At 50.4% G+C, this 57,671-nt stretch carries 56 protein-coding genes and 1 rRNA gene (1 of these 57 running past the window's edge); 48 read left to right on the top strand and 9 right to left on the bottom strand.

From position 1 onward, the window contains the following. The 13 genes from ACFQ0N_RS29150 to ACFQ0N_RS29090 form a co-directional block, all read left to right on the top strand. Positions 1-732: the final stretch of a YIP1 family protein gene (locus tag ACFQ0N_RS29150; protein WP_379333078.1), read on the top strand. 1,302 nt of this gene lie to the left of the window's left edge; the window shows 732 of its 2,034 coding nt (coding positions 1,303-2,034); the start codon falls outside the window, past its left edge; the stop codon is at positions 730-732. Beyond that, positions 725-2,971: a DUF5696 domain-containing protein gene (locus tag ACFQ0N_RS29145; protein ID WP_379333076.1), complete on the top strand. Its 2,247-nt coding sequence runs from the start codon at positions 725-727 to the stop codon at positions 2,969-2,971. The genes ACFQ0N_RS29150 and ACFQ0N_RS29145 overlap by 8 nt, the downstream gene beginning before the upstream one ends. Next, positions 2,968-3,864, top strand: a complete 897-nt coding sequence (locus ACFQ0N_RS29140; RefSeq protein ID WP_379333074.1) for a carbohydrate ABC transporter permease — start codon at positions 2,968-2,970, stop codon at positions 3,862-3,864. Before ACFQ0N_RS29145 ends, ACFQ0N_RS29140 begins: the two co-directional genes overlap by 4 nt. Continuing rightward, complete coding sequence (locus ACFQ0N_RS29135) at positions 3,861-4,844, top strand: carbohydrate ABC transporter permease (protein ID WP_379333071.1); 984 nt, start codon at positions 3,861-3,863, stop codon at positions 4,842-4,844. The genes ACFQ0N_RS29140 and ACFQ0N_RS29135 overlap by 4 nt, the downstream gene beginning before the upstream one ends. Before the next feature lie 283 nt (positions 4,845-5,127). Beyond that, positions 5,128-7,230, top strand: a complete 2,103-nt coding sequence (locus ACFQ0N_RS29130) for a hypothetical protein (protein WP_379333069.1) — start codon at positions 5,128-5,130, stop codon at positions 7,228-7,230. A gap of 41 nt (positions 7,231-7,271) precedes the next feature. Beyond that, positions 7,272-9,155 (top strand): Ig-like domain-containing protein, encoded by a 1,884-nt coding sequence (locus tag ACFQ0N_RS29125; RefSeq protein WP_379333067.1) that lies wholly within the window; start codon positions 7,272-7,274, stop codon positions 9,153-9,155. A 161-nt stretch (positions 9,156-9,316) separates the two neighbouring features. Further along, positions 9,317-10,507: an MBOAT family O-acyltransferase gene (locus tag ACFQ0N_RS29120; protein ID WP_379333065.1), complete on the top strand. Its 1,191-nt coding sequence runs from the start codon at positions 9,317-9,319 to the stop codon at positions 10,505-10,507. Positions 10,508-10,622: 115 nt separating this feature from the next. Further along, the gene (locus ACFQ0N_RS29115) at positions 10,623-11,699 is read left to right on the top strand and encodes a hypothetical protein (protein ID WP_379333063.1); all 1,077 of its coding nucleotides are present in this window, start codon (positions 10,623-10,625) and stop codon (positions 11,697-11,699) included. 12 nt (positions 11,700-11,711) lie between these two features. Then, positions 11,712-11,846 carry a hypothetical protein gene (locus ACFQ0N_RS29110; RefSeq protein WP_379333061.1) on the top strand — a complete coding sequence of 45 codons (135 nt, stop codon included), beginning with the start codon at positions 11,712-11,714 and terminating at the stop codon, positions 11,844-11,846. 133 nt (positions 11,847-11,979) lie between these two features. Continuing rightward, the gene (locus ACFQ0N_RS29105) at positions 11,980-13,095 is read left to right on the top strand and encodes an outer membrane lipoprotein-sorting protein (RefSeq protein ID WP_379333059.1); all 1,116 of its coding nucleotides are present in this window, start codon (positions 11,980-11,982) and stop codon (positions 13,093-13,095) included. A 225-nt stretch (positions 13,096-13,320) separates the two neighbouring features. Then, positions 13,321-14,502, top strand: a complete 1,182-nt coding sequence (gene alr / locus ACFQ0N_RS29100; protein WP_379333057.1) for an alanine racemase — start codon at positions 13,321-13,323, stop codon at positions 14,500-14,502. A gap of 330 nt (positions 14,503-14,832) precedes the next feature. After that, complete coding sequence (locus tag ACFQ0N_RS29095; RefSeq protein ID WP_379333055.1) at positions 14,833-15,114, top strand: CopG family ribbon-helix-helix protein; 282 nt, start codon at positions 14,833-14,835, stop codon at positions 15,112-15,114. Positions 15,115-15,117: 3 nt separating this feature from the next. Further along, positions 15,118-15,468: a type II toxin-antitoxin system PemK/MazF family toxin gene (locus tag ACFQ0N_RS29090; protein ID WP_379333053.1), complete on the top strand. Its 351-nt coding sequence runs from the start codon at positions 15,118-15,120 to the stop codon at positions 15,466-15,468. Between the two features lie 111 nt (positions 15,469-15,579). On the opposite strand, the gene ACFQ0N_RS29085 is transcribed toward ACFQ0N_RS29090, so the two are convergent. Further along, entirely contained in the window at positions 15,580-16,569 is a 990-nt protein-coding gene (locus ACFQ0N_RS29085; RefSeq protein ID WP_379333051.1) for an acetylxylan esterase, read from the bottom strand. Positions 16,570-16,786: 217 nt separating this feature from the next. Between ACFQ0N_RS29085 and ACFQ0N_RS29080 the strand changes: the two genes are divergently transcribed. The 4 genes from ACFQ0N_RS29080 (at position 16,787) to ACFQ0N_RS29065 (ending at position 20,459) form a co-directional block, all read left to right on the top strand. After that, a complete protein-coding gene (locus ACFQ0N_RS29080; protein WP_379333049.1) occupies positions 16,787-17,419 on the top strand; it encodes a YhbD family protein in 633 nt (210 codons plus the stop codon). A gap of 82 nt (positions 17,420-17,501) precedes the next feature. Beyond that, positions 17,502-18,182 carry a bactofilin family protein gene (locus ACFQ0N_RS29075; protein ID WP_379333047.1) on the top strand — a complete coding sequence of 227 codons (681 nt, stop codon included), beginning with the start codon at positions 17,502-17,504 and terminating at the stop codon, positions 18,180-18,182. Between the two features lie 20 nt (positions 18,183-18,202). Beyond that, positions 18,203-18,874, top strand: coding sequence for a bactofilin (locus ACFQ0N_RS29070; RefSeq protein WP_379333044.1), 672 nt, complete (start codon positions 18,203-18,205; stop codon positions 18,872-18,874). Between the two features lie 34 nt (positions 18,875-18,908). Beyond that, a complete protein-coding gene (locus tag ACFQ0N_RS29065; RefSeq protein WP_379333239.1) occupies positions 18,909-20,459 on the top strand; it encodes an MDR family MFS transporter in 1,551 nt (516 codons plus the stop codon). Positions 20,460-20,529: 70 nt separating this feature from the next. Here ACFQ0N_RS29065 and ACFQ0N_RS29060 read toward each other — a convergent pair whose 3' ends face one another. The 6 genes from ACFQ0N_RS29060 to ACFQ0N_RS29035 all read right to left on the bottom strand — a co-directional run bounded on the left by ACFQ0N_RS29060 (position 20,530) and on the right by ACFQ0N_RS29035 (position 28,952). Continuing rightward, positions 20,530-21,795, bottom strand: coding sequence for a Gfo/Idh/MocA family protein (locus ACFQ0N_RS29060; protein WP_379333042.1), 1,266 nt, complete (start codon positions 21,793-21,795; stop codon positions 20,530-20,532). Positions 21,796-21,836: 41 nt separating this feature from the next. Beyond that, positions 21,837-22,721 carry a carbohydrate ABC transporter permease gene (locus ACFQ0N_RS29055; RefSeq protein ID WP_379333040.1) on the bottom strand — a complete coding sequence of 295 codons (885 nt, stop codon included), beginning with the start codon at positions 22,719-22,721 and terminating at the stop codon, positions 21,837-21,839. An 18-nt stretch (positions 22,722-22,739) separates the two neighbouring features. Beyond that, positions 22,740-23,654, bottom strand: a complete 915-nt coding sequence (locus ACFQ0N_RS29050) for an ABC transporter permease (RefSeq protein ID WP_379333038.1) — start codon at positions 23,652-23,654, stop codon at positions 22,740-22,742. 75 nt (positions 23,655-23,729) lie between these two features. After that, the gene (locus ACFQ0N_RS29045) at positions 23,730-25,433 is read right to left on the bottom strand and encodes an extracellular solute-binding protein (RefSeq protein WP_379333036.1); all 1,704 of its coding nucleotides are present in this window, start codon (positions 25,431-25,433) and stop codon (positions 23,730-23,732) included. Positions 25,434-25,552: 119 nt separating this feature from the next. Then, on the bottom strand, positions 25,553-27,199 hold the full coding sequence (locus ACFQ0N_RS29040) for a response regulator transcription factor (RefSeq protein WP_379333034.1): 1,647 nt from the start codon (positions 27,197-27,199) through the stop codon (positions 25,553-25,555). 7 nt (positions 27,200-27,206) lie between these two features. Beyond that, complete coding sequence (locus ACFQ0N_RS29035) at positions 27,207-28,952, bottom strand: sensor histidine kinase (RefSeq protein ID WP_379333032.1); 1,746 nt, start codon at positions 28,950-28,952, stop codon at positions 27,207-27,209. Positions 28,953-29,225: 273 nt separating this feature from the next. Between ACFQ0N_RS29035 and ACFQ0N_RS29030 the strand changes: the two genes are divergently transcribed. The 23 genes from ACFQ0N_RS29030 (at position 29,226) to ACFQ0N_RS28920 (ending at position 46,833) form a co-directional block, all read left to right on the top strand. Further along, positions 29,226-29,957 (top strand): SAF domain-containing protein, encoded by a 732-nt coding sequence (locus tag ACFQ0N_RS29030; RefSeq protein ID WP_379333030.1) that lies wholly within the window; start codon positions 29,226-29,228, stop codon positions 29,955-29,957. Continuing rightward, positions 29,954-30,799, top strand: a complete 846-nt coding sequence (locus ACFQ0N_RS29025) for a P-loop NTPase family protein (protein ID WP_379333028.1) — start codon at positions 29,954-29,956, stop codon at positions 30,797-30,799. Before ACFQ0N_RS29030 ends, ACFQ0N_RS29025 begins: the two co-directional genes overlap by 4 nt. Next, positions 30,800-32,188 carry an ATPase, T2SS/T4P/T4SS family gene (locus ACFQ0N_RS29020; protein ID WP_379333026.1) on the top strand — a complete coding sequence of 463 codons (1,389 nt, stop codon included), beginning with the start codon at positions 30,800-30,802 and terminating at the stop codon, positions 32,186-32,188. It begins immediately after the preceding gene. Continuing rightward, on the top strand, positions 32,182-33,120 hold the full coding sequence (locus tag ACFQ0N_RS29015) for a type II secretion system F family protein (RefSeq protein WP_379333024.1): 939 nt from the start codon (positions 32,182-32,184) through the stop codon (positions 33,118-33,120). The genes ACFQ0N_RS29020 and ACFQ0N_RS29015 overlap by 7 nt, the downstream gene beginning before the upstream one ends. A gap of 16 nt (positions 33,121-33,136) precedes the next feature. After that, on the top strand, positions 33,137-34,024 hold the full coding sequence (locus ACFQ0N_RS29010) for a hypothetical protein (RefSeq protein WP_379333022.1): 888 nt from the start codon (positions 33,137-33,139) through the stop codon (positions 34,022-34,024). Between the two features lie 33 nt (positions 34,025-34,057). Then, positions 34,058-34,213: a hypothetical protein gene (locus ACFQ0N_RS29005; protein ID WP_379333020.1), complete on the top strand. Its 156-nt coding sequence runs from the start codon at positions 34,058-34,060 to the stop codon at positions 34,211-34,213. Positions 34,214-34,231: 18 nt separating this feature from the next. Continuing rightward, entirely contained in the window at positions 34,232-34,378 is a 147-nt protein-coding gene (locus ACFQ0N_RS29000) for a hypothetical protein (RefSeq protein ID WP_379333018.1), read from the top strand. Further along, the gene (locus ACFQ0N_RS28995; RefSeq protein ID WP_379333016.1) at positions 34,375-34,803 is read left to right on the top strand and encodes a hypothetical protein; all 429 of its coding nucleotides are present in this window, start codon (positions 34,375-34,377) and stop codon (positions 34,801-34,803) included. Before ACFQ0N_RS29000 ends, ACFQ0N_RS28995 begins: the two co-directional genes overlap by 4 nt. Positions 34,804-34,818: 15 nt before the next feature. Further along, positions 34,819-35,304 carry a hypothetical protein gene (locus ACFQ0N_RS28990; protein WP_379333014.1) on the top strand — a complete coding sequence of 162 codons (486 nt, stop codon included), beginning with the start codon at positions 34,819-34,821 and terminating at the stop codon, positions 35,302-35,304. A 55-nt stretch (positions 35,305-35,359) separates the two neighbouring features. Then, the gene (locus tag ACFQ0N_RS28985) at positions 35,360-36,583 is read left to right on the top strand and encodes a M24 family metallopeptidase (RefSeq protein WP_379333237.1); all 1,224 of its coding nucleotides are present in this window, start codon (positions 35,360-35,362) and stop codon (positions 36,581-36,583) included. Positions 36,584-36,748: 165 nt separating this feature from the next. After that, on the top strand, positions 36,749-37,702 hold the full coding sequence (locus ACFQ0N_RS28980) for an Rpn family recombination-promoting nuclease/putative transposase (RefSeq protein WP_379333012.1): 954 nt from the start codon (positions 36,749-36,751) through the stop codon (positions 37,700-37,702). Between the two features lie 487 nt (positions 37,703-38,189). Continuing rightward, positions 38,190-39,089 carry a sugar phosphate isomerase/epimerase family protein gene (locus ACFQ0N_RS28975; protein ID WP_379333010.1) on the top strand — a complete coding sequence of 300 codons (900 nt, stop codon included), beginning with the start codon at positions 38,190-38,192 and terminating at the stop codon, positions 39,087-39,089. Positions 39,090-39,091: 2 nt separating this feature from the next. Further along, on the top strand, positions 39,092-40,258 hold the full coding sequence (locus ACFQ0N_RS28970) for a Gfo/Idh/MocA family protein (protein ID WP_379333008.1): 1,167 nt from the start codon (positions 39,092-39,094) through the stop codon (positions 40,256-40,258). A 21-nt stretch (positions 40,259-40,279) separates the two neighbouring features. After that, positions 40,280-41,374 (top strand): Gfo/Idh/MocA family protein, encoded by a 1,095-nt coding sequence (locus tag ACFQ0N_RS28965; protein WP_379333006.1) that lies wholly within the window; start codon positions 40,280-40,282, stop codon positions 41,372-41,374. After that, positions 41,367-42,365, top strand: a complete 999-nt coding sequence (locus ACFQ0N_RS28960; RefSeq protein ID WP_379333004.1) for a helix-turn-helix transcriptional regulator — start codon at positions 41,367-41,369, stop codon at positions 42,363-42,365. The genes ACFQ0N_RS28965 and ACFQ0N_RS28960 overlap by 8 nt, the downstream gene beginning before the upstream one ends. 577 nt (positions 42,366-42,942) lie before the next feature. Beyond that, positions 42,943-43,494, top strand: coding sequence for an RNA polymerase sigma factor SigY (sigY, locus tag ACFQ0N_RS28955; protein WP_379333002.1), 552 nt, complete (start codon positions 42,943-42,945; stop codon positions 43,492-43,494). After that, positions 43,491-43,883, top strand: coding sequence for a YxlC family protein (locus ACFQ0N_RS28950; protein WP_379333000.1), 393 nt, complete (start codon positions 43,491-43,493; stop codon positions 43,881-43,883). The genes sigY and ACFQ0N_RS28950 overlap by 4 nt, the downstream gene beginning before the upstream one ends. After that, the gene (locus tag ACFQ0N_RS28945) at positions 43,871-44,095 is read left to right on the top strand and encodes a transcriptional regulator (RefSeq protein ID WP_379332998.1); all 225 of its coding nucleotides are present in this window, start codon (positions 43,871-43,873) and stop codon (positions 44,093-44,095) included. The genes ACFQ0N_RS28950 and ACFQ0N_RS28945 overlap by 13 nt, the downstream gene beginning before the upstream one ends. A gap of 6 nt (positions 44,096-44,101) precedes the next feature. Continuing rightward, on the top strand, positions 44,102-44,311 hold the full coding sequence (locus ACFQ0N_RS28940) for a PLD nuclease N-terminal domain-containing protein (RefSeq protein WP_379332996.1): 210 nt from the start codon (positions 44,102-44,104) through the stop codon (positions 44,309-44,311). Continuing rightward, complete coding sequence (locus ACFQ0N_RS28935; protein ID WP_379332994.1) at positions 44,308-45,228, top strand: ABC transporter ATP-binding protein; 921 nt, start codon at positions 44,308-44,310, stop codon at positions 45,226-45,228. Before ACFQ0N_RS28940 ends, ACFQ0N_RS28935 begins: the two co-directional genes overlap by 4 nt. Next, positions 45,225-46,010, top strand: a complete 786-nt coding sequence (locus ACFQ0N_RS28930; RefSeq protein ID WP_379332992.1) for an ABC transporter permease — start codon at positions 45,225-45,227, stop codon at positions 46,008-46,010. Before ACFQ0N_RS28935 ends, ACFQ0N_RS28930 begins: the two co-directional genes overlap by 4 nt. Before the next feature lie 125 nt (positions 46,011-46,135). Next, positions 46,136-46,348 (top strand): hypothetical protein, encoded by a 213-nt coding sequence (locus tag ACFQ0N_RS28925; RefSeq protein ID WP_379332991.1) that lies wholly within the window; start codon positions 46,136-46,138, stop codon positions 46,346-46,348. A gap of 104 nt (positions 46,349-46,452) precedes the next feature. Then, entirely contained in the window at positions 46,453-46,833 is a 381-nt protein-coding gene (locus tag ACFQ0N_RS28920; RefSeq protein WP_379332989.1) for an ATPase, read from the top strand. An 87-nt stretch (positions 46,834-46,920) separates the two neighbouring features. Here the strand turns inward: ACFQ0N_RS28920 and ACFQ0N_RS28915 are convergent, their stop codons facing one another. After that, positions 46,921-47,790 carry a DUF4097 family beta strand repeat-containing protein gene (locus ACFQ0N_RS28915; protein ID WP_379332987.1) on the bottom strand — a complete coding sequence of 290 codons (870 nt, stop codon included), beginning with the start codon at positions 47,788-47,790 and terminating at the stop codon, positions 46,921-46,923. Between the two features lie 207 nt (positions 47,791-47,997). Between ACFQ0N_RS28915 and gatC the strand changes: the two genes are divergently transcribed. The 6 genes from gatC (at position 47,998) to ACFQ0N_RS28885 (ending at position 55,689) form a co-directional block, all read left to right on the top strand. Then, on the top strand, positions 47,998-48,285 hold the full coding sequence (gene gatC, locus ACFQ0N_RS28910) for an Asp-tRNA(Asn)/Glu-tRNA(Gln) amidotransferase subunit GatC (RefSeq protein ID WP_379332985.1): 288 nt from the start codon (positions 47,998-48,000) through the stop codon (positions 48,283-48,285). Positions 48,286-48,314: 29 nt separating this feature from the next. Continuing rightward, positions 48,315-49,772: an Asp-tRNA(Asn)/Glu-tRNA(Gln) amidotransferase subunit GatA gene (gene gatA, locus ACFQ0N_RS28905; protein ID WP_379332983.1), complete on the top strand. Its 1,458-nt coding sequence runs from the start codon at positions 48,315-48,317 to the stop codon at positions 49,770-49,772. Positions 49,773-49,814: 42 nt separating this feature from the next. After that, on the top strand, positions 49,815-51,257 hold the full coding sequence (gene gatB / locus ACFQ0N_RS28900) for an Asp-tRNA(Asn)/Glu-tRNA(Gln) amidotransferase subunit GatB (protein ID WP_379332981.1): 1,443 nt from the start codon (positions 49,815-49,817) through the stop codon (positions 51,255-51,257). A 104-nt stretch (positions 51,258-51,361) separates the two neighbouring features. Continuing rightward, positions 51,362-53,323 carry a DUF4097 family beta strand repeat-containing protein gene (locus ACFQ0N_RS28895; protein ID WP_379332979.1) on the top strand — a complete coding sequence of 654 codons (1,962 nt, stop codon included), beginning with the start codon at positions 51,362-51,364 and terminating at the stop codon, positions 53,321-53,323. 49 nt (positions 53,324-53,372) lie between these two features. Then, on the top strand, positions 53,373-53,804 hold the full coding sequence (perR, locus tag ACFQ0N_RS28890) for a peroxide-responsive transcriptional repressor PerR (RefSeq protein ID WP_379332977.1): 432 nt from the start codon (positions 53,373-53,375) through the stop codon (positions 53,802-53,804). A gap of 154 nt (positions 53,805-53,958) precedes the next feature. Continuing rightward, the gene (locus ACFQ0N_RS28885; protein ID WP_379332975.1) at positions 53,959-55,689 is read left to right on the top strand and encodes a glycosyl hydrolase family 18 protein; all 1,731 of its coding nucleotides are present in this window, start codon (positions 53,959-53,961) and stop codon (positions 55,687-55,689) included. A 64-nt stretch (positions 55,690-55,753) separates the two neighbouring features. Here ACFQ0N_RS28885 and ACFQ0N_RS28880 read toward each other — a convergent pair whose 3' ends face one another. Continuing rightward, positions 55,754-56,113, bottom strand: coding sequence for a DUF2614 family zinc ribbon-containing protein (locus ACFQ0N_RS28880; protein ID WP_379332973.1), 360 nt, complete (start codon positions 56,111-56,113; stop codon positions 55,754-55,756). Between the two features lie 206 nt (positions 56,114-56,319). Between ACFQ0N_RS28880 and ACFQ0N_RS28875 the strand changes: the two genes are divergently transcribed. Further along, positions 56,320-57,216 carry a nucleotidyltransferase-like protein gene (locus ACFQ0N_RS28875; protein WP_379332971.1) on the top strand — a complete coding sequence of 299 codons (897 nt, stop codon included), beginning with the start codon at positions 56,320-56,322 and terminating at the stop codon, positions 57,214-57,216. A gap of 340 nt (positions 57,217-57,556) precedes the next feature. Further along, positions 57,557-57,671: ribosomal RNA gene (locus ACFQ0N_RS28870) — 16S ribosomal RNA — on the top strand; the annotation flags it as partial.

Genomic DNA, 57,671 nt, shown 5'->3' with positions numbered 1-57,671 from the left:
AATCATCTGCTGCTGCTGCTCTTAATTATAGTTATTGGGCTATGTCTGATTGTTTTTGCTGCACGCAAATATGGAAGCAAGCTGCAGGAGTACGCTTGGCCGAGCTGGCTGCGTCAGTATAGCGCAGAGATAAGGGACGCCATCTATCTGATCTTTCACCCGTATGAAGGCTTTTACCGTTTGAAGGACCGGCGTATCTCCTGGGTTATTATTTTGTTCTTGCTGGGGCTGGCGCTGGGGGCGCATATTTACTACTTGTTCGGCAGGGGCTTTATCTCCTTTCCGTATGATCGCGGAGAGCTGAATATTAAATTATCGATTGGCATGCTGGTCGTGCCATGGTTGACATGGGTGCTGGCCAACTATCTGGTCAGTACGGTAAAAGGTGGAGAAGGGCGCTTCCGCGAGGTGATTCAATCCAGCACCTATGCCATTGTGCCATACATTGTGATGATCATTCCGATTACTTTGCTGTCTAATGTGCTAGTGTTCGAAGAATGGGTGATCATTGAGTTGGCAACGACCGTCATGTGGATCTGGATCGCGCTGCTGCTTTTCGTTATGACGCAGGTCATTCATAATTTTGATTTTTTCGAAGCGGTCAAAAATGCCGGTATTACGATCTTTACCATTGGCGTTATCTGGATCTTTATCGTCATTGTGTCCGGCCTGAGCGTCAACCTGTATGACTTTATGGTGCAGATTTATCGGGAGGTGTCTCTGGGTGGCTAAAAGGTTACGGCTCGGAAGCCGCAAAGCCCGTCTATTCATCGTGCTCGCTTTGGCTGTCGTCATAGGTGCCGTAGCTATTGCAGCGGTTCAATGGGAAACCCTTCCGGAGCTTTCCGAAATGAATATCGAAGCGCCTCCTGCTGCAGCGCTTGCTATAGAACAAGGGAAGCAATGGGTGCCGGCGGGGGTTGATCAGGAAGGCTTTGCTCTTGCCGCTGAAAATGAGCGGTATGCACTGCTTGTGGAGCCGAAAAGCAGCCAGATTATTGTGGTGAACAAGCAAAACGGCTATCGCTGGCGGAGCAATCCAACAGAGCTCGGCAGCGAAAAGGTTAAAGGGGCGCTGCTGGAAAATCTTCAGTCGCCTTACGTGCTGGAATACGTTTCGGGCACTGAAACGAAGCGTGGCGTATCCAATACGAAGGATAAGACGCTGCGAGTGGAATATATCTCGCTCCCGGACGGGATTCAGGCTGCCTATCATCATGAAAAGCTTGCCATCTCCTTTGTGATCCAGTATCGCTTGACCGCACATGGCCTGGAGGTTGCTATTCCGAATGAAGGGATTCAGGAGAATGGTGCCAATAAAGTATTTGCGCTCAATCTGCTTCCGTTTTTTGGCGCAGTCTCCGGCATAGAGGAGGACGGCTATTTATTCGTGCCGGACGGCCCAGGCGGGCTGATCCATTACAATTATAAGCGGCCGCTAGTCGGCTATGGCTATGAGTTTCCGATCTACGGCGACGACCCGGCGAATTTGAAAATGCGTGAAGGCTTCTCGCTGCGGGAACAAATCAGCTATCCTGTATTTGGCTTGAAACGCGGGGAGCAGGCATTTGCGGCCATAGTAAAGGAAGGCAAGTACACAGCAAATATAAAAGCGCTGCCCTCTGGACTCGTATCTACCTATCATTCGCTTGGAGCCTCGTTCAAATATCGGGAAGAGTTCGGCAGAAAGGTGAGCGGGATTACCGATCAGGTGGTAAACACGGTGACGAAGGAGCACAATCGCGAGGACCGGCGAGTAGAGTATCGCCTGCTCTCCGGTGATGAGGCCAACTATGTCGGCATGGCGCGAGCCTACCGCGGCTATTTGGAAGAGAGCAAGCTGCTGTCGTTCAGCTTGCCGGCGAAGGCGCATATCCCGCTCAAGCTCTCTTTGATCGCTGGCGGAACCAAGCCAAGGTTTGGCGGCAACAGTTACGTGCCGGCTACAACCTTTGATCAAGCCGGGCAAATGGTGAGCGATTTGAAGCAGAGCGGCGTATCTGATATGGATGTAACGATACAAGGCTGGCAAAGCAGCGGTTACGCTTATACAGACGAGCAATTCCCGATTCAGGAGAGCATTGGCGGAAATGCAGGAGCTAAGGCGTTCATTAGCAGCATGCATGAGCTGGGTGTTACCGTCATGTTCGAGGATTATATGGCATGGAAAAATCCGAAGCATTCCGCCTTTACTGTCAAATCAGACGGTATACGCAGCCTGGATTCCACTGTGCTGCAGGGAGGGAATACGCCAGGCCATCAAAGGGATGAAAGCAAACAATTTATCGTTAACCCGCTTAAAGCGATTCGCAAGCAAAAGGCGACGATCGACAAGCTGAAGGAAATCGGAGCCGATGGCATTCACTATGTTGACGGCCCCGGCAATCTTCTGTACAGCGATTATTTGCCTGGCGAGCAGCTGTCGCGCGCGGAGACCTCATATTACTATCAGGGGCTGCTTGACTATACGCGGCAGCAGCTGGGGCAGGCTGGGGTCTATCGCGGCAACGATTATATTTTGTCTCATGCCGATTTTATTGAGGAGTTGCCTACGGAATCGAGCTATGATTTCATTGTCGATGAAACTGTGCCCTTCTACCCGCTTGTCGTACATGGAGCTGTTGCCTATACGGCAGCGCCGGCCAATCTGCGCAGCGACTATGAGGCCGGACTGCTGAAGGCGATTGAATATGGCGCACTGCCTTACTTCAAGCTGACCTACGCAGACAATCGGACGTTGAAGGACACGGATTACGATTATGTCTACAGCAGCGAATATGATATCTGGAAGGACCGGATTGTGAAAGAATATCGCAAATTTGACGAGCTGGCGCCGCTCTATCATCTGCGGATGACCGATCATGCCAAGCTTGCAGACGGCCAGTATGTAACGACCTATGAGGACGGGACGAAAGTGACAGTCAATTACAAGACGAACAGCTTTGAGATTGCAAAGGGGGGAGCACAATGAAGTCTGCCGCAGGACGCCGCAGAGACTACTTCTTATTCCGGTGGAAGGAATACGGTATCGGCTATTTGTTTATGCTGCCCTGGATCATCGGCTTTTCGGCATTTGTCGCTTTCCCGATCGGCTGGTCGCTATATAACAGCTTCAATAAAGTAATTATCAATAGTGATGGTTTTGCTTATGAGTGGGTTGGCCTGGACAATTACCAACGGATGCTGATTCAGGACAATGCTTATCCGATCATTTTAATCTCGCTCTTTCAGGAAATGATCATTATGATTCCGCTCATATTGATATTTTCGTTTTGTGTAGCGCTTTTGCTCAATCAGAAATTTCCCGGACGCAGCTTGATGCGGGCAATCTTCTTTTTGCCGGTTATTTTTGCTACAGGCCAAGTGCTGATGGAGCTGTTCGTACAAGGGGCAGGAGAGCTTCCCTTTATCGAGCAGTACAATTTGACGTCGATCGTCAATCAGTTTTTCAGCCCGGGAATTGCTGAGACGATTCTTAGCATTTTGAGCAAAGCGGTCATCATTTTGTGGTACTCTGGTGTGCAAATCTTAATTTTTATTGCCGGATTCCAGACCATCCCCAAAACGGTCTATGAAGCTGTGCGCGTCGACGGGGCATCGCCATGGGAAAGCTTCTGGAAAATCACCTTCCCGGGCATGCTGCCTTTCATTGGCTTGAATGCTGTATTTACGATTGTCGATCTGTTTACCTTTCCGTTCAACCCGGTATTGGAAATTGTACAGCGCAATATGTTCTCGCCGAATACGGGCTATGGCTACGCGAGCGCGATGGCTTGGCTGTACTTTGCCTTAGTGATGCTGCTGCTTGCCATAACGCTGTGGCTGACCTATCGGGCGAATAAAGGAAGGGGGGCATTGCGATGAAGCTAGCAGAAATGGTACGGAGCACAAGAGAGGAAGGGCTCCGGATATTATCGCGAAGACGGACCCAGCAGGTAAAACGATTGATGCTGGGCCAGCATCTGAATGACGGGCTTATTGCCAAATTGTTCATATTGGCCTTATTGTCTGTAGTGGCTTTTTTATACGTAAAGCCGATTCTTTATATGTTATCAACGGCTTTAAAAAGTGTAGCGGATCTGATCGATCCGATTGTCGGCCTGATCCCGCGCGAGCTGCATTTCAGCAATTATTCCGAGGCGTTGCGCGGCCTGCATTATTGGGAGGCGCTCGGCAATACGCTGACGATTGCCTTAGTAGGCTCAGTCCTGCAGGTATTTTCTTGCGCATTAACTGGCTATGCATTAGCGCGGCTGAATTTTCCGGGCAAGGGGCTGTTTTTCTTTCTTATTCTGGTCACCTTCCTTATTCCGCCGCAATTGACGATAATTCCGCTTTATATGACATTCAAGGAACTGGGCTGGCTGAATACGCCGTTTGTATTTTTGATCCCCGCCTTGTTCGGTCAGGGGATGCGCGGCGCATTATTTATTATCATTTTCAGGCAATTTTTCCTCACGCAGCCTAAGGCGCTAGAGGAGGCGGCCCGGATGGACGGAGCGTCAGTCTTCCGCTTATTTTTCCGCATTATGATGCCGCTCGCCGGCGGTGCTTGTCTTGTAGTATTCCTGTTCTCGTTTATTTGGTATTGGAACATGCATTTCGAGCCGTCGATGTTTTTGAACAAAGATTTTATTCCGCTCTCTCTCCGGCTTAATGGCATGGAGGCTGAGCTGCTCGGCAACAAAGCATTAAGCTTTGGAGCCGAGGGCAATAAGGACCCTTTGTCGGAAGGGCCGAAGATGGCGGCAGCCTTTTTGATTATTTTACCGCCGCTCATTGTTTATTTGGTTGCACAACGGTGGTTTACGGAAGGAATTGAACGCACAGGGCTAGTTGAATAGAAGGTGCAGGTTTAGGGGGAAAGACCGCAGTTATGCGGTTTTTCTCTTATATATAAATTTATTTTTCATATACGATAAAAAGTAGTTGATTTTCGCTGCCAGAGTGGTAATATAAGGTTGTTATTTCCTACCATGAAGATGTCGGCAGGATGGCCACCTGCAGATTCGGCAGCGCATGGAGTGAAATATATGCTAATCCAAACTAACTTTTTGTAATCGTTTCCAAACATGACCGCGGCATGGAAGCAAGAAGTACAAGAAAAATAGTGGGAGTGAATATGCGATGCGAAAGCGATTAATAGCAGGCATTCTGATTGTATGCATGCTGCTCGTAATGTCGCCTGTAATGGCGCAATCCCCGACTGGCGAAAGCAAGGAAATACAGACTCGCAACGAGTTGACAGGACAAGCTGGTCAGCTCCAGACGCTGATCATGGAGCCGAAGCCGGGACATTCCTCACAATTAACCACTTATTTGACGGCTGTACAAAGCGATATTCAATCACTGCTCTCGGCAGCGGCAATTTCACCTGAGGAAGGAGACACGATGAAGAAAAAGGCAGCATACGCCATTCGTTTGGCGCAGGACGCTGCCTTGTCCGGACGGGGCGCGTTGTGGGCAAATGCGCCGTTCCTGCTCTACGATGTACAGGCAATAAGCCCAATCAAGCGTTTGCCTGATATGCTGCCCGAGGATGGCACGATTAGCAACCGGTTATCGATGATTTCAGCGCAAGGCGAGTATGAAGCTGTATCATTCGTACTGGCTCCGCTAAGCGACGTTAATGCTGTTACCTTCACCGCAAGCGATTTGACTGGCAGCGGAGGCTCGATTCCGGCCAGCGCTATCGATCTGCGCGTCGTGAAAACCTGGTACCAAGGCGGAACAGCGTGGGCAAGCTACTTCGCCGATCCTTCCGCCTCTGTACTTACGCCAGAGCTTCTGCTGCATGACGAAAAGCTCATCCAGGTTGATCATCAGCGCAAAGGCAATTCACTGCGCATTGATTATCCATCCGGATCGCAGTATGTGGATATTTCCAATACGCCGGCGTCTCCGTTCAATCGCTACAATGAGCCTGTCGAGGACAGTCCCGTCCTGCTGCCGATTGAATTGAAGCAGGGGGAATCGAAGCAGATGTGGTTGACGCTTAAAGTGCCGAGCGAGGCGGCCGCAGGCATTTATGAAGGCAGCATTGCCATTACTGCAGACGGACAACCGGCAGGCCAGCTGGCGCTCATAGTCCGGGTACTGCCATTTGAACTGCCTGATCCGAAAACCTATTACGACCTGAATAAAGATTTTTACGCGATGCTTTATCACCAAAGCCGGCTGAAGGAGCAAACGGCGGCAGCTGGCGGCAATACAGCTTTGGTAGAGACTGTGCTGCTCAATGAATACCGCAATTTGGCCGAGCATAATTTTGTCAATATTCCAGGCCCGCTCTATGCAAGCAATACGAAAGCGATCTTTATACGGCAGCTGGAGCTGATGCAGCAGGCAGGTCTGAAGCTTGATCCGCTTTTTGGCGTAAGACAGGCGCACCCGGAATATTCCGTCTTTGTGCAGTATAACAATTATTTGAATGCCAAGAAGGTCTATGAGGCTAATCCGACCCCGGCAAACAAGCAAAAGATGGACAACTACTACAATGGATGGCGTCAAGGCGTTGACAGCTTCTTGCCGACACTGGATGAGGCGTTCCAGGTTGCTTCCGAGTTCGTCGGGCATACCAATCTGTTTTTTGACGGATGGGATGAAGCGGGATGGTCGATGCTGCAGTTCGAACAAGAAATATGGAAGTATATTCAGGAGCAGTTGGGCGGGAAGGTATTTGCTACCGGACACGCTTCTCATCTTGATTTAGAAGTGAAGGAGAATTATTTGAACTGGGTAGGCTTGCCGGAGCGGGAGCGGGCAGCACAGTGGCACGCCTTCGGGGACGACAAAATGATAACGAACTATGCTATGCCGCATACGGGACCGGAAAATCCGGATTTGATGCGCCAGCGCCATGGAATGTGGCCTTACAAAGCTAATTATGATGCTACCTATAATTATATTTTTTATGAAAACCCGACGAATATTTGGAACGATAACGCCAGCTCGGACTTCCGCGCTTTTAATCTTGTCTATCCAACAAAGACAAAGCTCATCGATACGATCGCCTGGGAAGGAATGCGGGAAGGCATTGACGATATCCGCTATGCAACCATGCTGAAGCAGACGGCAGCCGAGGCGATCGCTTCCGGCGATCCGGCGCGTTCAGCTGCGGCGAACGCTGCGCTGGACTGGCTTGAAGCGGTTGATGAGCGCTCGATCAATCAAGATTTGCTGCGTCTGGAAATGATTCAACGTATCCTTGCCTTGCTGGATCTTCAATAAAGGAGCGGCCTATTTCATTTCTATTGAAGGGATGGATGAAAATGTGGAACAAGACAAGGGGCTGGGGGATGCTGCTGCTATCCTGCGTTCTCTTGCTATCGACTTCAGCTTTTGTACAAGCAGGGTCAGGGGCTGACAATGCTGCAGCAGGCAGCAAAAAGGTGTACCGGGTTGAATGGACGGATGAGACATTAACCACGCCGGCAGATTGGCTGGCAAGCGCCTATTACAGTGACCCGGCCCACAAAGAAACCAGATTTGAAAATTATAATAACGATGCGCCAATACCGCCGGGCGGCGCCCGCGAGACTTCGTTCTATATGGCATACCGGGCTGACGGGCTCCATATGTTTTTTCAATCCGCCGAGCCGGACCGGGATGCGAACGGCGCGCTGAAGCCCTCCACACTCGAAATGTTTCTTGCTACCGGGGAAGGGGAGCTTCCGTATCATCAAGTCATTATTCCGACCTCAGGCGGAGACATCGAGTATTATGAGTGGCAGACGGAATATCGCCACAACCGTCCTCTGAAGGGAAGGATGATGATCGATTCGCAGGAAATACCGGGCGGATGGGGAACGGCAGTCGTCATTCCATGGGAAGCGGTTTACGATTATATGCCGCTTAACGGCGAAGACTGGCAGTTCAATGTGATTCGCTGGTCTCCCGTAGACGGGCAAACATGGGGAGGCAAGGTGCACCAGCCCGGAAGGTTCAATCTGCTGCGCTTTGAACCACCGACAGCTTCTCAGAAGCTGGAGATTCAAAAGCATATGCTTGTTAGCAGCTGGGAGCAGTTTCAGCTGACGGCAGCGGAGTTGACGGCTTACTGGTCCACGAACCCGGCCACGGCCGAAACGAATTTCTACCATTATGTTATTGCGCCGATGATCGCAGAGGGAGAAGCTGGCGGAGAACAGCTGGCACAGCTCGGGCAACTAAGCGCTGCACAGGTGCAGCAGCTGTATGAGCAGAATGTGCTGGATTGGATTGAGCTGCGTTATCGTGCAGACGAACAGCGCGAAATTTATTTAAAGCGTCTGCTGCTGGGAGATAATGAGCCGCCAACGGTAACAGCTGCGACGTATTCCACCGTGATCAACACAGCGGTAAGCGGTGTCGCGGACGGAAGCGATCCGGATGGCGACCGGGTGATGTATTCGCTGGGAACTGCGCCTGCCCATGGCACTGCCAGTGTCGAGGCGGATGGCAGGTGGACGTATACACCTGCTGCTGACTTTACCGGCACAGACCAGTTTACAGTCATAGCGGCAGATATGTTTGGCGCGACCGCTGAAGCGGTGATCAACCTGACAGTTGCCCCACTGCCGGAAACGGCGGCAGCCTTAAGTCCGGCTTTGCCAAATGGCAGCAACGGCTGGTATACCTCGGATGTAACGGTCACACTAGAGGCGCCTGGCGGGCAAGCGCAAATCGAATACCGGATCGATGAAGGGGATTGGATGGCGTATACCGAGCCTGTAACCATTACAGAGGAAGGCGTGCATCAATTCGAATATCGAAGTGTAACGGGAGGGCAGGCGCTTGCGCCGAAGCTGCAGACGATTAAAATCGATAAAACGGCACCGCTGCTCACCGTCACGCTGGATAAAACGGTATTGAATCCGCCTAACCATAAAATGGTACCGATCCATGCTACGCTGCACTATGAGGATGGGCAATCCGGAATTGCTTCGGTTGAGCTTGTATCCGTAACGAGCAATGAAGCCGATAATGGCAAAGGCGACGGCAATACGAATAACGATATTCAAGATGTAGAGCTGGGTACAGAGGATACGAGCTTTAGTCTGCGGGCCGAGAGAGCGGGCGGCGGACAGGGACGGATCTACACGGTGACGTACAAAGCGACAGATATGGCGGGACTGACGACGGAAGCGTCGGCGATCGTTACGGTACCGCATTAATATGCAAGAGCCTGAGGAGGCCGCTGCCATCCTTGGGCTCTTTTTCTTTCATAAGAATTAAGCAGAAAAAGTTAAGAAAATGTTAATCCGCCTTCTCACAATTCATTAAGTATTCTCCCTTAATGTGAAGGGGTACATTCAGATGAGAAGAGGAAGCAACGATGTTTTTGACAGATGCTGGCTACTGGTTATTTGTACTTGTTATGCTGATTTGCTACTATGTGCTGCCCGTTGTTTTGAGACCGTGGGTGCTGGTAGGCGCCGGCATTATTTTTTATATCGTTTATACACCGCAGTACGCATTGCTGACGATTGTGCATATTTTGATTATTTATGGGCTGGTCCGGCTCGCATGGCAGCGGCAAGACAAAAAAACTTTCTTTACAGCCGCCTTGCTGCTTGCAGCGCTTGCCCTGCTTTACTTCAAATACAGCGGCATGATCGTCGATTCCGTTAATTCGATCCTTTCACTTTTTTCCCGGGCCTCATTGCCGCGTATTGAAACGGTTATTATTCCGTTAGGCTTGTCTTATTTAACCTTCGAAATGATCCATTATATTGTAGAAATGCGCAGAGGGAATTTGCCTGAACATCGAATGAAGCATTTTTTAAGCTTTGTACTATTTTTCCCGACTTTGGTCGCCGGGCCAATCAAGCAGTTTCAGCACTTTTATCCGCAATTGGCAAACCGCTTTGAGTCGCGCAATCTTGCAGCGGGCGCTTACCGCATTTTAATCGGACTTTTCAAAAAGCTCGTCATCGCAGATACACTCATGCTGTTTGTCGAACCGCTGCATGATGGGGCGAGTATTGCTCAATCACCTATTTCTGTTCTGTGGTTGGGTCTGGTTGCCTATTCTTTTGTGATTTATTTGGATTTTTCTGGATATTCCGACATTGCTATAGGCACTGCTAAGCTGTTCGGCATTACGATACCGGAGAACTTCCGCTGGCCGTATTTGAGTAAAAATATAGCGGAATTCTGGAATCGCTGGCATATTTCGCTTGGCAAATGGCTGACGGCCTATGTTTACTTTCCGCTGGGGGGCAGCCGGGGCTCGCAGCTGCGTACTTGCTTCAATTTAATCGTTACTTTAGGGGTTTCCGGATTATGGCATGGAGCAGGTTGGCATTTTGTTGTCTGGGGACTCTGCCATGGGGTTATGTTGGCGGTTCATCGTCTGTACGCCAAATTGCTCAAGCCGAAGCTGAAGATCCCAAAGCGAATGGCTCCGTTTACGAACGGTGCAGCTATGCTGCTGACCTTCTCGTTAGTCGTCATTACGCGTGTGTTTTTTATTTTGCCGCTTGTCGATGGCATGCAACTGTTGCAAAAGTTATTTCTGTTTTAGCTGGAGGTGAAAGAGTATGCGTGAACGTCTGTGGCAGGAGCTAAAGTCTAAATTACGGCCAACCTGGCCCCGCATCATGTTGATTATCGTACTGGTTATAGGTGGTTTATCCTTGATGACACTAAAGTTTCAGCAGCGGGTTGACGAGATTCGCGACGATGTCAAGCAATATACGGAAGGTGAGCTGCGTGTCCCGCCGTCGGATTCGATCATCTATACGCCTTTATACATCGATATTTTGAAAGAACAGCGGAAGGATAAGCCGCGCATTGGCCTGTTTGGTCCTTCGACAGTCTACGGAACGACAGTTAAGAAGGGTGAAAATACGACTGCCGGCGTATTACAGGCGGAGCAGCCGGCCTACAAGGTGGCTAATTTAGGCTTGACCGGGGCGCGTTTTACGGAAACCTATGCGATTTTGTCCGATGTCATCGATTCGATCGACTATGTCGTCTATGAGATTAATTACGGCATTGCCGTCATAAGCGACCAGGAAAGCGAAGTAACGGTCTACCCGCAGCTCGTCGCCAAATTGGGACATCCCGGCTTTGATGAATGGACGGCAGCATTTCCCGAAAAGCAGAATGAACAAGCGCGATCGCAATTTCAGCAGGATGTGGAGCAGCATGTCTTGAATGAGTGGCCGCTATATAGAGACCGGGACTTGCTTTCCTTCGATCATTTGAAAACCCGGACCACAAAAGAAAGGCTGCGCCGCATCTATCAGAAATGGGCGGATGGGCAAGGCAGCGAAAGCGGCATGCAGCCGGAGCTGACTACCGCTTACGTGGCTATGACAAAGGAGCAGCAGGCAGCGGTTAATGATCATTTTAAGGAACTGTATGCATGGAAGCGTCCGTTCGATCCCAAGCATAGCTTTGGCTTGTATGCCATGGAACAAACGCTAAAGCTGCTTAAGCAGCACGGCAAAAAGGTGTTGTTCTACACGGCGCCGCTTGACCGCGAGCTGATTGACCGGGAGCAGCTGCTGGATTGGCAGGAGTACAGCACCGTAATGGCCGCCTATCGCCAATTAATCGAATCGTACAATTACGCACTTGTAGATTTTAATCAGGATGGCTTAACCATTAGCCATCAATATTATCACGATCCTTCGCACTTATTAGATGAAGGAAGCAAACAATTCGGACAAATATTAGCCCGGAAAATAAGGCAGCAGCTGCTGCCATAAGGAGGATGAAGCATGCTGCGCAAATATATCCCGCATATGCTGACATTGGCAGTCGATCTTGTCTATACAGTTACGGTGATCGTCATCATCTTGGGGATTATTATGTTCTCCGGCGATTCCACTGAATTTATCTATATGAAGTTTTAGCAGGAAATATTGCACAACAAAATTTGGACATACCGGAACTAGTCCGCATAAATGTCCAAGACCCCTCATAAACATGTTAGCAGTCGAGTGTACACGGCTATCATTTAAAACGTGGAAATGAGGGGTGGATTTCATGCGTCGTCGAATCAGTCTACTTATCGCCGTTCTGATATGCGCCGGAGCGGTGCTCGCCGCTTGCGGCACGAAGGACGCGGAATCGGTAGTTAAGGAATTGGACAAAGTTGTGAGCAATATGGAAAGCTATCATGGGAAAGGTAAAATGATTCTTCATACTGGACAGCAGCCTCTCGAATATCAAGTTGAAGTTACTTATCAAAAGCCGGAATATTACCGGATTAAACTGACTAATGCCCAGAAGGATATTACGCAAATTGTACTGCGGAATGACGAAGGTGTGTTCGTTCTGACTCCGCGGTTGAATAAAGTGTTCCGTTTTCAGAGCGAGTGGCCGGCTAATCAAGGCCAGGTCTATCTGTATCAGACTTTGGTGCAGAGCATTCTCAATGACAGCACGCGCCAATTTGTGATCGATGGTAACGCTTATGTGTTCGATGTCATGGCCAACTATCATAACGCCTCACTGGCCCGGCAAAAAATATGGCTCGACAAAACGACCTACCGTCCAATGAATGTTGAAGTCAGCGATTCGAATTCGACGGTCATGGTTCAGGTGAAATTCGACGAGTTTGAATTTGACAAGAAGTTTGATAAGAGCGAGTTTGATACACAGCGCAACATGGGCGGCGCGGCGGATAAGCCGACAGTGGCGACGCCTGACAGCGAGGGTGATGTGTCCGTTATAGAAGGCGATGATACGCCGCATAATGTGGGCGTGCCTACTGAGGAAGGAACGGAAGAAGGAAGCGAGACATCGGCGCCGGCCAAATTTATACCGAGAGAGCCTTCTTATGTTCCGGAAGGAGTGTCCTATCTGGATTCGCAAACTGTAACCTTCGGCGGCCAGCCGGGAATTGTACTTCGTTATACGGGAGAGTACGACTTCTCGATCCTGCAGACTCAGCCGGCAGATGTGGCCGCTTCTCTGGTTCCAGGGGTGGCAGTCAGCTTGGGCTATACGGTTGGTCAAATGACAGGCGACGAGGAAGGCCAGCTGAAAACTTTGACCTGGACCTATGATGGCATTGAATACCGCTTGTCCAGCAGTACAATGCCGGAGACGGAAATGATTTTGGTCGCGCAATCGGTGCAGGAGGAAATGGGGAAATAAGCAGCTGAAATCATTACCAGCAAGGAAATTGCAGCAACAGTCCTCTAATTCATTGACAGCCGAAAGCCGTAGCGTATAACATAAGGGCTATAGGTTTATTGATGAGACGGAGCAATAGCGACTCCGTACTCGTATCGTCTTTTGACCCGGGGTGCGGGGAATTCCTCCCGTGCCCCGGGTTTATATGCGGATGCAGATACGAGGGACAGAGGAGAAGATGTTACATTGACGGCATATTATCGTCCTACGAGAGTGGAAGTTTCACTTGATGCGTTACGAAGCAATATTGAAGCTTTTCGGTCAGCTCTCCCGGCTGAAGTGCAACTTATGGCCACGGTCAAAGCCGATGCTTACGGTCATGGCGCAGTAGCTGTTGCCCGGGAGGCAGAGCGCTGCGGTGTTGATTATATGGGTGTCGCCTTTCTGGACGAAGCGATTCAGCTTCGCCGCGCAGGCATTGTCACGCCAATACTTGTGCTTGGCTACGTGCCTCCTGAAGGTCTTTCGATCGCACGTGAGCTGGATATTACGATCGCTTTATTCCGGGAGGATATTATCGAGGCGGCAGCGGCATTGCCCCCGCTGGACGGGCGGCGGCTGCGCGTGCATGTGAAGATCGACTCGGGCATGGGGCGGCTGGGACTAATGCCAGGTCATGAAGCGGCGAGCTTTGTCGCCAAAGCGCATGACACGGCCAATTTGCATGTTGAAGGCATATTCACTCATTATGCGAAAGCGGATGAGGCAGATAAGCAGTATACCTCTGAACAATATAAGCGATTTGCGGCATTCGTTGATGAACTTAGGCAATTAGGCTATCCCGTTCCCTTGGCGCATGCGGGCAATAGCGCGGCCGGCATAGATACACCCGAATGGGCCGGCGGGATGGTTAGGCTTGGCATCAGCATGTATGGGCTTTATCCGTCTACAGAAGTGAATCGGGAGCGAATTAGTCTGAAGCCGGTGCTTTCCTTGAAGACAGAGGTAGTAATGGTCAAGCAGGCTCCGCCTGACTGGGGTGTCAGCTACGGAACCAAATATGTCACGACGTCGCAGGAATGGATTGGCACGCTGCCGATCGGCTACGCTGACGGCTACAGCAGAATGCTGAGCGGCAAGGTGGAAGCGCTCATACGCGGCCGGCGTGTTCCTGTACTGGGGACGATCTGCATGGATCAATGCATGATCGCGCTGGATCACGTTGCAGAGCAGGGCGGCGATCCCGTTACTGCAGGCGAAGAGGTCGTGCTGATCGGCGCTCAGGAAGGAGCGGTCATCAGTGCGGACGAATTGGCGACCAAGCTGGGGACGATCAATTATGAGATTACTTGCATGATGGGGGCGCGCATGCCGCGTATCTATATAAAGGATGGAGCAGTAGCTGGCATTATGAACACCCTTTTATAAGGGGCGACTGTCTGCAGGGGAATTTTACCACAAGATAATTCATTTTTTTAAAAGGATATCTTGTGTTTAAGCGCGAATTATAGGTTAGCGCGAATTATGTGTTTAAGCGAGTATAAATGGATAATCTATCATCAGTTGCAGCATAGTTCACCTGCATGCTGCATATCTATTGATGGTGTATATTTCAAAGTGAACCATGAGATACTAGTAGTACTAACGTTTGGATTCAGACCTGTTGCGATCAGGAGCAGGCTTTCAATTATTTAACAGAGCAAGACCCGGCTGCCGGTTAGGCAGGCGGCTTGCAAGTGCGTTGGAGGTGCAATGTTGGTGGCCAATTTACAGAACACCAAGAGGATTATGATTAGTTTGCCGGATCATTTGCTGGAGGAGGTCGACGGCATAGTCGCAAAGGAAAATTCAAACCGAAGTGAATTTATTCGTCAAGCAATGAAATTGTACTTGGTGGAGCGGAAAAAGCGTCAGATCCGCGAATCGATGCAGCGCGGGTATTTGGAAATGGCCAAGATTAACCTTGGAATGGCGTCAGAAGCATTTCAGGCGGAGGAAGACGCAGGCGATACGCTTGGCCGACTTGTAAGCGGGGTGTAGAGCGTGATCGTAAAACGCGGTGATGTGTTTTTTGCAGACCTGTCTCCGGTTGTCGGCTCAGAGCAGGGCGGAGTGCGCCCGGTTCTCGTCATTCAAAACGATATTGGCAACCGTTTCAGTCCCACAGTTATCGTGGCAGCGATAACAGCTCAGATTCAAAAGGCAAAGCTGCCGACGCATGTAGAGATTGATGCCGTATCGCACGGTTTCGACCGGGATTCTGTGCTGCTGCTGGAGCAAATTCGTACGATTGACAAACAGCGACTGACAGATAAAATTACACATCTCGATGATGAGATGATGCGTAAAGTAGATGAAGCGCTGCAAATCAGTGTCGGTTTGATCGACTTTTAATGGCTGCATGCTTGTAAAATAGCCGTAGGTAGGGATACTGACCTCTTTACGAGGCCAGCGCTTCTACCTACGGCTATTTAAATATATGTACGACCGCTTGCAAGGGCGGCGTTAGCCGTTTTCTTGTTGGCGTTCAGGGAAAAAATGCCGGGTAATAAACTCGAGCGCCCGCCGATTCTGATAGCCGACAACCGCATGGCCTGTGAACGGATAAACCTGTATCTCCTTGGGAGAGGTAATCCGATTATACGCGGCAAAGATCATTTCCGGCATTGAGATCGTATCCTTCAAACAGCAGGACACAAGCAGCGGGATTTGAATGCGGTCAGCCAAGTTCATCACATCAAAATAACTGAGCGTATCCAGTACGGCTTCCAGCTGATCAGGGAAGCGTTCCAGGAAGCGGGCGGCTTCTGTCACTGACCCGGTTGAATTGAGGATGCCGTAATCCATATGACACATATTAGGGATGTCTGCGATCGCGATGGCCGGTTTATCCGATAAAGCGGCTGTAACTAATACAAGGCCTCCGCCCTGGCTGCCGCCGTAGGCGACAATGCGCTCCGGATCTACTTCGGCTTGCGCGGCGGCCCAGTCCAGCGCCTTCATTGCATCGATTGTAATCGCTTTATAATAGCAGTTGTCTTTGTCCAAGATACCTTGCGTCATCCAGCCGGCGGTCATTCCGAATTGCTGCGGCAGCAGATTTCCGGTCTCGCCGCCTTGCCCCCGGATATCGACTGCAAATACGGCCATGCCCATTAAGGCGAACTGCGCATATTGCTCGGGATAGCCTTTGCTTCCTGTATAACCGTGAAAATGAACGAGACAAGGAAGCTTCTCCTGCTTGGCGAAACGGGGAACGATAAACCAGCCGGCGATCGGGGTATCGTCATAGCCGTTATATTCGACCTTGAATACATCAACGTAAGGCATCGGGCTTGGCTGCGGCTTGCGCATGGCCTGCAAAGGGCGGCTAGCGGCTTGCTGCAGCGCAGTCTTCCAAAATGCCGAAAAATCATCTTTAGCTGTCAGGGGCGGCATAAATTGTTCCAGCTCGGCAATCCGCCGCGAGACAGCATGATTTGCTTGCTCTGTCATGATAAAAATCCCTCCCAGTCAGTAGTATAGCACGGTAATCATCTTATGGACGAAAAAGTTGGTCAAGCTCCGTCTGCAGACCGAGTTTATTTTACATCCGCCGACGCTGTTGATTTAGGAAATAGCTGCGTATACTGATGAATAGCTGGCGGGAAAAATTTTTTTATTTATAGCGTAACAATGTTATGTTACGTTTGGGTTAGTGGAGGAGATTGGCATGGATACTGAACTAATTTCCAAGAAAGAGCTGCTGGAAGCGACCGGTATATCTTACGGCCAGCTATATCGTTGGAAACGGAAGAAGCTCATTCCGGAGGAGTGGTTTATCCGCAAATCAACATTTACAGGCCAGGAAACCTATTTCCCTAAAGGCGAGATTTTGTCCAGGGTCAGTAAAATTATTGCGATGAAGGATGAGCTTTCTCTGGATGAGCTGGCAGGCAAGCTATCGCCAGTGCTGTACGATTTGCATTTGCCGCGGGAGGAAATTGTTCGCCGTAACATTGTTACAGCGGTTGCGATGGAGCGTCTGGGCGCTGTCGCAGCAGCGCAGCCGGCTTCGGCGGACTATTCTTTCGAAGCAATGCTTTACATGTATGTTGCGGACCGGCTGCTGCAAACCGGGGAGATGAGCCTGGATGAGGGCGAGCAGTTAATACGGACGCTGCGCAGTCATTTTGAGAAGTTTGAAGGCAGAAGCAGTGATCTTGTTTTTGTTCGCAAGCTCGGAGTTGCATTTTTCATGCTGATCGCGTCAGCCAGCGAGTTTTATAGTGATGAGCAGGCAAAAATTGTTGCACGGATTTCGCTAATGGAGAGCATGGAAAAGTTGAAATTGAAGCTGTCTTAGGTTATGCTTCCAAGTTGGCGGTTGAAAATGGCCGGCTTAGACGACGAGGCATAGCTCCATTCGTGAGGAGGGGGAATGCTGGATGACGGGAGATACTCGCCCTGATTTGAAAATTATTGGCGTTGGGGGCGCATCAGGCGGAAGCTTTAGGCATGTCACCATTGATGGGGTAGGCAAAGTTGACGGCGGACTGCAGTGCGAGCAAGCGGTTATAAATGGCGTCGCTACGATTCGCGGAGAGATTGCGGCAGAGCATCTCGATCTCAACGGGAAAATGTCTGTGCAGGGTAATCTGGTTGCTGCAGTGGCTGCGATTGAAGGTCATATTAAAGTTAGCGGCAAGCTGGAGTGCGATCAGGTCAAGCTGTCAGGAATTATGAAGCTGCAGGGCGACTGCGAAGCGGAGTTTTTTACCGCGCGGGGCAGTTTTGAAATTACCGGCATGCTGAATGCCGGCGAGATAGATATCATTTTGCACGGGCCAGGCGAAGCGGTCGAAATAGGCGCTGAGCGGATACGGGTCAGCAAGAGCGACAAGCAGACATGGAGCAAGTGGCTGAAATGGCTCATACCATCCTTTAATCCTCATTTGACGGCGGCCGTTATAGAAGGGGATGAAGTGCAGCTTGAGGCTACGAGCGCCAAAGTCGTGCGCGGCAATCGGATTATGATCGGAGCGGATTGCAGCATCGGCCGCGTAGAGTATCGAACCGAGCTTATTATTCATCCTAATGCTAAAGTAGCGGAGAAAATCCAATACTAGCCATCGAAGGAGGCGGCGGTATGACATCGACAACAGCCGGCAATTTGAAAATAATCGGAACAGGCCAAGGAACAGGCGGCAGCTATAACAACATATCCATAATCGGAGAAGCGCAGCTGGATGGAAGTCTGGAGGCGAATAGCTTCAAATGCACCGGCAATAGCAAAATTAACGGCTCATTAACGACGCTGGAATTTCGGCAGCAGGGAGAAGTGGCGCTGCAGGGAAATTTGGCTGCCCGGCGGATGAAGGTGATGGGAGAGCTGAAAATTCGCGGCAATTTGCGTGGCGAACAGCTGCTGGTTCGTGGTATGCTGGAGGCTGCCGGAAGCTGCGAGGCGGAGCAATTGAGGGTGCATGGGGCATGCAGCATCGGCGGCATGCTCAATGTGGAGCAGCTGGCGATACGTTTATACGGCCCAAGCTGGGTAAAGGAAATTGGCGGCAGACAGATTCAAGTCCGGCTTAGCAGGTGGAAGGGATTGACCCAGTGGTTTACCGCCCAAGGAAAGCAGGAGCTGACAGCGGAAATCATCGAAGGCGATGATATCTATATCGAGTACACCCATGCCAAGCTGGTCAGAGGCGACCATGTCGTTATTGGACCCGGCTGTCAAATCGGGATGGTCGAATATCGCAAAACATTCAAACAAAACAAGAGCGCAATTGTGCGCCATCACTATAGCATTTAGTCTCAATCCGGTAAAGAAGGAGTCAACGAGGATGATGGTTCAACAACAAAGCAGGCTCGGGTTCGTTGTTGCTGGTCTGCTATTAGGCATTTTTGTAGCCTCGATCGATAATACGATTGTTGCTACTGCAATGGGGACGATCGTCGGCGAGCTAGGCGGCATCGACAAATATGTATGGGTGACCTCGGCCTACCTGGTGACGGAAATGGCGGCCATGCCGATTTTCGGCAAATTGTCGGATATGTATGGGCGGAAGCGATTTTTCGTATTTGGCATTTTCATGTTTTTGCTCGGTTCTGTACTATGCGGCACAGCAACAAGCATCGTTGAGCTGAGTATTTATCGCGCCATTCAGGGCATCGGCGGCGGAGCGCTTGTACCGATTGCCTTTACGATCGTGTTCGACGTGTTTCCCCCGGAAAAACGCGGCAAAATGGGCGGATTGTTCGGTGCGGTCTTTGGCACCTCGAGCCTGTTCGGCCCGCTGGTCGGCGCTTATATTACCGATCATATTGAATGGCGCTGGATTTTCTACATTAATCTGCCGATCGGTTTGATCGCTCTGGCGCTTGTATACTTTAACTACAAAGAGTCGATGGAGCATTCCAAACAGCGCATTGACTGGTGGGGAGCGACTACGCTTGTCGGCGCGGTCATCTGCCTGATGTTCGCGCTTGAGCTTGGCGGTCAAGAATACGCCTGGGATTCTGCCGTCATACTTGGTTTGTTCATTGCAGCGGCTGTGCTGCTTATCTTCTTCTTATTCATCGAGACAAGGGCGGCTGAGCCGATCATTTCCTACTCGATGTTCCGCAAACGATTATTTGCGGCCAGTACAATGACAGGTTTGCTATATGGCGCAGCCTTTATTACATTCGCGATGTATATTCCGATGTATGTGCAGGGCGTTACGGGTGGTTCGGCAACCAACTCCGGTCTTATTCTGCTGCCAATGACGCTGGCATCGGTAGTTGCTGCGCAGATGGGCGGTATTTTATCGGCGCGTACGTCTTATCGCAACATTATGATTTTCTCCGGAATTGTTTTTATTCTGGGAACCTTCCTGCTTGCGACGATTACCCCCGATACGCCGCGCTGGCTATTGTCCGTCTATATGGCCGTTGCCGGCTTCGGCGTGGGCTTCTCGTTCTCGGTGCTCGGGATGGCGGGCATTCACCACTTTGATATGCGGCAGCGCGGTTCGGCCAACTCGACGCTCGCCTTCGTCCGCTCGCTTGGCATGACAGTCGGTTTGACTGTGTTTGGCATTGTTCAGCGCAACCTGCTGAGCGGCAAGATGGCAGACGCCTTTGGCGGTGCGGGAATGGCGGCCGGGGCGCCGGGCGGTTCTTTTGGCGATGTTAAGGAAATGCTGACACCGGAAAAGAGAGCGAAGATTCCGCCGGAAATTATGGATAAAATCGTCGATTCGCTCTCATCGTCAATCTCCACGATGTTTATGTGGGCACTTTTGCCAGCTTCGCTGGCCTTTGTGGCAATCTTGTTTATGGGCAATGCCCGATTGCTGGTGCCGGGCAAAGGGGAGAAAGAAAAAAACAAGGCAGCAGTTCCGCAAACTGAGTAAGTGTATAGAGTAGGGAAAAGCACACTAGCATGGCCTTAGCGCCGGGCTAGTGTGCTTTTTGTTCATGAGTTCATGAACCGCTAAACGAAGCGGCGAATTCGCGCATATCGACTACGCGGCCCGCCATTCTGGACTCCTCGGCTGCAAATGCCATCAGATGGCTTTGCACGGACTTGGCGGCAGAGGTCAGGCTCTCCTGCTGCCCGCCATCCTGCACCAGCTTCAGAAAGTCGCGCATCAGCCCGTAATCCCCTCCGCCATGGCCGACATGACCGCCGGCAGCTTCCAGGGCAATTCGTTCGGGCTCGCTGCCGCCGAAACGAATAAGTTCGATTTCGTTCTTTTCCATCGCACCGCGAATTTCGCCGCGTGTGCCCATCAGCTTGATTGTGCGGCTGCATTCCTGGGTAAAGGCGCTCATAGTAAATGCGGCAGTCACCTCATTGTCAAACAGCATATTGACTACCTGATGATCGACGACATCGTTGCTGCAGTGGTAGACGCAGCGGCCGTACGGGCCTTCCTCCAGCGCCTTCAGGCGCGCCTCCCGGCTCGGATCGTCGCTGATCGCCAGTGCCATCCAGCCGGCCTGCTCGGTTAAATAGACATCCGGTGCATAATAGAGACAGGTGTCGGCGGCAGGGCAGCCGTCTGTACAGCGTTTTGGCGCTCCTGCCGGAGCGTTATCGGCCGTGAAATGCGATAACGTCCCGAAGGAGGAGATGCGGGCGCAATCGGCGCCGGCCAGCCAAAGCAGTATGTCCATGTCGTGACAGGATTTTCCAAGTATCATCGGGCTTGACGCTGCTGTGTTGCTCCAATTGCCGCGTACAAAGCTGTGCGCCTGATGCCAGTAGCCGACGTTTTCATTGTGCTGGATCGACATTAGCCGACCGATAGCGCCTTCCTCGAGCAGCCGCTTGATCGTGCCGAAAAAGTTAGTATAGCGCAGCACATGGCAGATGGAGAAAATGAGCCCGGCGCGCTCAGCTTTTGCGCCCATGACGACGCATTCCTGCGGATCGGGCGACATCGGCTTTTCCAACAGTACGTGGTAGCCCGCATCCAGCGCAGCCATCGTCGGCTCAAAGTGCATCTTGTCCTGTGTGCAGATCAGCACGGCATCGGCCAGCTTCGGCCGGGCAAGCAAATCGCGCCAATCCGTAAAACACATCGTTTCATCGATGCCATGCCGTTGTTTTAGCATTTCCACACGGTCCCTGTTCGGATCGGCCACGGCTACAAGCTGCATTTCCTCCGGATGCTCCAGTGCAAAGTTGGTATAGTTTTGCCCGCGCAGCCCGGCCCCGATGAGTGCCACTTTTACTTTTTGCATTTCGTCAGCTCCTTGGTTTCTTGGACGTTACGTTCCTGCTTTTATTCTTTGACGCTGCCCACCGTAATTCCTTTCATAAAATATCGCTGCAGGAAAGGATACACGAGCATAATCGGCAGCGCGCCGAGGAAGATTTGGGCAGTGCGCAGCGTTTTTTCACTGACATTTTCCAGCGCCTTCAAGTCATCGAGTGAAATCGCTTTCTTGTTGATGGAAGTAACAAGTGTCGATAAATAGCTTTGCAGCGGATATTTTTCCGGTGAATTCATATATAAAATACCGTCAAACCACGAGTTCCAGTGACCAACGACCGTAAAGAGAACAATGGTAGCAATCGAAGGCAGAGAAACCGGCAAATAGACTTTCCACAAAATCGACCATTGGCTGGCTCCGTCGATCGTGGCCGCTTCTTCCATCTCCTTAGGAATGTTGCGGAAAAAATTGAGCATCATTACGGTATACCATACATTGAGCGCTCCGGGCAGAACGAGTGCCCAAATCGAGTTTAACAGCCCGGTTTCCTTAATGACAATATAGCTTGGAATCAGCCCGCCGCCAAAAAACATCGTAATCGCGAAAAACCAGACATAAGTGGTGCGGAAACGGAAATGTTCATTGCTTTTGGAAAGGGGGTAGGCTGTTATCACGACTAGCACCATATTGAGCGCGGTGCCCAGCACAACCCGTTCCAATGACACTTTGATCGAGCGGAGAAATTCCACCTTCTGCGATAAATAATGATAGGCTTCGAGCGTGAAGCCGACCGGCCACAGCTTGACTTCTGCCGCCATAGCCGCCACATTCGAGCTCAAGCTGACAGCCAGCAGATGAATAAACGGCAATATGCCGAGAAGCGTAACCGAAACCAGGACGATCACGTTTACGAAGATAAACAGCTTCCTGCTAAATGATGCTTTGTAAACCACGTGCGCTCCTCCTTGCCGTTAAAAGATGCGGTAATTGCTGAACCTGTACGCCAGAAAGTAAGAGATGCCGACCAGTCCCAGTGAAATGGCGGATTTGAACAGCCCGATAGCGGCTGCCGGCGCATACTGCTGGCTGAAGATGCCAAGACGGTAGACGAAGGTGTCGATGACATCGCCCTGCTCATATACAATGGGATTATATAAAATAAGGATCTGATCAAAGCCTGCATTTAAAATATTGCCGAGACTTAATGTTGTCAGCAAAATAATGATCGGCATCATGCCGGGCAATGTAATATGGATCAGCTGCTTCCATTTGCCTGCGCCATCAACCTCTGCCGCTTCATACAAATTCGCATTGATGCCGACGATGGCCGCCAGAAAGATAATCATGTTGTAACCCATCCCTTTCCAGACATCGGAGCCGACAATAATCGCCCGGAACCAGCTGCCGTCGCCCATGAACATGATTGGTTCGATGCCGAATGCCGACAATAGCCCGTTAACGGGGCCTTTGAGCATAAAAAGCTCCAGCAGCACGCCGCCGAGTACGGTCCAAGACAGGAAGAAAGGCAAAAAAATGCTTGTTTGCACAATGCGCTTAAACCAGTTCTTCGTCAGTTCATTCAAGAGAATGGCCAATACGAGCGGCACAAGCAGCCCGAAACCGATTTTCAGCACTGAAATGACGACTGTATTCCACATGACTTGATTGAATTCAGGAAGGTGAAATATATAACGGAAGTTTTTCCATCCGACGAATTTCGATTTCCAGAAGCTTAGAACCGGATCGAATTTTTGAAAAGCCATCACGATGCCAAACATCGGTCCATAAGCATAGATCAGCGTTACAAGTACCCCTGGTATAAGCATCAAGTGGAAAGGCAGCTCCCAGCGGAAGCTCCGTTTTTTTATCGTATTGCTGCTTCTCATGCGCGAAACCTCCCTATGAAGAAGAGGGGGAGAGGAGCTTAAAGCGCGCCTCTCCTCCGTTTCTGCTCGATATCGTTATTTCTCTACGCTAGCGTACCATTCGTTTACTTCTTCGGTAATATCGTCGCCGCCAAGGGCTTTCCAACTTTCCACGTATTTATCGAACTCGCTGATCGGCGCGCCCATCACAATTTTCGTGAAGGTTTCGCTGAGCAGCTTATCAAGCTGGGCCCCCTTCTCGACCATCGTTTCCGTTGCGTTGCCATAAAACTCATTCCAGACAAAATCTTGGTTGTCGCGGATTTTGCGCGTCAAGCCCCAGCCGCCATCGGGAGCTACGCGGCTCATATACAGTCCCCAGCCGCTTTTGTCGCCATCCAAAAACTTTTTGGCTGCGTCGAGCGGTTTCTGGATGTTGATATAATAAGGGACATCTTCGCTGACCGTATCAGCTTTATTGTCGAGCGCTTTTCCGACCTCGGTATAGATCGTTTCCATTTCAACCGGATTGTAGATTCGCGGCACGAACCAGTTGTATACATAGCCGTTTTCCGCTTTATTTGTGTCATAGTAAGCTTTTGAGTTCATGTCGATATAGAAATTGATCATTTTGATCGCGGCTTCCGGATTGCTGAATTTGCTGTTTACGGTTACGATGTGACCCATCCGTACTTTCGGCACGAGCGATTTGCCCGGCTTGCCATCGATGCCTGGAAGCTGGACGGCAATCCAGTCCGCCTCAGGATCTTTGTCGCGATTCATATTGAGCGGCCAGTTCGGGTACCACCATTCGCCGTAGACGACTCCCACCTTGCCGGCAACGATATCTTCCACAACTTTGTTGTCGTCCTTCAAAGCGAACTCCTTATCGAGAATGCCTTTGCTATACCAGCTTTGCATCCGCTCCAGAGCCGCTTTTGTCTCCGGCTGGATTTCGCCGGCTGCAAGCTTGCCCTCGCTATCCTTGATCCAGCCGCCCGGATAGGAATTGAAGCCGTTGAAGAAACCGCGCGCATCAAAGCCCCAGGATATGACGGCTTTGGAAATGCCGATGCCGTACGTGTCGCTGCCTCCGAGCTTGTTTTTGACAAACGCTTCCGTAACCTTTTCCAATTCATCAATTGTTTTCGGCGCTTCCATATTTACTTTTTTCAGCCAGTCTGAGCGAATCCACATAATTTGTGTCGACAGGAACGGTTCCTCAAAACCAGGGATGCCGTAAAGCTTGCCGTCCTGAGACAGTGTTTTCATCGCTTGCCCGCCGTCAGATTCCATAAATTTGCGCAAGGTAGGGGAGGCATATTTCTCATACGCTTCCGTAAGATCTGCCAGCACGCCCTGAGCTTTGAATTTTTCAAAGTTGCGCATATCGATATCCATCACATCCGGCAAATCGCCGGAAGCAATCGTGAGCGAAAACTTTTGCTCGAACTGGTCGGAAGGAACCGTCCACATATATTTCACATCAATGTTGAGCTTTTCTTTCAGGTCCTTCAAATACGCATTTTGATCCGGAGTGATGCCTGAAGGCGTTTTCGCATCTTCCGGCGGTGCAAAACCGAGCACTTGCTTTACTGTCACCGTCTCACTGTACTTGCCGAGCGGATCGGCTTTTTCGTCTGTTTTGCCGCTGTCGTTATTGCCGGTTTGCTCTCCTTTGTCTGTTGTATTGGTTTGTTTTGGCGGTTCTTCCGGCTTTTTCTCATTGCTGTTTCCGCATGCAGCTGTCGTCAGGATGAATGTAGCACTTAGCAAGAGATACGCCCATTTCTTAGCCATACTGTTCGCCCCCATCTTGTATACTGAGTTGAATTATAAATAAAGCGCTTTACATTTTTATCTTAAAACTTGCGGCTATTGTCCAACAATATAAACATCTTTACTTGCTTCTGTTTTGTTTACCTAAATAAATTTTCGCGAAATTCCTGCGGCGTGCTGCCGGTCATTTTGCGGAAGAAGGCCGTAAAATAGGACGGCGATTCGAAGCCGAGCTTAAGGGCAATCTCGTTTACCTTCAGGGAAGTGTCGCCCAGCATCGTCTGGGCCGCAGCGGATTTTGCCGTATTGATCGCTTCAGAAATATTTCGTCCTGTCAGCTGCTTATAGAAGCGGGAAAGATACGACGGGTTAAAATAGACAGCCTCGGCAATCCGCGCCAGCGACAAATCTCCGCCAAGATGCTCGTCGATATACTGATGGATGCGTTCTACAAGCAGATGCTCGCCTTTCTCGATGCGGGCCTTCTTCTCCCGGCATATCGTTTCTGCTAGCCCGGAAAATTTCTGCTGAGCGGTATGCCATTCAACGGGCAGTTCTATCACCGGAAGGCTGGCTGTATGAAGGTCCTCCATCTGGCCGATGAAGGCCAGCAGCAAAGTATAATAACGCTCCATTCCCAGTAAATAATTGGCCGCCAAGTCGCTGCGGATACCCGCCAGCAATTCTTCGGTCAGCATAGCTGCATCGGCTTCAGCTCCTGATTCCAGCTTTTTGGTGAGCAGCCCCAGCTTTTGGTTAAAAGTTCCGGTGGCTTGCGCCGGACGCGCTGCATCCGCCTTCCATAGTCCGTCTTGCATTCCGAGATCGATAACCGCCATGGGCTGGCCGAATGCAGCATGCTGTTTAAGGGAAAATTTTAATTGCTCGAAATGTGCGCCGAGCTCGTTCCATTCGATCTCGCCGCGATCTAAAGCGAACGATATTGCCGTGCCAAGTGTGCTGCTGCACTCGTTCTGTACAGGCTCCAGCACGCCCTTCAAGTAAGTCGTAACGTCCCGCCAATTCATTTCACCGTCTGCGCCTGTAAATTTCTCACCCTTGTCGCACGCCGGCTGTATAAACCAAACAAGCAGCGAGTGGTCGTGTACGACGTGCTCGGCTGTAAACATCGAAGGCAAATGGCGCTCAAATACTTCCTGAACGGAATAGAACAGCTTCAGCTTTTCCGTGTAGCTCTCTCCGCGCCCGTCCAGATCCGCTTTGCCGACGACAAGCAGAAGCGGTCTGCTGTCATCCAGCCGCAGCGGCAGATCGGCAAATGTGCCGCTGCGGCGGATGTCCGATGCATGCTCACCGAGCAGAATGGCTTCAAAAAACTGCTTTTTCAGCAGCGGTTCTGCTGCCGTAATTTGCTGCTCGGCGCGTTCCAGCACCGCCTGCCGGCGCTGCTCCTCAGTGAGCTTGGCCGCCGAGGACCTGACAGCTGCAACGATGGCCTCTGTCCCTTCTGTCTTCAAAATATAGTGATCTACATTTTTTTGGATCGCGGAATAGACGTATTCAAATTCGCTGTATCCCGACAGCAGCACAATCCGGCAGGCCGGCCAGTAAAATGAAATATCGTCGGCGAGCTGCAAGCCGCTCTTGCCCGGCATCCGAATATCGCTAACGACCAGATCGATCTTTGTCGCCTTGACAATAGCGAGCGCCTCGTGAGCCGAGTACGCTTTACACACATCCAGCTCCAGTTCCGGCAGTTCTTGAAATTGCTGTACCAAGCCATCGACAATGGCCGGCTCGTCATCGACAATTAAAAGTCTGTACATAACTAGATCAGCCTCCATATCCTTTAAAATGAATGATGATTTCCGCCTTTAGCCCGCCCATGGCTCCGCGAGAAACGAACACGCCGCTGCCCTGCCCATATTTGAGCCGCATACGGCGGCAAACATTGATCAGCCCTGTTTTCTCCTGTACATGCTCGTCATTTGCCAGCTTCTGCTGCAAGGTTTCCAGTGCCTCGTCGGTCAAAGCGTCGCCGTCATCCTCGACAGTAATGCGCAGCAATTGCTCATTCTCTCCGCCGAACGCAACGCTTACTTTAACATGGCCGCGCTTCATTCCGTTTTCAAAGGCATGCTCGAACGCATTCTCCACGACCGGCTGGATAATGATTCGCGGCACCATAAGCGGCTTGCTTTTCTCCGGCAGCTGTTCGGCTTCCACTTCAATCCGGTTCGAGAAGCGGATGCCCTGGATTTCGCAATAATCGAGCGCATGTTGGTATTCCTGGGAGAGCGGAGCTTCATCCTTGCTGGAACGCGTGATAAACTGATAGTAGCTGCCCAGCTTTTGGGCGAGCAGAGCAGCACTGTCCGTATCGCCGCTTTTGCAGATCATATAAATATTAAAAAAGCTGTTATACAAAAAATGAGGGTTGATTTGCGATTGCAGCTGCTTCAGCTCAGCATGCTGCAGGCTAATTTTTTGTTCATAATTTTCCTGAATCGAGTCTTTCAGCTTCTCAACCATTCGATCAAAGCTGCGGTACAAATACCCGAACTCGTTGACATTGTTAGGGCGGACCATGGCATTCAATTTATCCGTTTCCAACACGCGGAACGCCTGAATCAGCTTTTTAAGCGGTTTGTGAATCATCCAATTGACTGAGAATGAAAAGATGAGAATGACGATGAGCGATGCTGCCAATAAGATGAAAAACCAGACATTGAATTTCTTTAAAGGCTTTGTCAGCTCGCTTTCGTTAATACTGGTATAGACTGTCAGACCAAGATTGCTTATGCGGCTGTAGGTGATGCGGTAACTGCCTTGCGGCTTGCCGGTAAGGGCATCCTGTTTTGTGAGCAAGTAGCTGTCGAAAGAAGCGTCCGGATTTTGCAGCGCTATATTTTCTTTGATCAGCTCAGCCATGCTGTCCTCCGGCGTCAAAGAGAGAATGTGCAGAAATTCGCTGTCGGCCAGCAGCGCGTAGGAATCCGAGTAGTACTGAACAAGCTGCTCCAGCGTCGCTTGCAGCTTGGCGGTCGAAATCTCAAGGTACACTACTATTGTATTGTTGTTGGCGGTTTCAATAAAGAAAAGCCTGTCGCCGCTAAAATTCAATAACGGTATACGGGGCTGTGCCAGGAAAGGGGCGATGGTCTCGTGTTCTTTATTCGGCAGCTTGACTACCCCGTTTTGCGTTGAAATCGTTCGGCCGAAAGACTTTAAATAAACTCCCGCATTCAGTACATAATTGCTTGAATTTGTAATGGTTGCAAGCCGGTCTCTCACCCGGTTCACCAATTGAATCTCGTCAAAGCTGCTGACTCGTTGCCCTAAAAAACTAAGCTTTTGCAATTCGGAGTCGTTCAGAAACTGCTGCTGTAAATTGCGGATAAAGGCAATCTGATCGTCAAGCTGTTTGGAATAAAATTGGACGTTTGCATTAATCGAATTCGATAAATCCTCCTTAATAACAGATAGTCCCATTGTGTTTAACCAGACGTTTATGGAATATAATGGTAGTAATAGCAGGATGAATGTGATGATAATTTTTTGATATACGTGCAGTTTCAAATGGCGAAACCTCCCGGGATAGCGTTTTCATTATTGTACATGATGAATGCAGGCGAGGTAAATGCGGGAGCTGCTGGCAGAACGATTGTGAAATATCGCCAATAATTTTCCATTTGTGGTGTAGACAGCAGGATGGTTGTCTGTTACTATAAGAGCAACAGAACATTTGTGGAATAGATTAGCTATGCGAAGAACGCAAGCTTTGGCCATGTGCCGAGCTGCGTTCTTTTTTGTTTTTCTATCCCATTTCAAGAGAGAGCAGGAGGAGACAGTATGAACAGGAAGCGCAATTTGTATATCAGTATCGCAGCAGCGTCTTTGTCAGCGTTGCTTGTTTACGGTCTGTATGTCTTGCAATTGCGGCAAATCCGGTTTGAAGAAACGATTTCCGTCGTTGTGCCGAAGCGATTCGTTGCGGCCGGGGAGCGGCTGACGGCAGATATGCTCAGCCGGAAGCAAATAGCGAGAGCGTCTTATGCACCAGAGATGCTGGATAACCCAGAGGTTGTTATCGGCATGGAAGCAGTCGTTCCGCTCGGCTCAGGAGAGCCGCTGCTTGACTGGAAGGTAGATCGTTACCGATTGCTGCCCGATCGCCGACAGTCGACCTTCCAAATACCGAAGCCGTATGTGCTATCCATTTCCAATGGCATTCGGGCAGGAGACAGAGTCGTTCTTTATGTGTCGGGCCCGGAGGCGGAATCGCGGCGTTTATTTGGCGAGGCGGTTACAGTCGCTTCTGTGAAAACATCGGCCAATGTGGAGATCGACAATGTGAGCAATCCGAATCTGTTGTCGCTGGCCAACGGGGATCGCGAGCAGATGTACGCTTCGCGCCGGGATGCTAACGGGATGATTGATTTTATTAATCTTAATTTGACGGAAGAGCAGTGGCTGCAATTGGATGCGCTGTGCAAGGAGGGAGAAAGCAAGCTTGTGATCGCCTATTCCCCGGAATCGCTCGATATTGGCCCGGCCAAGAAGGAGGCGGAGATAACCCCGTGAAGAACAGGGCTTCATTGGTCGCTTTTGTGGGCACGACGCCCAATATCGGCACTACTGTAGCGGCTTTTGCCGCTGCTTACCGGATCGCTGAGGCGAGCTCTGCGAAGGTTGGATTTCTATGTCTCAATTTAAAAAGCGCCAAGCTTCATCGCTATTTGCACGCAGAGCATGCAGGAGCGGTAACGCTTGACTCGCTTCGCCCCGAGCTGACGACGGGCTCCTTAACGGAGGACAAGCTGCTTCGCTCCATGGACCGGGTGAAGGGGAATGAGACGCTGCGGGTGCTGTATGGCAATGTCATGCGCGATCAGGCGGAATACTATTCGCCGGCGGATATTCAGCATTTGCTGGATATAGCTGTCCACAGCTTCGATCTCGTCGTTGCCGATGTAGGCGCCTATTGGGACAACGCTGCTACGATTTGTTCCTTACGGTCGGCGGATAGCCGGATTTTAGTGACAACGCCGGCACTTACACATTTTCAGGAGGACGGTCAGCGCTGGATTAAGCAGCTTTCACCGATGTTCGGGATCGAAGAGCGGGCATATAAGGCCGTTATTATTCACCCTCCATGGAAGTATGGGGGATATCAAGTAAAGGATATTTGCAAAGAATTGGAGGTCTCGTATATGGGGGAGTTAAAGTTGACTGATACGTTGATGAAGCAGTTGGATAGCGGAGCGTTGGAGGATTGGCTGGCGGATGACGAGCACGGTAAGCAGGCGATGGAAGCCCCTGCCGGGCAGTTGATTCAGCAATTCAATTTGCGGCGCCGTCCGGTCATGCATATTCAGCCGTGGTACAAAAAGCTGCTTACCCATCGCGGAGGGAGGATTTCGTAAATGAACGCAGACCAAAAATTTTCCCCAGCTCAGTTCTCCTCCCAGCTGAAGCTGGCCGATTATGAGCGGACTGGCAGCAGCGGGACAGATCAGCTGGCTGGGGCCGCTACTGCTGCGGCCGCCCAAGATTTTGAGCGTTTAGCGGAAGATATACGCAGCTTTTTGGCCATGCCCCGAGGCGATACGGAGGAGGAACGGCGATATTATAATGAGCAGCTCAACCGTGCTGTACTAGGGTTTAAAGAGGACAGAGAGCATTTGTTAGCTGTAATTGCTGACCGGTTGCTGCGTCAGCGTATCCACACAATTGAAGGCTACGAGCATCCATACAGCTCGCTTGCCGAGGCGTTGTTTGCAGAAGTGATCGGCATGAGTGTACTGGAGCTTGTACTGCGGAACCGCGAGGGGCTGGAAGAAATTCAAGTCGTCGGAACCAAAATCTTCGAGGTTCGCCATGGCACCAATGAGCGGTCAGCCTACAGCTTCGAAGCGGAACGAGAGGTAGTGCGCATCCAGCAAAATCTCGTGCTCTATAATAATGACCGCATCAATCCGCGCAAGCGGTGGGCCGAGGTTATGTTGAGCGACGGGACGCGGGTGACGATGACGGGCTTCGGATTTACGGCCTATCCGACATTGACGCTAAGGTTCTATACGGTCCACCGCTTTGAGCTGCGCACGCTGAGCAGCCTGGAGTACGAAACGATGAGTGAAGCCATGCTGGCAATGCTGCATGCTGTTCTGCGCGCCAGATTCAATATCGTCATCATTGGCCCGACTAATTCAGGCAAGACGCATCTGATGAAGGCCTTAATTGGAGAGCTGCCTGATACGGAGCGGATCGTTACGATTGAAAGCCGGCGGGAACTGATGCTGCATCGCGATTTCCCGCACAAAAACGCGATCGAATACGAAATCGACGACGACGATGCTTTGCATCGTTCGGCGCAAGCGTTTAAGCTGGCGCTGAGGCAATCGCCTGAACGGATTGTTCATGCCGAGATTAGAGACGATGATGCGAATATTTATGTGCGGGCTTGTACGCGGGGGCATAGCGGGAGTATGACAACCGTTCATGCCAATGCGCTTGAGGATGTGCCGGAGGCGATTGCGGATATGTGCATGCTGGACGGCCGGGGAATGAATCCTGAGCGGTTGACGAAACGGATCGCCGAGTACGTCACTCAGGTCGGCATTGAGATGCGTTACTGCGCCGGCCGGCGCAGAATTGTCCGAATCGCTGAGCTCGGGTGGGCGGAAGGGCAAGTAACGGTGAGAGATTGGGCGAAATTTGATGAGGCTGCGGGAGATTGGCGCTATCCTCGCCTCTACTCTGCCCGCACAGCAGAAAGACTGCAAGCGGCAGGGGGAGAAGGGAACATATGCTGACAACAGCTATTGGTCTGCTTGCAGCGGCGCTGTTTATTTCGTTTTTTATCGTCATCCGTTCCGTGCTGAGGCATTGGTCTGTGCAGCGGTCGAGCGCCGGCCGTCTCAGCTATCGCCGGGAAGGAAGGCTGCCGCTGCGCTTTGCCCGTTGGCTGCAGCAGCATTACGAAAGCCCGTACCGCCATGTGGACGAACTGCTGGAAGCTCTCGCTCTACCGATAAGTCCGTCGTCAATGTTTGCCTGTACAGCCATTCTGCTTACTGTAGGCATGTCCTTTGGCCTTTTTTTCTTTAACAGCGTGAAGGGCATGATGTTTGTGGGCGGAGCCGCCGCCGCTGCCCCCTATACATTGTTAAGGATGGTGCTTATTCATCGGCAGCTGCAGATGAGAATTGATTTTTTACCGGCGGTAGAGCTGTTTTACCAATGCTGTCTGATGAACGGGGGCAGGCAGCTGCGGGTTGCTTTGCAGCGGGCGGTTGAGGAGAAGTGCCTGCTCGGCCCAATGCAGTCTGCGTTCGAACAGCTATACCGCAACTTGTCAGTACGGGGCGACGATGAGGCGAGCTTGCGTATTTTTGCCACAACGCTCGGCCACGTATGGGCAGATTACTTTGTTAACATCGTGCGGGTTGGTATGACAGAGGGGCATCCGATTAGCGAAAGCTTGAAAGAACTAATTACGGATATGCGCAAAGCAAGGCGTTCGAATCAGCAGGAGCGCAACAAGCTGCTGGAAATTAGGTTGGCTAATTTCTCGCCGGTGCTGTTTTTGGCTTTATTTATTGGCATCAATTTTTACTATAATGCCGACAACGCCTATCTTTATTATGTGCTTGATCCAGGTGGAAGGGATTTGCTGTTGAATGCTTTTGCGCTCATCTTTGGCTCGTTTTTAATGGGATTATGGCTGTCGCGCAAAAAAATGTAGAAGGGAGAACAGATTAATGAGCGCATCAGTGGCACAGCTCTTAATGTGGGCAGCACTGTTCAGCCAGTACATTATCGGCTTTATTGTTATTCTTTTTTTGCTGCGTGCCTTGATGGAGCGCCGGCCGCGGTTCGCCCATTTGCTCGCAGCAAGGTGGCGAGGGCGGCAGTGCCCCGAACGCTGGCTGAGGTTCGCCTTCGTGCGCCGGGAATCGGCTGCTTTTCAAAAGCGCGAACGGCTGCTGGCCGGCTGCGGAATGACATGGGATGCAGCGTGGTATGTTGTACTGCGCAGAGCGGCCATGTTATTGATTCCGATCGCAGCAAGCGGAGCATATGCTGCAGCCTGTGCTGCAAGCGGCTTTCCGCTTGTACCGGTATTGCTGCTGCTGGTGGTCTTACTCATTGCGCTGTTATGGGATCAAATCATCTTGAATGCTTATCGCAAAGCGAGGGCGGAAAGGATGACGAAGGAGATTTACATTGTGAGCAATCAGCTGCTTTATTTGGCCGGATCTTCTCTGCATATTCACGCGAAGCTGCTTCGCTGCTTACCGTTTACAAAGGCGATGAGAGCGGATTTGCAGATGCTGCTGGGGGAGTGGTATCACGATGCCGAGGAGGCCCTGCGCCGTTTCAAGCTGAAGATCGGGACGGAAGAAGGGCTAAGCTTTGCTGAAACAATCAACGCTTTGCGGCTTCATGATAGTGAGCAATACTACGATTTGCTCCGTGAACGCATCAAGGATTACAAAGAAAAGCTGGAATTAGCGAAAGAAAGCAGGCAAGAGTCGACATCGTATATTTTGTTTGTGCTTGCCGGAATTCCGATTTTGTACACCTTTCAGATTTTTATTTACCCTTGGGTGCGGGAAGGACAGAAGCTGTTTGAATCCTTGCATTAGAAATAAGAGTGCGCTGCGAAAGGGGGTGAAAGGATGCGCAATATTTTGGTGACAGTTATGATGCTCGTCGTCGTCGTTTTACTGTTTAATAGCATTATTTCAAAAGATTCTACGGGGACAAAAGCGCAAATTGAGACACAAGGAAATTTGGCAAATACAAAAATCGGCACAATGAGTGTAACGCCGTAAACAGGCGGTGATTGTACAATGAGAACGATTTTAATGACGATGCTGCTGCTGGTCGTCGTCCTGGTCATTTATATGAATGTAACCGGCGGACCCCAAGGGACAGAGCAAGCGACGGTGCGATCTGCCAAACGGATGAGCGATTCGATCCGGGGGATGAGCCCATGAAGGGCTTGCTTATGTTTTTGCTGCTGTCATCGATGATGTGCTGGTTTATGTTCTCTCCGATCTATAAACATGTATTGATCGTCAGACAAGCTGTTTTGCAGCAGGAGGTCGACTACATGCTGGAAGTGGCCGCTAATGGCGACCATGGTTACATCGACGGGGCGATGATCGCCGGGTCTAGGGCAAGATTGGCCAGTTATGGACTGCTGCCGGACAAATTGACTTATGCAGTGCTGGCGACCAATGGCGCAGATGCTACTGATGCAAGCCGTCCCCTTCCGCGCGGCGTAGGAATTGCCTTGACGATCGGCTATCCGTTGGAGGGGCTGCTCAATATTGACCGGCTTATCGGTGTTGCTCCGCCTGAAGAAGCAGGGACGGGGCTGCGGGCAAAAGGTATAAAAATGAGTGAGTTTGTCCCTTAGGAAGGCGCGAGTGCAATGTACAAGCTGTTGCTATTTATATTGATGTTGACCGTATGGCTGATGCTGCACACCTTGCAGATCGACGAGGAGATGGCCATGGCTGCTTTGTACCAAGGCAAGCATGCTGTCAATCGGGCGGCACATGCTGCGGCACAGCAGCTGGAGAAGGAAGCGTTGGCCGAAGGAAGAGTGCGGATAGATGAGATTGGGGCAGCAGCCGAGGCTGCCCGCTATTTGCAATGGAATTTGCAGCTGGATGCAGCCGGCCGGCCGCTGCCGGGCACTTATTGGAACAGTGATGTGAAAATTGCAGTGTTTGAAGTGATTAATGATGACCGGCCGTTTCCCTATACATACCGTAATGCTGCGTACAATTATGAGGTCACCTTGCAAAGGCCCGGCGTGATCATGATCATCAAGCTGACTTATCCGCGTGTGTTCACGATGATTGAGCCGATTGAGTGGGAAATAAAAGGCGCCTCGGAGCTGACAGCAAGTTGACGGGCAGCTTCCGCTTTGTTCTAATAAAAGGAGAACAGTGGAAAGCGGTGATTGGATGATAGGCGAGGAACAGTTTTTGGCTAGAATTAATTGCTTGCAGCAATCGATGAGCGCGCAGGGAATAGCTGGTTTTTTGGTAACGCAGCATGTCGGCTTGTACTATTTGACTGGCTCCATGCAGGCGGGCTATGCCTTTATTCCTGCTGCAGGTGAAGCGGTCTTTTATGTAAGGCGCAGCGTCGAAAGGGTGCAAGCAGAGTCGGCAGTTCGCGTTCAGCCGCTGCAGTCGCTGCGGGAGCTGGGAAAGCTGCTGGAGCAGGACTATCCGAAGTTGTTTCCTGCAGGAAATAATAATGGAGCCGAAATTAAGCTGGTCACTGAAATGGACGTTTTGCCCGCAATTACTTATATGAAGCTGGCGGAAATTCTTACTGGCGGAGGGAAGACCGCTGTTACGCTCGGAGACGGATCTGCGCTATTGCGCCGGCTTAGAATGATCAAGTCTGCTTATGAAATAGAACGTATTGAAGCAGCGGCAGCGGCCGTGGCCGAATCGCTGGAGGAAGCTGTGGCCGAGCTGCACGTAGGTATGAGTGAATTAGCTTTTATGGCGAAGATCGAGTATGGGATCCGGCTGCGCGGACATATCGGCATCATGCGAACGCGAGGCTACAATATGGAAATTATGACAGGCATGGTCGGTGCGGGTGCCGCGGCAGCCGAGCCGAGCGCATTTGACGGCCCCGCGGGTGGGCGCGGACTTGGGCCTGCAGCGCCGCAAAGTGTAAGCCGCCGCGAAATCGGGCGCAATGAGCCGATATTAATTGATATCGGCTGCTGTATCGACGGCTACGTTATCGATCAGACCCGGACGGCCGTCATCGGGGAGCTCACTCCAAAGCTGGCGGCAGCATATGAGCATTCTTTATCGATTATTAGGGAGACGGAGCGGCAAATGAGGCCCGGCACGGCATGCGATGCCTTGTACGCCTCGGCGCTTGGGCAGGCAGAGCAAGCTGGATTGGCGGATCATTTTATGGGTTATGGCGCAAACCGGGTGAAGTTTTTAGGTCACGGAATCGGGTTGGAAGTCGATGAATGGCCGGTGCTTGCCGGGGGATTCCATGATGTATTGGAGCCTGGCATGGTGCTTGCCGTCGAACCAAAATTTACTTTTCCAGGCGAAGGTGTGGTCGGCATCGAAAATAGCTATTTGATTACGAACCAGGGGGCGAGACAGCTGACGAAGTCGCCGGAGGGATTAATAATTGTTCCATAGCATTTATTCGATGGAAGCTTTACAGAATTGCCGGGGGACCGGTGCTGTAAAGCTTTTTGTTTGCCACATAATATGTTTTCAAACAACCTTTAAACAAACCTCATTTCATTGTTTCAAGTTGTTATTCCAGTTATAATTAAATAAGCAGGGAAGGGAGCATGTACAGTGGACTCTCATAAGCAAGAGACCATTCACCAGCGTCATGATACTTCATATCGCTTTCTGCTTTCCAGCAAAAAACTTTTTGTAGAATTGCTCCGGTCCTTTGTTCACAAAGGTTGGGTGGATCGCATAGATGAAACAAGTGTGGAAGAAATACCGCATACGTTTGTGCTTCAAGATTTCAAGCGTCAGGAAGCAGACTTGGTATATCGGGTAAAAATAAACGGCAAAGAAGTTGTGTTTTATTTATTATTGGAAATGCAATCAAGAGTGGATTTTCGAATGCCATACCGGCTGTTGCTGTATCAAGCGGAAATTTGGCGATACTTGCTGAAGGATGATTTGAAGGCGCGGACGAACAGAAAGAGCTTTCGTCTTCCGCCGATTGTGCCGATTGTATTGTATAATGGCAAGCGGCGGTGGACGGCCAGCCGCCAGTTCAGAAAGTTGTTGAGCAATGAAAAAATGTTTGGGACGGAATTAATCAATTTTGAATATCTATTAATTGATGTTGTCCGGTATACAGAAGAAGAGCTGCTGGCATTGTCCAACACGATCGGCGCCGTCTTTCTACTAGATCAGACGAAGGATCGAGAGCAGTTGATGGAACGAGTAGAAAAGTTGATGGACACGATCAAACAATTGCCGGAAGACAGCCAGCAGAAATTTTTAACCTGGATATCCAACATGCTCAGGCGGCAATTGCCGGAAAACGAGCCGCATATGCAAGATCTTTTTCATAATGTGAAAGGAGGAGTCTCCGAGATGGGATTGGAGAAAACACTCAATAAGATCATACGCGAATGCAAGCGTGAAGGCAGGCTTGAAGGCAAACTTGAAGGCAAAGAAGAAGTTGCCAAACGATTGATCGAGATGGGGCTGGATGTTTCGGACATTGCGGTTGCTACAGGGTTTCCAGTGGATAAAATCGATCAGTTACGGGAACAAATACGTTGATGATATTTCGTCAAGCATCGGAGATAGAAATAGAGAGTGCAGAAAGCCGCCAATCCGTAAGGATGACGGCTTTTTTTTGATTTTATAGAATTTGTAAATTTCACCCGATAATTTCTATAAAATTTCTGGGGAAGAAACTTGCCTCGCGCAAGGAGGGCGTCAGCCGTTTCTTCTCAGCATGCAGCCGCTTATCCAAGTTGGCATGCCGCTGGCGGCACAATGATGATCTTCTTCTCGCCGACTGAATGGCAAGAGTTGATTGTCAGCTATCAGTTTCAGGCTACATTTGATTGAAGTTATGTTTCTGTTTAACGAAGGACTCATTGAAATTCAGCTGTGTTACAATGATCGTGCATGCAGAAAATTCAGTGAATATCAATGGTTTTATAGATCATGATGGCGGTTCGGTTTATGTGATCATAACGATGGTAACGTTTTCGGATGAAAATGACAGTCAATCAAAAATAAGAGGGAGTGAATATTAACGATGGTTAAATTATCGGTATTTACTGTAGCTACCCCTGATGTAACGCCTGATCGCCTATGCGAGATTGCTCAATCGGCGGGAATTGAAGGCATAGAATGGCGTTGTAAAGAAACGGCGCCTGAGCAGCGCGCGGAACAACCATCTTTTTGGGGAAACAATTTGAGCACAATTAATCCAGCAGCTACAGAAGAAGAGATTGCCGTCTTCAAAAATGCTGCCGAAAAATACGGCCGCAAAGCGATTGCGCTTACGCCGTATATTGCTTGCGGAGATATGGATCATACGGAGCAAGCCTTTGCGTTGGCCAATAAGTTTGGCGCGACGATGGTGCGCGTAGGCGTTCCAGGCTATAATCGCACCCGTCATATGAATGATTTGCTGGCGGAGGCTGATGCTTACTTGCAGCAAGTAGCTCCGCTTGCTCATCAATACGGCGTCAAAGCCTTGATTGAGACGCATCATTTTACGATCGCGCCGAGCGCTTCGTTAGCTTACCGCCTTGTCCATGCCTACAATCCGGATCACGTTGGCGTGTTGTTCGATCCGGGCAACATGGTACATGAAGGCTTTGAAAATTATCGGATGGGCATGGAGCTGCTAGGACCTTATTTGGCGCATGTTCATGTGAAAAATGCAGTCTGGACGGCCAAGGAAGGACATGTGAATACAGAAGCGGCTGTACACGGAGGAATTGAGCCTGATCCACTCGACCCTATCGAGTTTGCTGGAAGCTGGCGCCCGGTTGCAAGCGGGATTGTGCCGTGGAAGCAGGTGCTGGCAGATTTGCGGGCAGTGGGCTATGACGGCTGGTTAGGGGCCGAAGACTTCAGCAATACCTATGATACAGAAACGATGCTGCGGAATTATGCGGCGCAAATGCGCGCCTGGATGGAGGAGTAATCATGAGCAAAGTGCGTTATGGAGTGATTGGTGTAGGCAATATGGGGGCAAGTCACGCTGTCAAGTTGCTTGAAGGGAAGGTACAGCATGCGGAATTGACGGCGGTATGTGACGGATTTGCAGCGAAGCGCGACTGGGCGCGCGAGCGGCTAAACGGGGTTGCTGTCTTTGAAGATTCTGAGTCGCTGCTAAATTCCGGGTTAGTAGACGCGGTCATTATCGCAACTCCGCATTATGATCATCCGGCCGAGGCGATGAGGGCTTTTGCCAAAGGCATCCATGTGCTAATTGAAAAGCCGGCAGGCGTGTATGTGAAGCAGGTAAGGGAGATGAACGAAGCGGCGGTGGCCAGCGGGCAAAAATTCGGCATTATGTACAATCAGCGGATGAACCCGTTGTACCAGAAGCTGCGCGATCTTGTCGTCTCCGGCGAGCTTGGGGAAATTAGAAGAACAAACTGGATCATTACGAACTGGTATCGGCCGCAGGCTTATTATGACTCGGGATCATGGCGGGCGACATGGGCAGGAGAAGGCGGCGGCGTGCTGATCAACCAATGTCCCCATAATCTCGATCTATGGCAATGGACGATTGGCATGATGCCTTCCCGGATTCGCGCATTTTGCCAATTCGGCAAGCACCGCAACATCGAGGTGGAAGACAATGTTACAGCCTATGCGGAATATGCGAATGGTGCTACCGGTGTATTTATTACCACTACCGGCGAAGCGCCGGGGACGAATCGCTTTGAAGTTGTCGGTGACCGCGGCAAAGTTGTCATTGAAGAGGGCAAGCTGACCTTCTGGCGGCTGCGCGAGCTGGAATCGGAATTTAATGCGCGGAATACAGTGCCTTTCGGCTCGCCGGAATGCTGGAAAGTTGAAGTGCCAGTGCAAGGTGTAAGCACGGAGCATATCGGCATTATGCAAAACTTTGCCGAAGCGATTTTGCAGGATACGCCGCTTGTCGCTCCGGGGGAGGAGGGCATTCACGGGCTGGCTATTTCGAATGCGATGCATCTGTCCACATGGCTGGATGGCTGGGTGGATCTGCCGCTGGATGAAGAGCTCCACGAAGCAGAGCTGAACAAACGGATCGCAGCATCGACAGTGAATAAAAAGGAGTCTTCGTTAACGGCAAGCCCTGCAGATTTGACGGGAACTTTTTAATGGGAAAGGGAGCGGTAAGGCATGGCAAATGATTTTAACCGGTCAGACGGTATGAATTACGCGCCGGTATCGGCCAATAAACCAAAGCCGGTCTGTGCGCCAGGTGAATTTGTATTCGCGGCAATGGCGCTCGATCACGGCCATATTTACGGACAATGCAATGGTTTGATTGAAGCGGGCGGAACTTTGAAGTGGGTCTACGATCCCGATCGGGCTAAAGTGGCCAATTTTGTAAAAACTTATCCGCAGGTGCAGGCAGCGGCTACTCCCGAAGTTATTTTGGAGGACGAGGAAGTAAAGCTGGTAGCGGCGGCGGCAATTCCATCGGAGCGCTGTGCGCTCGGCTTGCGGGTGATGGAACATGGCAAAGATTATTTTACAGATAAAACGCCGTTCACTACTTTGGAGCAGGTAGCTGCCGCACGGACAAAAGCGGCGGAAACAGGCCGCAAATATATGGTTTATTATAGTGAACGGCTCCATGTAGAGAGCGCAGTATACGCCGGGAAGCTTATTCAGGAGGGGACGATTGGCCGGGTCGTGCAGGTGATTGGCACAGGGCCGCACCGTTTAAGCAAACCTTCCCGCCCGGACTGGTTTTTCCGCAAAGCGCAGTATGGCGGCATTTTATGCGATATCGGCAGCCACCAGATTGAACAGTTTTTATTCTTTGCCGGCTGTAAGGACGCGCAGGTTATGCACAGCAAAGTTGCTAATTATAACAATCCGGACACCCCTGAGCTGGAGGATTTCGGGGATGCTACGCTGCTCGGCGACAACGGCGCGACCAATTATTTTCGCGTTGACTGGCTGACACCGGACGGACTGGGAACCTGGGGAGACGGACGCACCATTATTTTGGGGACAGACGGCTTTATCGAGCTGCGCAAATATATCGATTTGGCGCGCGATCCGAAGGGAGACCATGTTTATTTGGTTAACCATGAAGGGGAGCAGCATTATGCTGTCGGCGGTCAGGTAGGCTATCCGTTTTTCGGCGAGCTGATTCTGGATTGCTTGAACCGGACAGAGCTGGCGATGACGCAGGAGCATGCTTTTAAGGCAGGAGAGCTATGTATTATGGCGCAAAATAAAGCAGTCCGCATTAATGGGTAAAATGGGCAAGCAGCGCCCGGAGCAAACAGCGGGTGTTCTAATAATAAACCTGTCCCGGCAGACGTCTTCCGTGTTACAATCGGTGCATGATCTTAATGCGCCGCGGAAGGCGTTTTTGCCGGAGGTTGATGTTGTGCCGCATCATGCAGAATGGGAAAAGCCGATCGACCTTGGATACCGGGCCGATTCGATAATGCCGATTGCCCAGTTTCATTCGCATTCCTTCTATGAAATTTATTATTTTCAAGCGGGAGAGTGTACCTATTTAATTGGCGATCAGCTTATGACTTTGCGTCCGGGCGATCTTATATTGATGCATGGCATGACGCTGCATTGCCCCAATTCCTCGCCGCATGTTCCTTACATCCGCTCGATTATTCATTTTGATCCGGCATTTCTTTATCAAGTGCTGCAAAAGGGGACAGCTTCCCTGCTGCTTAAGCCGTTCGAGGAATTGCGCAATATTCGGCTATCTTTAGGCGAGGCCGAGCAGGCGCAATTCGAGAAGCTGCTGTCTGAAATGAATGAACTGCAGCAACGCGATCATTTGTTTTCGGCGTCTATGATATGCGACCGGTTTACTTTCCGTTTTTTTGATCTGCTTGAGCTGATTCGCGGCTGGTGTACAGCGCCTGTCAATGCTTCCGAGCACAGCTCGCTTAAGGAGCGCCATGTGCAAAACGTCGTTTCTTATTTGGAGGAGCATTACACGGAAGAATTGACGCTCGATCAGATTGCTGGAGCGCTGCATTTGACCAAGCCGTATTTATCGAATTTATTTAAAGAGGTAACGGGGACGACCGTTTTCAAATATTTGTACAACCGCCGGATCAATCAGGCCAAAATTTTGTTCAGGCTTGAGCCGGAGCGATCGGTGTCCGATGTAAGCAGGATGGTAGGCTTTCTGCATTTGGCGCATTTCAGCCGGTTGTTCAAGGCTGCAGTAGGCTGCAGTCCGGAGGTTTACCGCAAGCAGTTATCCCAAGCGTGATATAGCTGCGCGATACGGCATTCGTCTCATCGCATCCTCCACGGAGTCCTTGCCCGACTAAATGGATTTTTGCAGTTAGTTCTTGCTATCTTTTGCTGAATAGCCGATCTAAATGGAAAAACTGCCGTTAGAAATGGGGGATAGAGCGGGATGAGCTCGATTTCGTGCGAACTAGCTGCATGATTTACATTTAGATTGCCAAAGTCGGCTAATTTAGTTAAATCTACCTACATAAAATCCAGTTAAACGTCTATGCTGCTGCGCGGCGCCAAGTCATTCTTTTGCAAACTTAGGCAATCCATGCATCCACCTCTCATCGACACATAGATTGCAAACCTGCAAACTACCATTCTAACTAACTCCCTACCGTCTTCATTCTTACCGAAATAAGAAAACAGACCTCTGCATGAAGCATAAGCACGGGTCTGTTTTTGTTCCGCATAAGTTTACCCGTCCTCAAACGACTTCGATAGAAAGTTTTTCTCATTTGCAATGAACAAATCGGTATGGCTAAGCGTCATATTGCCGAGAACATAATTAACAACTAGAGAGCAAGAAGGGGGGGAGCGTGCAGAAGATGGCCGATTTTACAGCTGATCAGCCAAACGATAGCGATGAAGCAGAAATAGCCAGGCAAGCGATCCGCGGCAATGAGCAAGCGCTGGCTGTGCTGCTGCAGCGAAATTATCCCCTTTTATACCGGTATATGCTAAAGGTGACAATGAATAAAACGCGCGCTGAAGATCTTGTCCAAGAGACGATGCTGAAAGCAATTGAACGGATTGCTACCTATCAGCAGCGCTCCAAGTTTTCAACCTGGCTGATCGCTATTGGAACTCGTCTTTATATGGATGAAATGCGCAAACAAAGCCGTGAACGGAAATGGCAAAATGATGAGCAAGCATTGCAGGCAATTCGTTTTGATGTATCCCTTCAGCAGGCGGAGTGGCCTGAGGCGCTGGATGTGCTGGCCTCCCTGCCGTATGAGGTGCGCGTGCCGATTTTGCTCAAACATTACTATGGTTACGGTTATGAAGAAATAGCAGAGTGGATGAATATTCCGGTCGGGACAGTGAAATCAAGACTGCATAATGGTCTCAAGCAATTGCGAAAGGAGCTGAGGATATGAAGCGCAATGGCGAGAAAAAAGCCGGCACCCCCCGGCACGAAGCGGGCCATCGTCAGCACGAGCGGCTGGAAGAAGAGGAAGAGCTGTTTCAAAGGCTGCTTGGGCAGCCGCTGCAGCAATGGGACGAGGCCATCAAGCCGGATGTTCCTTCAATACAAGCGTTGACACAGCTGACGCAGCAGCACCGCAGCGATATGCGAAGAAAATTGTGGCGCGATCTGGTACTGCTCTGGATCGTTAGCGGAGTGTTGCTATCGGGTTTGCTCATTCTTGTTCAAGAGGATATCCGTTTGTTTGTCATCGTTCAGGTAACTGTGTTTGCTGCTGCCCTGCTGTTTCTTGTAGGTGAGCGCGTACACAGGGAGGTGCGGAGGAAGTGGACAAATTAAAGGACTACCCGCTGTGGGCGATTATTTTGTTTATTGTTGTCTATGTCATTTTAGCAGTTGCCCAGTCAACCTGGCTGTTTATTGATGCGCGCAAGCATGGCCGCTTTCCGTGGTTTTGGGGGATATGGGGGCTGATTCATATTCCGATGCCGACAATTGTTTATTTGTTATGGAGTATGCTTGACCGCACCAGAAAAAAGAAAAGGGGATAAGCACGAATGGACCATTTATCAAATACGCAGCTTGTATCCATCATCGCTCCAATCGTTTTGCTGCAAGTGGTGCTGATGATTATTGCGCTTGTAGTCTGTATCCGGGCGGAAGAGACGAATGGACCGCGCTGGATGTGGCTGCTGATTATTGTGTGCGGCAGCTTGATCGGCTCCATTTTGTTCTTTATTATTGGCAGGAGGTCGACATCATCATGACACTTATTACGGTAAAGGGATTGACCAAAAGCTTTAACGGAGCGAAGGTTGTGGACGGTATTGATTTTTCGCTCGGAGAAGGCCGCTGTATGGCCTTGCTTGGACCGAACGGCGCGGGCAAGACGACCACGCTTCGCATGCTTACCGGATTGCTCGCCCCGACGGCAGGCAGCATCCAGTTTCAAGGCTTAACGCCGCAGGCGGATCAACGGCAGCTCATCGGCTATTTGCCGCAAATACCTGCCTTCTATAGCTGGATGACTGGCCGGGAATATTTGCAATATAGCGGCAGGCTTTGCGGCTTAAAGCCGAAGGAAGTGAAGGAGCGGACGGAGGAGCTGCTGGAGCGTGTCGGAATTGCTGCGTCAGGCAAACGCCGTATTGGCGGTTATTCCGGCGGCATGAAGCAGCGGCTGGGGCTTGCGCAAGCGCTGATCCATCGGCCGAAGCTGCTTGTGCTGGACGAACCGGTGTCGGCGCTCGATCCAATCGGGCGCCGTGAGGTGATGACCTTGTTGCAGACATTAAAGCAGGAGACGACCATTTTGTTTTCTACTCATGTTTTGCATGATGCAGAAGCGCTATGTGATGATGTACTCATTATGCGTTCAGGCAAAGTGGCGGTCTGCGGAGATATTGCCGATATTCGCCTCGCTAACCGGCAGCCGGTGCTAGTCGTGGAGACGGCTGGCGACGACCGCTCTCTTGCCTGGATCAAGGGCTGGAAAGATGAGCGGTACGAATACGTTAAGGAGCTGGAGCTAACCGGAAGAGGAATGCGGCTTATCGTGTCAGATGTCGAGCATACCCGCAGGGAACTGATCCGGCAAATTGCAGCGCAGGATATACAGGTGTTAAAGCTGGAGATCGGGCAGACGACATTGGAGGATTTGTTTTTGAAGGTGGTGGGATCATGAATGTTTGGTTCGTTATGTACCGTAAAGAATGGCTGGAGCTGGTGCGATCTTATAAGCTGATATGGATACCGATCGTATTTTTGCTGATCGGGGCTTCACAGCCGGTCATGACTTATTTTTTGCCGGATATTATTGCGAACGCCGGAAATATGCCTGCCGGTACCGTCATTGAAATGCCTACTCCGCAGGCGCCGGAAGTGATGGCGCAAACATTGGGGCAGTTCGGCATGCTGGGGCTGCTTGTACTTGCCTTGGCCTGCATGGGCGCTGTTTCGCAGGAGCGCACAAGCGGCACGGCAGCGATGGTACTGGTCAAGCCGGTGTCCTATTTATCATTCGTTACGAGCAAATGGGCGGCGCTTATGACGCTTACCGTTCTATCTTTTAGTGCTGGCTACTGCGCATCCTGGTATTACACTAATGTTTTGTTTGCTGCTGTAAGCTGGCAGGCGGTGCTGGGCAGCCTGCTGCTCTTTGCGCTGTGGCTGATCTTTGTAGGGACAGTGACTGTGCTGTTCAGCGCATGGCTGAGGAGTGCAGCGGCGACTGCCTTCTCCGCGCTAGCGGTTGCGGTCGTACTGAACCTGACAGCGTCGCTCGCTCCGAAGCTGTTCGTCTGGAGTCCGGGCAGATTGTCAGAGCTCGCCTCGGCGCAGGCGATGAGCGGTCAGACGGAAGGAGTGTGGCTGGTCGTCGCCGTTTCCGTCGGCGGTATTATTTTGCTGCTTGGCCTTAGCGTCTTGCTGCTGCGCAGCCATCCATCGCTTGAGGCGGCTGCCTAAAAAATAAACCTTTCTCTAAATAAAAAATGGAGAAAGGTTATTTTTTGTCTTGAATGTATCAGTGATACATATTAGTATGAGTGATATATTTGATATTTTTTGTGGCGAGGGGTGTGTTTTCAACAATGGATCTGAAGCTTGGCGTCAATCTTGGTTTTGCCACCAATAAATATTTGACGACGATGCGGAAGTCGCCGTCAGACCTGGGAAGGCATGCGGTCGGCAAGCTGCTGGAGCGGCTGCGGGAGAAGGAGAAAACGCCGGGATCACATAAGCTGGCCGCGCAGCTTGTCGTTCGCGACAGCGTAGCCATTTTGCCCAATCTGCCGCCATCTTAATGATAAGAATCTGCTGCCGCTTGCTCTATCTAGCGGTTTTCGCTATTATATTGGAATAGCAGGATGATAGAGTGACAAGGATAACGAAGGCAGGAGTGACATATATGCTCAAACTCGGGCAGAAGGTCGTCATTATAGCAGATCAGTTTGAACAGAATCTTCCAATCGGAGAATATGGATATATCATTGCCTATGACCGCAATGCTGACAATGTATTCGATTATGTGCTGCGCATTCCAAAGACAGGGCGTAATTATTATGTGCCGGCGAGCGATATTGAATTGGAAGAGGTGTTGTTTCAGCTGGAAGCTGACCGGATCGAACGGGAGCTTCTCATCGATTATGCGCTGGCAACCCATAACGAAGCTTTGTTCCGGCGGATTATGAATGGAGAAGAAGCTGAGAATGAAGAGGGCGACAGCGGCAAGGAAGTCCAGAGCCGCGAAGAATTTATTCGCCAAGTCAATTTGAAAGCATGGATATAGCTAACCCTCATAACGCGTCGCCGTACTCGTTATGATATGGAAAACGAGCCAGCAGCAATCGCCGCCGGCTCGTTTTTGTTTCAACCTTTAATCTGCTGTATTGACCTTAATAATGCCAACGGCGGTTTGTACTTTTATGAGCGGACCATCAGTGCTCTTGACGCCTTCGACAGTCCTCCGGGATTTGGAATTGAAATCCGCCTGCCAATTGGTCTCGATATTGCCGACATCTGTGGAAAGATCCAGCTTGAACTTTTCCGGCTCTTTCAGCGTCTCCACAGTTACGGCACCGACATCGTTACTAATGGTGAGATCGTCCTGAATGGTCTCATTTTTAACGTTGACTGCCCCTGTATTATTCTTGACTTCAATGGCTCCGGTTACGCCGCTCAGGCTGACAAGGCCGACTGAATTTTCAATTTTCGCTTGCTTTACAGCGGCGTTATCCACCTCAACTTCTCCCGCATCTGTCGAAATATTCAATTGCTGGCCATCAACGTTGCTGTAGCTGATTTTGCCGACATTGCTCTGAAGATCAAGCAGCTGGTAGTCATGCTCCGGCAGCTTGACAACCACCTCGGATTTATGGGTTTTGTACGTTTCCACCAGATTAAGGCTGAGCTTCTTCTTGCCCTTGATGGAGACGTTTAGTTCGTCACCTGCGGACTGAACGTTAATATCGAAATGCTCCTGCAGATTGTCCGATGCTGTATCCAGATTGATGTGAGCAGATGAATCGGTAGACGGTTCTACACGTACAGCAAACAAGTCGGTGGCAATTTTCACTTTGGAAAATGCTTTGTCGATGGACAATTCCTGACCCTTGTAGAGTGTCTGGATATTGCTGTCATTGGATGGGGTGCTGTTTGCCTCGGATTTTGTGCTGCAGCCGGCAATTAGCAGAGTAGTGGTCAATGCCAGCATTGGAATAAAATGACGTCGTTTTTTTCTTAACATCTATGAGCTCCTCCTGAAACCTCAATTGAGTTGATTTTAAATTCGGGTTGTTTTCTCCAGTGTATTCAAGATGGGAAGCTCAGCCAACGGTCCAAGGAATGGAATTAACCTAGTCCAAAGTCCAGTATATCATTGAGTTAGCCCCGCCGATTACGCTATAATATGAAGAATGTGAGCATCATCGAAAAGAGGGAGGGTTATGCGCCCATGAGTATTACAGTGAAAGATGTTGAACATGTTGCTAATCTGGCACGGCTGGAATTGTCGGAACAAGAGAAGGAGCAGTTCACTGAACAGCTGAATGCTATTTTAAAATATGCGGAGAAGCTGGGAGAGCTGGATACAGATAATGTGGAACCGACGAGCCATGTGCTGCCGGTTATGAATGTGATGCGGGAAGATCGTGTTCACGAGTCGGTGACACAAGAGACAGCACTGAAGAATGCGCCGGACGAGGAAGACGGTCAATTCAAAGTGCCTGCAGTATTGGAATAATAGCTGAAAGTTGAAGGGAGGAACGACTGTTGGCACCATTTGATTTACGCTTGCAGGAGCTACACAATAAATTGACGGGCAAGGAAGTATCCGTTACCGAGCTGGTCGATGCGTCGTACAAGCGGATTACTGAGACAGACGAATCAATCCGGGCTTTTCTGACATTAAATGAAGAGGGCGCCCGCAGCGCTGCTGCTGAACTGGACAAGCAGCTTCAGGAAGGCGGGGAGCGAGGCCTTCTGTTTGGCCTGCCTGCAGGAATTAAAGACAATATTGTAACGGAGGGGCTGCTCACTACTTGCGCGAGCCAGTTTCTGAGCAACCACAATCCGATTTATGACGCCACGACGGTGCGTAAACTGCGCGCTGCGCAAGCGGTGACGATCGGGAAACTTAATATGGATGAATTCGCGATGGGCGGCTCCAATGAAAATTCGAGCTTCTATCCGACCCGCAATCCGTGGAATACCGATTTTGTTCCCGGCGGGTCCAGCGGCGGCTCTGCGGCGGCAGTAGCGGCAGGGCAAGTCTATTTCTCGCTTGGCTCCGATACAGGCGGTTCAATCCGTCAGCCGGCCTCCTACTGCGGCATTGTCGGCATGAAGCCGACATACGGGCTTGTATCCCGCTATGGGCTCGTTGCCTTCGCTTCATCGCTGGACCAGATCGGTCCATTGACTAAAAATGTAGAGGACGCCGCGTACGTACTGCAGGCTATTGCCGGTTACGACGAAAAGGACTCGACCTCTGCCAATGTGCCGATTGCTGACTATGTCAGTGCTCTGACAGGAGATGTCAAAGGTTTGCGCATCGGTGTGCCGAAGGAGTATTTGGGACAAGGCATCGATCCGGCAGTCAAAGAAGCGGTAATGGCTGCTTTGAAGGTGTATGAGGATATGGGAGCTGTATGGGAGGAAGTTTCGCTTCCGCATACGGAATACGCGGTGGCAACCTATTATCTGCTCGCTTCCTCGGAGGCGTCCTCCAATTTGGCGCGCTTTGACGGTGTACGCTACGGCGTGCGTGCCGACAACCCGGATAATCTGATCGATCTGTACCGGAAGTCGCGCAGCCAGGGCTTCGGCGAAGAAGTGAAACGGCGGATTATGCTCGGCACTTATGCACTCAGCTCGGGCTATTATGACGCCTATTACTTAAAAGCGCAAAAAGTGCGGACACTTATTAAACAGGATTTCGACAACGTATTTGAAAGCTTCGATCTGATCGTTGGCCCGACAGTACCGACGACCGCATTCCGTATTGGCGAGCAGATCGGTGACCCGCTGACGATGTATCTCAACGATATTTGTACAATTCCGGTGAACCTGGCTGGTGTGCCTGCTATCAGCGTACCGTGCGGTTTCGCAGACGGTATGCCGATCGGGCTGCAAATTATCGGCAAGGCGTTCGATGAATCGACGGTGCTGCGCGCCGCACATGCATTCGAACAGCAAACAGAGCATCATAAACAGCGTCCGCAGTTGTAAACTGAACCTGGATGCGTTAAGGAAGCGGAGGGTAAATAAGCGATGTATGAACCGAATAAATATGAAATGGTAGTCGGTCTGGAAGTGCATGTTGAGCTTCATACGGAGAGTAAAATCTTCTGCGGCTGCTCAACTTCCTTTGGCGCTCCGCCGAATACACACACATGTCCCGTCTGCCTGGGGCATCCCGGCGTGCTGCCGGTGCTTAACCGGCAGGCTGTAGAGTATGCCATGAAAGCGGCCATGGCGCTGAATTGTCAAATCGCCGACGTCAGTAAGTTTGACCGCAAAAATTATTTTTATCCGGATTCACCAAAAGCGTACCAAATCTCGCAATACGACCAGCCGATCGGAGAAAATGGCTGGATTGATATTGAAGTGAACGGTGAGATGAAGCGGATCGGAATTACGCGGCTTCATCTTGAGGAGGATGCGGGCAAGCTGACGCACGTCGATGGCGGCTTTGCCTCCTTGGTCGATTTTAACCGTGTCGGCACGCCGCTCGTGGAAATTGTTTCCGAGCCGGACATACGTTCAGCGGATGAGGCAAAAGCTTACTTGGAGAAGCTGCGTTCGATCATGCTTTATTGCGACGTGTCGGATGTGAAAATGGAAGAAGGCTCGATGCGCTGCGACGCGAATGTCAGCATACGGCCTTTCGGGCAAGAAAAGTTCGGTACGCGCGCTGAGCTGAAAAATATGAACTCCTTCCGCGGCGTGCACCGCGGCCTGGAGTATGAATTTATGCGCCAGTCAGACGTGCTCGATAGCGGCGGCCAGGTTGTGCAGGAAACGCGCCGCTGGGATGAGACGCAAGGAAAAACCTTCTCCATGCGCAGCAAGGAAGAGGCGCACGATTATCGCTACTTCCCGGACCCGGATCTGGTGCGCATCGAGATCGACGAGGAATGGAAAGCGCGTGTCCTCGCTTCGATCCCTGAGCTGCCGGATGCCCGGAAAGCCCGGTACACGAGCGATTACGGCCTGCCTTCCTACGATGCCGATGTCATTACCTCTTCGATCAAGCTGGCGGATTTCTTCGAGGAAAGCTTGAACTATACGAAGGATGCCAAAGCGGTTGCCAACTGGATTATGGGCGACCTGCTCGGTTATTTGAATGCCAACGGGCTGGAGCTGGGAGATGTAAAAATTACCGGCCAAGGGCTTGGCGAAATGATCGGACTGATGGAAAAAGGCACAATCAGCAGCAAGATCGCCAAGACCGTCTTCAAAGCGATGCTGGAGAGCGGCAAGCTCCCGCAGCAGATTGTTGAAGAGCAGGGACTTGTACAAATTAGCGACGAAGGTGCAATTGCTGCGGTAGTAGAGCAGATTGTAGCGAAAAATCCGCAGTCTGTGGAAGATTTTAAAGCAGGTAAAGAAAAAGCGATCGGCTTCCTTGTCGGACAAGTGATGAAGGAAACGAAGGGGAAAGCGAATCCGGCGCTAGTCAACAAGCTGCTGATCGAAAATTTAAAACAATAAGTTTGCGGCAGCGTGCCCGGTCTATGATGGACGGGCGCGCTGTTTTTTTAAAATATGATACAATAACAGCAAATGCTAGGTAAGTGCGACAGGGGGGAGCGGGGATGCAGCAGCAGAAGAGGAAGAAACGGCAGTATTGGCGCGTTGCACAGTTATGTTCCTTCCTTATCCCCGGCGGCGGTCATTTGCTTCTAGGCTCGCCATTGAAAGGCCTGCTCATTCTGACAGGGACGCTGATCGACCTGGCGGCAATGGTAAGATATGCGAGCGAGGGGAACGGGAATTATACACTTCTTATTGTGTACCTTGGACTGGCTATCCCCGTTTTCTGGTTTTACAGTGTATTCGACATGCTGCAATTGACTGCCAAAATGAGGGCTAAAGAGGAGCAGGAGCCTGAAATTCCAGTGCAGACAGGCAAAGGGCTGATGCTGCAAGGGTTCATCCTTGCTATAATGGGATTATTATTGCTTATTTTGGTGCATAAAGTATCAGTACGAACCTATTGGCTTAGCCAAGCAGGTATCTATGCTCCAGGAATCAGCCTTGCTGTTATCGCAGCATTGCTTGTCATTTATAGGGGGAAGACGATGTTCAAAATGGGGCGTCTTACTGCAGCGGCTGTTATTTTGACGGTTGGGGGCTTGCTTTTATCGGATCAAATTCAGCACAGAAATGATATAGAGCTGCTTGGTCAGTGGTGGCCGGCTGCATTTGTCCTGCTTGGACTTGAAGTGGTGGTCTATGGTCTCATTTACCGCTCCAGCAGCAAGCGTCTGTCCTTTGACCTGGCCGGAAGCTTTCTGGCGGTTGTCATAGCGGTTGCGGCTTTTGGGGTTACACAATATGCTGCTATGCCTTTTCGCTGGCTTGACCAGTGGAAGGATAATTTGGCTGGAATGGTCGGATTCAGTGAAGAGAAGGGATTTAAGTATGAGCTGGAAATGAAGCGGGTTCCACTGCCGGCCGAGCTTACGGCTATTGAGGTGAACAATCCGAATGGCGAGGTTCAGATCAAGCCGGGCGATGTAGAACGCATTGAAATCCGTACGGTGATGTGGGTGGATTCCTCCGATGAGAAGGAAGCGCAGGAAGTGAAGGCTAATTCGGAAATCGCCGCAAGCGAGGGCGATACTCTCGTGATCGAGGCTAAAGGCGCGACTTATGGCGTGAGCAATAGCCGGAAGCCGCGAATGAATATGGTGATCACTATTCCGGCCCAATCGCAATTTGTTGTACGGCCTGCACCTGCACAGCAAGCAGGTGAAACTTTTGATGAGCCGGTTTCGTCAACATCAGTAAGCGAGGCCGAGCAGACTGACGGGACTGAGGGACAACAGCCAGGAGACATGGCAGAGGGAGCGCCGTCTGCAGATAGCGAAGCAAATCCGGAAACGGAAAAACCGGAGGAAGCTGCAGTATTATCGACTGAGCTGGCGATTTCCGTAAGCAACGGTACAGTAAAGGTTGCCGGACTATACCTGCCGGGCGGCCTTAAGGTTAAAATGGCAAATGGAGAAATTGCCATCCACGATCTGGAGGGCAATGTAACGGCAGAGACGAAGAATGGCAGCATAGAGGCTGCAGACATTGCCGGAAATGCTCATCTGGAAACATACAACGGCAATGTGTCGGCAGCGCGGATTACGGGCAATCTGGAAGGATCGACTTTGAGCGGCAGCATGAATGTGGCTTATATTGAAGGTAAAGTCGAGGTCGCGACGAAAAATGGACAAATTGACATTAAAGAAGCGCTATCCTCGGTGAAGGCAGATACATTGAACGGCGATATTGCGATTGCCAGCTCTACCGTAGGCGGCAATTGGAACATCGACAGCTCTATTGGCGAGATCAGGCTGATGATTCCTGACAATGGCAGCTATTCCGTCAACGGCTCGGTTACATTCGGCACCATTGCGACTGATTTGCCGCTTGATGCAAGCAAGAAGACCATCACTGGGGAAATCGGCGGCGGCGAATTCCGGATTAATGTAAATGCCAATAGCAGCATAACGGTAAATCGTTACAATCCGCATGCAGAAATACCGCTTTCATTGACAAAATGAAAAGCGAACACGTAAAATAGTCCTAATGAAGCAGAAAGGCGTGAAGAGCATGGACGCTACCGTTGAACAAGCACTTGAACAATTGAAAAGTACAGGCGTCCGTATGACTCCGCAGCGTCATGCTATCTTGAGTTTTTTGATGGGGTCGCTGAGTCATCCGACTGCCGATGAGATTTACAAGGCGCTTTCACCTTCTTTTCCGAGCATGAGTGTAGCGACAATCTATAACAATTTACGTCTATTTGTTGATGCAGGGCTCGTGCGCGAATTGACATATGGGGACGATTCGAGTAGATTTGATGCCGACTTGTCGGAACATTATCATGCCATATGCAAGTATTGCGGTAAAATTGTAGACTTTGACTACCCGCCATTGACTGAAGTGGAGCACGCGGCGTCACGTGAGACAGGTTTTCAGGTGGAAGGGCATCGAATGGAAATTTACGGGCGTTGTGCAGAGTGCTCTAAATTGCATTCGTAAGTAGCGTGCAGGAGGAAGGGGGATCCCGACTTTCTGCACGTTTTTTTTGAAACTTTAAGCTTACGCTGCTAAGAGGAAGAACTTGCCTTGCGCCATGAACGGCGTCAGCCGTTTCTTCTTAGCGATATACGAATCAGGAGGAGAACTTATATATATGGCAACAATGGGGAAGCGGCAGCGAAGCCGGCGAAAGAGCGGCGGAGGCAGAGGGTTTGTCCTACTTTACGGGTTGGCGGTAGTAATTGCTGCAGGATGGTTCGGCTGGCAAAAATATGTGCCGAATCAGACGCTAGAGAAGCCGCAGTATGGAATGGAGTATCCGATTATCATTCATGGTGAAGTTATGAAGGACGGAGCGATTACAGAAAATGGGCTTGTTAAGCTGCCGTTGTCCGTTTTGCAGGAAAAGCTTGGGTTAAAAGATTATATCCGTTATGAAAAGCGCAGCGGTTCGATTATTTTGACCAATACCGATAAGGTGCTCCGTTTAAAAACGAACTATTTGACAGCGACGATTAATAGTAAGCCCTATGAGCTAAGAGTGGCGGCGGAAGTGCAGGGGGACAGAGTCTATATACCGGTTGCTCCCTTGGAGGAGTTGTACGGCCTGAAGGTGGAATTGCATGATGAGACGCGGATTGTTACCGTAACTCGGGCAGGGGAGGCTGTACAGTCAGCGGTTCCGAAGGATGACAAGAAGGTCATTCGCCATGATGCGACTATTCGCGCACCCATTGCCGAACGGCTGGCCGCTAATAGCGAAGTTCGCATTTGGGGAGAGCGGGACGGATGGTATGTTACACAGAGCGCTAGCGGACATGTCGGTTATGCGGCAAAAAGCGATCTGAAGCTGACTGAAGTGGAACAAATCCCTTATCCGGCAAAAGAGGAGCCTTTCGTCGCTTGGAAAGTAGCCGGAAGCAAAATCAATATGACATGGGAAGCCGTCTATCAAAAGAACCCCGATCCGGCAAAAATAGGCGCATTGACCGGTGTCAATGTAGTTTCCCCGACCTGGTTCGAGCTGCTTGATGACACTGGCAAGCTGAAAAGCAAAGCGGATAAAGCCTATGTTGAATGGGCGCATAAGAAGGGGATGCAAGTATGGGCCGTATTCAATAATGGATTTGAGCCGAAACGCACGACCAGTGCGCTTGCCGATGCCGACAAACGCTTTTATATGATTCAGCAGCTCATATCTTTTGCCAAGATGTACAATTTGCAAGGCATTAATATTGATTTTGAAAATGTGGTCACGTCCGACAAAGAGAATTTGATTCAATTTATGCGGGAAATGACGCCGCTTCTTCATGAGCAAAACCTTGTCGTATCTATTGATGTCACACCTAAATCGAATAGCGAAATGTGGTCCAAGTTTTTGGATCGCGCCGCTTTGGGCCAAATTGTAGATTATATGATGCTGATGGCGTATGACGAGCACTGGGCGTCCAGCCCGAAGGCGGGTTCGGTAGCGTCCTTGCCATGGGTGGAGCAAGCAATCCTGAAAATATTAGAAGAGGACAAGGTGCCGCCGGCAAAAATGGTGCTGGGAATGCCGCTTTATACAAGAATCTGGACGGAACAGAAGGATGAAGCGGGTGCCATTAAAGTCAGCTCAAAAGCGGTGGGCATGGAGACGATTGAACAAATTTTGAAGGAGCGCAAGCTGAAGCAGGTATGGGATGAGGCTGCTGGCCAAAATTATGTGGAATATAAAGAGGATGGCGCTTTAAAGCGGATTTGGCTTGAAGACAAAGTGTCCGTACAGGCACGTGCGGCGCTAGTAAGAAAATATGGATTGGCTGGCGTAGGTACATGGCAGCGGACATTCCAAGTTGATCATATTTGGGGCATCATTCATGAAGCATTAAATAAACGTCCATAAAAAAGGGAAGACCGCCTGGATCATTAATCATCTTCGGCGGTCTTCCCTTTTTGTTCGCGGCTTCCTACACGTCTTGTACTGGCTTTGACGGCGGCTGTTGAGTAGCCTGTGCAGGATCCAGCGTCAGCATCGTTTTGCAATACATACAGCGGTCAGTCTTTCCCAACATCTTGGTTTGGCGGTTGCATTCCGGGCATACCAGCATGGTTGCGCTGGTGGAAAGCATTCCGGCCCAAAAATAGACAGCGACACTGCCGAGCATGGCGATCATACCGATGACCATAAAGATGCCGGCAAAAATTTTGCCAGCTTGTCCCCAGAATACGATGCCCGCGGTTCCTAAAACCATTAGCCCCATTCCGAGCAGAGTGAGCAGAAGTCCCCACAGCCGGAATTCATTAATTTTGCTGGATTTGAAAAACATCGACGGTTCCTTTCTGACAGCGGTTGACGATTTCCTTCATAGAGAGTCGGGCCCGTAAAACAACTGGATATGCAAGGCTTGCTTCTCAATGGCCTATGAATTTGATTCTATGGAGCAGGAAACCGGATAACCGTTGTCGAACAAGAAATTAAACTGTTAAATCATTATAGCTCAAACTGTACAATGAAGCTATATGGGGGATCGACGTGGAACATACTAAGAGGCATTTTCAAAAAATGTTCAATCAAAATCAGAATGTTATCGGTTTGACGGCGATAGAAAATCCATATCGGTTTAGTCCGCTCATTGATGGGCTTGACCTGCTCTTGCTCGTCATCGTACATGATGCTGGACATGTCCCGGCTATCGAGCATGTGCGATTCGGCGACAAGCATATCCAGATTCGCCGGGTGACTCCAATAACGCTGGAGCATTGGATAAAGAGCGGCGAGAACCGAAGTGCAGTACAGTGGCTAGTCCGGGGGGAAGTCTTGGTGGATCGGGACGATTACTTAATTCAACTGCGCAAAAAGTTATTGTCGTTCCCCGAGGAGTTGAGAGGACGAAAACAACTGATTGAATTCGGAAGTTTTATCCGAACTTACCTGCAGGCGAAGCAGGATCTTCAGGAAGGGAATTTGCTGGATGCGTACAGCGGCACATTGACCGCGCTTCATCATTGGGCCCATATCGCGCTCATCGAGGAAGGGCAGCACCCGGAATTGACAGTTTGGCGGCAAATGCGTCGTTTTAACCCGGGCATCTATAAATTATATGAGGAACTGACTGTAAGCCCTGAGACGCTTGAACAGCGTGTGCGTCTTGTACTGCTTGCCTGCGAGTTCTCAGTAATGAATAAGATGAAGTCGTGCTGCCAACTGCTGTTTTCAATATTGGCCAGCCGAGAGGAGCCTTGGGCAATTATTGAATTGCAGGAGCATCCATTGCTTGCGGATTTGCATGTGGACCTGTCGCTGCTGGTGCAAAAGCTGGTTCAGAGAGGATATGTGCATGAAGTAGCGATGATGCAAGAAGAGTCCGCTGAAGTATTGGAGCTAAGGTATCGCTGCGAACCATCAAAAAATATTGCAGAAGCACGGTAGGCCGCTGCCGTGTTTCTTTCTTGCCTGACTCTAATAAACTCTATTCCTATCAACCAAACAAAAGAATAAAAAACAGTTGACGCAATGCGAGAAACTATGGTAAGTTATTGATTGTCGCTTTTGAAGACAGCAAAATGCAAGAAAAAATAATTTTAAAAAAAGCTTGCATTGATATAGGCGAATGTGATATATTATAAAAGTCGCCGCTGAGAGCAACGGCAACAAAGAAAAGAAGATTTGTTCCTTGAAAACTGAACAATGAGCGAAACTGTCAATTCGCAAGAAAACAAGTAATGAGCTAATAAGCTTATTCATGAATAGAAGTTTACGGACTTCAACTTTTATGGAGAGTTTGATCCTGGCTCAGGACGAACGCTGGCGGCGTGCCTAATACATGCAAGTCGAGCGGAGCAGAAGAGAAGCTTGCTTCTCGGAAGCTTAGCGGCGGACGGGTG

This window comes from Paenibacillus sp. GCM10027626, assembly GCF_042676285.1.
GTDB lineage: Bacteria > Bacillota > Bacilli > Paenibacillales > Paenibacillaceae > Paenibacillus_Z.
Note: the sequence above shows the minus strand (reverse complement) of the source record. Positions and strands in the feature narration are given on the sequence as shown.

Excerpts from the sequence above, each read along its gene's own strand:
- ACFQ0N_RS28950 (WP_379333000.1), top strand. The coding sequence starts at position 43,491 with ATGAAGCGCAATGGCGAGAAAAAAGCCGGCACCCCCCGGCACGAAGCG.
- ACFQ0N_RS28985 (WP_379333237.1), top strand. The coding sequence starts at position 35,360 with ATGATAGGCGAGGAACAGTTTTTGGCTAGAATTAATTGCTTGCAGCAA.
- ACFQ0N_RS29080 (WP_379333049.1), top strand. The coding sequence starts at position 16,787 with ATGGATACTGAACTAATTTCCAAGAAAGAGCTGCTGGAAGCGACCGGT.
- ACFQ0N_RS28990 (WP_379333014.1), top strand. The coding sequence starts at position 34,819 with ATGTACAAGCTGTTGCTATTTATATTGATGTTGACCGTATGGCTGATG.
- ACFQ0N_RS29085 (WP_379333051.1), bottom strand. The coding sequence starts at position 16,569 with ATGACAGAGCAAGCAAATCATGCTGTCTCGCGGCGGATTGCCGAGCTG.
- ACFQ0N_RS29010 (WP_379333022.1), top strand. The coding sequence starts at position 33,137 with ATGAGCGCATCAGTGGCACAGCTCTTAATGTGGGCAGCACTGTTCAGC.
- ACFQ0N_RS29125 (WP_379333067.1), top strand. The coding sequence starts at position 7,272 with ATGTGGAACAAGACAAGGGGCTGGGGGATGCTGCTGCTATCCTGCGTT.
- ACFQ0N_RS29105 (WP_379333059.1), top strand. The coding sequence starts at position 11,980 with ATGCGTCGTCGAATCAGTCTACTTATCGCCGTTCTGATATGCGCCGGA.
- ACFQ0N_RS29050 (WP_379333038.1), bottom strand. The coding sequence starts at position 23,654 with ATGAGAAGCAGCAATACGATAAAAAAACGGAGCTTCCGCTGGGAGCTG.
- ACFQ0N_RS29130 (WP_379333069.1), top strand. The coding sequence starts at position 5,128 with ATGCGAAAGCGATTAATAGCAGGCATTCTGATTGTATGCATGCTGCTC.
- ACFQ0N_RS28970 (WP_379333008.1), top strand. The coding sequence starts at position 39,092 with ATGAGCAAAGTGCGTTATGGAGTGATTGGTGTAGGCAATATGGGGGCA.
- ACFQ0N_RS28930 (WP_379332992.1), top strand. The coding sequence starts at position 45,225 with ATGAATGTTTGGTTCGTTATGTACCGTAAAGAATGGCTGGAGCTGGTG.
- ACFQ0N_RS29065 (WP_379333239.1), top strand. The coding sequence starts at position 18,909 with ATGGTTCAACAACAAAGCAGGCTCGGGTTCGTTGTTGCTGGTCTGCTA.
- ACFQ0N_RS28885 (WP_379332975.1), top strand. The coding sequence starts at position 53,959 with ATGGCAACAATGGGGAAGCGGCAGCGAAGCCGGCGAAAGAGCGGCGGA.
- ACFQ0N_RS28895 (WP_379332979.1), top strand. The coding sequence starts at position 51,362 with ATGCAGCAGCAGAAGAGGAAGAAACGGCAGTATTGGCGCGTTGCACAG.
- gatB (WP_379332981.1), top strand. The coding sequence starts at position 49,815 with ATGTATGAACCGAATAAATATGAAATGGTAGTCGGTCTGGAAGTGCAT.
- ACFQ0N_RS29070 (WP_379333044.1), top strand. The coding sequence starts at position 18,203 with ATGACATCGACAACAGCCGGCAATTTGAAAATAATCGGAACAGGCCAA.
- ACFQ0N_RS28915 (WP_379332987.1), bottom strand. The coding sequence starts at position 47,790 with ATGTTAAGAAAAAAACGACGTCATTTTATTCCAATGCTGGCATTGACC.
- ACFQ0N_RS29000 (WP_379333018.1), top strand. The coding sequence starts at position 34,232 with ATGAGAACGATTTTAATGACGATGCTGCTGCTGGTCGTCGTCCTGGTC.
- ACFQ0N_RS29140 (WP_379333074.1), top strand. The coding sequence starts at position 2,968 with ATGAAGTCTGCCGCAGGACGCCGCAGAGACTACTTCTTATTCCGGTGG.
- ACFQ0N_RS28920 (WP_379332989.1), top strand. The coding sequence starts at position 46,453 with ATGCTCAAACTCGGGCAGAAGGTCGTCATTATAGCAGATCAGTTTGAA.
- ACFQ0N_RS28965 (WP_379333006.1), top strand. The coding sequence starts at position 40,280 with ATGGCAAATGATTTTAACCGGTCAGACGGTATGAATTACGCGCCGGTA.
- ACFQ0N_RS29045 (WP_379333036.1), bottom strand. The coding sequence starts at position 25,433 with ATGGCTAAGAAATGGGCGTATCTCTTGCTAAGTGCTACATTCATCCTG.
- ACFQ0N_RS29060 (WP_379333042.1), bottom strand. The coding sequence starts at position 21,795 with ATGCAAAAAGTAAAAGTGGCACTCATCGGGGCCGGGCTGCGCGGGCAA.
- ACFQ0N_RS28975 (WP_379333010.1), top strand. The coding sequence starts at position 38,190 with ATGGTTAAATTATCGGTATTTACTGTAGCTACCCCTGATGTAACGCCT.
- ACFQ0N_RS29020 (WP_379333026.1), top strand. The coding sequence starts at position 30,800 with ATGAACGCAGACCAAAAATTTTCCCCAGCTCAGTTCTCCTCCCAGCTG.
- gatC (WP_379332985.1), top strand. The coding sequence starts at position 47,998 with ATGAGTATTACAGTGAAAGATGTTGAACATGTTGCTAATCTGGCACGG.
- ACFQ0N_RS29120 (WP_379333065.1), top strand. The coding sequence starts at position 9,317 with ATGTTTTTGACAGATGCTGGCTACTGGTTATTTGTACTTGTTATGCTG.
- ACFQ0N_RS29075 (WP_379333047.1), top strand. The coding sequence starts at position 17,502 with ATGACGGGAGATACTCGCCCTGATTTGAAAATTATTGGCGTTGGGGGC.
- ACFQ0N_RS28935 (WP_379332994.1), top strand. The coding sequence starts at position 44,308 with ATGACACTTATTACGGTAAAGGGATTGACCAAAAGCTTTAACGGAGCG.
- ACFQ0N_RS28960 (WP_379333004.1), top strand. The coding sequence starts at position 41,367 with ATGGGTAAAATGGGCAAGCAGCGCCCGGAGCAAACAGCGGGTGTTCTA.
- ACFQ0N_RS29135 (WP_379333071.1), top strand. The coding sequence starts at position 3,861 with ATGAAGCTAGCAGAAATGGTACGGAGCACAAGAGAGGAAGGGCTCCGG.
- ACFQ0N_RS29115 (WP_379333063.1), top strand. The coding sequence starts at position 10,623 with ATGACACTAAAGTTTCAGCAGCGGGTTGACGAGATTCGCGACGATGTC.
- ACFQ0N_RS29040 (WP_379333034.1), bottom strand. The coding sequence starts at position 27,199 with ATGTACAGACTTTTAATTGTCGATGACGAGCCGGCCATTGTCGATGGC.
- ACFQ0N_RS28880 (WP_379332973.1), bottom strand. The coding sequence starts at position 56,113 with ATGTTTTTCAAATCCAGCAAAATTAATGAATTCCGGCTGTGGGGACTT.
- ACFQ0N_RS28925 (WP_379332991.1), top strand. The coding sequence starts at position 46,136 with ATGGATCTGAAGCTTGGCGTCAATCTTGGTTTTGCCACCAATAAATAT.
- ACFQ0N_RS29110 (WP_379333061.1), top strand. The coding sequence starts at position 11,712 with ATGCTGCGCAAATATATCCCGCATATGCTGACATTGGCAGTCGATCTT.
- perR (WP_379332977.1), top strand. The coding sequence starts at position 53,373 with ATGGACGCTACCGTTGAACAAGCACTTGAACAATTGAAAAGTACAGGC.
- ACFQ0N_RS28995 (WP_379333016.1), top strand. The coding sequence starts at position 34,375 with ATGAAGGGCTTGCTTATGTTTTTGCTGCTGTCATCGATGATGTGCTGG.
- ACFQ0N_RS29005 (WP_379333020.1), top strand. The coding sequence starts at position 34,058 with ATGCGCAATATTTTGGTGACAGTTATGATGCTCGTCGTCGTCGTTTTA.
- ACFQ0N_RS29015 (WP_379333024.1), top strand. The coding sequence starts at position 32,182 with ATGCTGACAACAGCTATTGGTCTGCTTGCAGCGGCGCTGTTTATTTCG.
- ACFQ0N_RS28940 (WP_379332996.1), top strand. The coding sequence starts at position 44,102 with ATGGACCATTTATCAAATACGCAGCTTGTATCCATCATCGCTCCAATC.
- sigY (WP_379333002.1), top strand. The coding sequence starts at position 42,943 with ATGGCCGATTTTACAGCTGATCAGCCAAACGATAGCGATGAAGCAGAA.
- ACFQ0N_RS29030 (WP_379333030.1), top strand. The coding sequence starts at position 29,226 with ATGAACAGGAAGCGCAATTTGTATATCAGTATCGCAGCAGCGTCTTTG.